Origin of the sequence: Aliivibrio fischeri (genome assembly GCF_009727955.1) — a bacterium.
Lineage (GTDB): Bacteria > Pseudomonadota > Gammaproteobacteria > Enterobacterales > Vibrionaceae > Aliivibrio > Aliivibrio fischeri_A.
The window spans coordinates 323,587-381,257 of sequence record NZ_WOBR01000004.1; the positions used below are offsets into that span (position 1 = coordinate 323,587).

The following is a 57,671-nucleotide window of genomic DNA, read 5'->3' on the forward strand; positions in this document are numbered from 1 at the left end:
CGAATTCACCAATAGCGAAAGATTTACGGTTAACCGTATATAAACAGCTCAAAGCCGGGAAAAGTGAAGAAGAAGTCATTGCTTTTATGACGCATCGATTTGGTGACTTTGTATTATATGAACCGCCATTAAATGCTAAAACATACGTACTTTGGTTATTACCATTATTGTTACTTATTATTTTTAGCATCATGGCGGTAAATTCAGTAAGAAAAAATCGTTAACTTGCTAAAGCAGTTTGCTCTTCATAAGACCAATCAACACAACATTTCGCCAAGATCTCAAGAGAATCTAAACATTGCTGTGGTTGCTTGAGATTTTGTTCTGCAAGGGCAACGGGTATTTCAGTACAGCCAAAAATAACCGCCTCTGCGCCTTGAGTTAGCATTGATTTAAATACCGGTAGCATTAATGCTTTTCCTTTTTCTACATTACCTGCTTTTACCTCATAAATACCCTGCATGACATCACGTTGCTGAGCTTCATCAGTTTCAATAACATCAATATCATATTGATTAAGCTTTTGTTGATACATTCTTGCTTTCATTGTCGCCGTTGTCGCTAATAAACCAACACTCTTATATCGACGAATTTGCGCTTCTTGAACAACACTATCGATGATACTGATTGTATGCACATGGCTAGTAGCACTAAGTTGTGGATACCAGTAATGAGCAGTGTTACAAGGGATAACAATACACTCAGCCCCTGATTGTTCAAGTTGCTCAAAGCTGTGTTTTAATTCAGGGTAAGGATCTTGCCCATGTCCCATAATAAAAGCCGTTCTGTCTGGAATTTGTGGAACACTACTGACCACCATTGGTATATGTTCTTGGTCATTATGAGCAGGGGTTTGGCTGATAATTTTCAACATAAACTCAACCGTTGCTAAAGGCCCCATACCACCTAATATGCCTAATTTCTTGTTCATAATATTTACTCCTTTAAAATGAATATGCGTTGTAGTGAGTGTTAAAGCACAGCTGGAGCGAGTAAGAAGCCAAAACCAATGGCAACAATGACGCCAGTTAGACCTGGTAGCATAAATGGATGATCAAAGATGTTTTTACCCATTCGTGTTGAGCCTGTTGAATCAAATTCAATAGCAGCAAGAGAAGTTGGATAGGTAGGTAGAACAAAAACGCCTGTTACTGCAACAAATGAAGCTAAGATTGCCCAGTGTGGAACGTTTAAACTCAGCGCTAAAGGAACGATTAATGGGGTAGTTGCACCTTGTGACATTAATAATGTGCAGGTTCCAAAAAGCACAAGTGATAGCAACATTGGATAAGAGTTAAGTAGAGAGCCTGCAAATTCTTTAATCTCAGGAAGGTGAGCATTAACAACGGTTGAGCCCATTGTTACAATACCTAAAATAACCGCCACAGAACTCATGCCAGATCGGAATGTAGTGGTTTTAATAATACGATCTGGGTGAATGTTACACATAGGAACCATTAAACATGCTGCGGCAAACATACTGACAATAATGATGTCCCGTGTCGTCATGATATCGCCACTTGGAAAAGCCGGTCGTAGCGATGGAATAGCGGCATAAAGAACAATGGCACAAGTTGCTAGTCCAAAAAGAAAAACAGAATATTTAGCTTTAGGATCAATTTCTTTGGCTATTGATGTAACTTGTTGTTTATCTTCTTTTTGAATTTGCTGATAAACCTCATCATCTTTTAATTCACATCCTTGGCGAGAGGCAACAAACGCCGCAACCATCGCTGCAATAAAAGAGGCCGGTAGACAAATCGCCATGATTTGTAAGAAGCTGACTCCTGCTGGCTCCATTATTGAAATCATAGCCGCCATAGCCGCAGAGATAGGAGATCCTGAGATAGCAACTTGAGAAGCAACAACGGCGGCAGATAAAGGTCTTGATGGTCTTTCACCAATCTCTTTTGCTACTTCAGAAATAACAGGAAGAGTTGAAAAAACCGTATACCCTGTGCCCGCCATAATTGTCATACACCAAGTTATGATTGGAGCTAATACATTTATGTATTTGGGATGTCGACGCATTAAGTTACCGGCATGATGCACAAGCCATTCCATGCCACCAGCAGCTTGCATGGTTGATGCTGCCGTAACTACAGACATAATAATTAAAATGACATCAATTGCGGGTGCGCTAGGTTCAAGACCTAACCCAAGGGTTAACACCGCAAGTCCAAAACCGCCGGCAAGTCCAACGCCTAAGCCACCCATTTTTAGGCCCCAATATATACAAATTAATACCACCGATATTTCGATTATTACCGACATAAAACATCCTATTTTATTTTTAACTGTTTGATTTTTTTTAATTCATCTTGCGATGGATAAGCTAAATAAATCATGTCAGCCAGGATGAGTTTTGTTAAATGCTAAGAATTGTTTCATCATGCCAAATCGGCATAGTTAAATGATAAAAGAGTTGAACTTGATCTCGGTAAACTACTTTTTTGATGTTTTTTTAAACATAAAAGGTAGATAACTTAAAAATTAAAGCGAATATTTAGAGTTTATCGACATAAAAAATTTTTAATAACGGTGATAATGCAGTTTCGGAATAGTGATAACTATCTCAAATAGGATGCCTGGGTGAGGTTGAAATGAATGTAGAAAGTAAATGGTTAGAAGATTTTTTAGTGCTAGCAAAAGTGAAAAACTTCTCACAAGCGGCTGAATTAAGAAATGTCACTCAACCTGCATTCAGTCGAAGAATTCGTCTATTAGAAGATACAGTTGGTGCTGAACTAGTTGATAGAAAGAGCAAACCAATAGAGCTAACACCAAGTGGAAAATTATTCCGAATAACTGCAAGAACCTTGGTTAATCAGATTGAGGCAGGGATAAGTCAAATATCAGATTTATCTCAATTAGGTGGCAATGTTGTTCAAGTTGCAGCGGCACACTCGCTAGCAACTAGTTTAATACCTAAGATACAGCAAGCGTTTAATGAGGGTGACTATAAACCGATTTTAAGTGTTGAAGCTATTGATGTAGACGAAGCAACAAAAGAGTTAAGAGAGGGGGCATGTGACATATTATTAGCGTTTGATGACGATATTTTACGTTTGCCACCTTATCAGTCTCAGCTTATTGCTAAAACAGAGCTGTTACCTGTGAGTGCATGTGATGAAATGGGGAAACCTATTTATGATTTTATACCTCAAGAGGCAGTTCCTTGGTTAACTTATAGTTCAACATCTTACATGGGAAGGCAGGTCGAGATCGTAAGGGATCAAGTGAACTTAATGCCTATTTTTTCTTCATCTATGACTGATATGCTGAAGGTGTTGGTACTAAATAAGCAAGGTATCGCTTGGCTGCCTGCTTACAGTATTCAAGAAGAGTTAGCACAGAAAAAAGTCGCAATAATTGGCGAGCAATCACTGCGACTTCCCATTGAATACTATGCATATCGCTATCAAGCAAGATTACATCCTGCTGGCGAGAAGGTATGGAGTATCTTATGTAATTTAAATGCTTAATTTACGGTATTACTTACTGGATGATTATTTTCAAAATTAATATTTGGTACGCAAAATATGAGTAATGAAGCTAAGACAGTTGAAGCCATTAAATCTGTTGGCCAATGCATTCCAAGCCAAATACGACTGAACCCTACACCAACACCCCATGTAAGTAATACACCAGCTGTGATGTAATGATTATTCCTCAGTAAAAAACCACCCCAAAACAAAATACAGATAGCAACGAAGATCGTATGACCAGATGGAAACGCATAGTTTGTTTCGCCGTGCCATTGTTCAATTCTAGCTGGGCTTACCTTTGAAGCGATACGTTCAATCAATTCATCTTTAAGTGTTGGCTCTAATTGATAAAAACTGGCTGCATTATCGACTAATCCGACTTCTGCTAATGCATAGCTATATGGACGGGGTACTTCCGTTGCCGATTTTAATCCTGTTTTAAGGGCAAAACTCAAAATAAGCAATAAAGCAAATTGTACATAAAGAGAGGCAAGTCTTTTTATAGGGAAACGTTTAAAAATAGGAATAAGACAAAGCAACGAGGTTGTGACAAGAAAAAATGGATTTCCTGCAGAGTTACTTAAAAAATTGAGTAGTGCATTTACATTTGTTGATAATGGTTCAAATAAGTCAGGTTTTGGTGTTAATAATAAAACGCAAATCATCATTAATGAAAAGAAACCTAGAGCAATGAGTTCGTAAATTCTGGTTTTAGGCGAAAATGAAAAAGTCATAATGAAATCATAGAGTAAATGAGTGGGAGTAGTGTAACTTCCTGAGGCCTAGGCAAGTCAAGCTAAAGTAATAAAAAGGTGGTTTAATAGAGTATTCGCTCTATTTGATAACAAAGTCAGTGATTTATCTCTCTTTTATTAGTTACATAAATTCTCAAATTTATTAACCATTGTCAGAGCTCCTTTAAATAACCGTCAAAAAAACACTGGTCAGATTTCTGACGCTATACATGCTGTTACACTTTTTTTCCTAAAAAATAACACAGCAAATCTCAGACATTTTCTTTTAAATAAAGTTCGGTTTGATTTGTTCAAAGTGGATATAACATAATCATGAATACAACATTTTCGCGTACGCTGCTTGCAACAAGTACTTTATTTATTAGTTCCGCAACGATGGCTGCAGGATTTCAAGTTAATGAACACTCAGCTACTGGATTAGGTCGAGCGTTTGCTGGTGAAGCCGTTATTGCAGATAACGCATCAGTGTTAAGCCGAAATGCGGCAGCAATGATGATGTTTGATAAAGATGCAATCTCTGTAGGTATGACAGTTGTAAAGCCTGATGTTACCGTTAGAAATGGTACTTATAACCGCCCAAATGGGACACTTAATGTTAAGTATAACCCTTTGACAGGTAATAAATCTTTTGATTCAGCAGGTGTTGGTTATGATTCTATTGATGTCGCAGATGTTGATGGTATTGCGCCAACAGCTGTGGTTCCAAATTTTTATTATATTCACCCAATCAACGAGAAGTTTGCTGTTGGTGTTGCTGCGTATTCTAATTTTGGTACAGGAACAGAGTTTGAATCAGATTATCAAGCTCCAATTTTTGGTGGAACAACCAAAGTTCAGAGTATGAATTTAGGATTAAGCTTAGCTTATCGAGTAAATGAGCACCTTAGTTTTGGTGGTGGTATTGATGTTATTTATGGTATGGGGGATTTATATCGAGATGCAGATGGTGATGTAACGGTTAATGTTGATATTTCAGGTATACCTGATTCAAAAGATCCATCACTTACCATAAATGGGAAAACAACCGCTGTTGATATTCAAGCTACGGGTGTTGGCCTTGGCGCTAATATTGGTATGGTATACGAAGTTAATGAAGGTAACCGTTTTGGTTTAAGCTATAAATATAGCCCAGAGATAGAGGCTGAAGGCGATGTATCTTTTATGAAGCAAAGTTATGATGCTGTATATTTACCGTTACCGGATATCGCTGAGTTTTCAGGCTTTCATATGATTACGGATAAAACGGCAATTCACTACAGCATTCAATGGGTAGGTTGGTCTGCATTCGATACTATTGAAACAGAAAGTGCAACCGTCAAAGAATATAACTGGAAAGACTCTTACCACTATTCTATCGGCGCTACTCATTACCTAAATAACAAATGGATTTTACGTACGGGTTATATGTACGATCAATCACCTGTTAATGAGCTAACATCTATTTCGATTCCTGATTCAGATCGTCAATGGTTCTCTGCAGGCTTTACATATAATTGGAGCTCAAATACAGCCATTGATTTTGGTTTCACTTATTTAATTGGCAAAGATGTTGAAGTTCATGAATTTGTAGAAGAATCACTTCCAGCGCCTGCAGTTACAGCAACTACACACGCGGATGCTATTTTAGCCGCTATTCAATTGAGTCATAGTTTCTAAAATAACTCATAAAATTGCTATGCACCTCAATGATTCAAGGCTCTGATTATTCAGAGTCTTTTTTTTGTTTAGTAAACATGCTCTAATTAAGCCTCATTTCTTATTTGGTATTTACATGGCTCCAGTTATCCGTCGAGCAAAAGAGACTGATCTCTATTGTTTAAATTCACTGATGTATAAATTGCACGATGAACACCACCAACAATGTCCAGATTTATTCAAAACTGCTTCTGAAATTGAAGAAGAGAAAAGTATCGCTCGATATTTAGATGATCCTGAATGTATGGTGTATGTGGCGGAAATGAATGACGTTATTATTGGGTTTATTACTGGTCATTTTTGCGAATTAATTTCAACGGTGAGTAAACCAGTAATGATGGCAACAATAGATGAATTATATATTGAAAAAGAATATCGACGCGAAGGTGTCGCTGAGCAATTAATGATGCGAATAGAACAAGAATTAAAAGATTATGGCGTAAAAGAGATTTTTGTAGAAGTGTGGGATTTTAATAAAGGGGCATTGGAATTCTATAATAAACAAGGATTGCATGATCATATTCATTATTTACGCAAGCCATTGAATAGGTAATTTAAGAATGAAAATGCCACTATTTAACATATTTGTATTTATTTTATCTCTATTTTCAATGCATAGCGCATCAGCGAATATTGTACAGCCTAAGGGCGCTGTGTGCGTTATTGGTGATGGTAGCCATATTGTTTTAGTTGAAGAATTAATCACGGGTAAATTATCACTGCCAGGTGGAACCATTGATAAAGATCGAGGTGAAACACCTCAAGAGGCAGCGGAAAGAGAAGTATGGGAAGAAACGGGATTAGTTGTTACTGCTAAGGAACTACTTGTTGAAGATGATACAGCGGCTATATTTCGTTGTGTAAGTGAATCGGATATTGTTGCGTTTGATTTAGAAACCATTAATGGTTTGTTTCGTATTCCTTCATGGTTTGCTCCTCATTATGGCATAGAAACCGAGGCGGTTTATTTAAGTGAAGTGTATAAGATCCCTGAAAATAAATATCGTTATCCGGGACAATTATCGTTATTACAACAATGGTCTTTAGATACAACAAGCGCAGAAAATAAAATATTGTGGGTAACTAATCTTGTAGATCAAGCTCCTAAAGTTCATCAGTTTGAATTAGAGTTACTTTCGTCACTTCGTGCGAAAATAGATCAATTACCTCAAGTTGTTACATTAAGTGTTAAAACTATTTTTACTTTAATTAACGAAACCGGTAAAGAAGGCTTCTTTTACTTTTTCGTTATTATTGCTTTGGTTTATTTTGGTCGAAATTCGGCTTTAACCTTATTGTTTGGAATGATTTTATCGATAGTTTTGACAGGGTTGGCAAAGCAAGGTTTAGGTTTACCTCGTCCTTTTGTATATATACCACAATTGCAATTAACAGAAGCCGTTGGTTTTGGTATGCCAAGCATGCACAGTATGTTATCTGTTGTAATCTACGGAACCTTTTATTTAATTTTAAAAAGATTATCTTTACCAGAAAAAACCTTAAAACGTTATGCCTGCATTTTTATTATTCTTGTTATAGGGCAATCAATTGCTCGAGTTTGGCTCGGTGTTCATTTTGTATCTGATGCGATTGTTGGTTTGTGTTTGGGAGGAATGGTTTTCTATCATTTTTCAAATATGCAGAAAAAACATGGTGATTTATTATACAAAGTGATTGGGGGTTTACATTTTTGGTTACTGCTAAGTGTGGTTATTAGTGGTATCGCGTTTGTTATGGCGTATGTTAACTACCTATATGCAGCTGCAATATGCTGGGGTGTCGTTGCTGCAATTATGTGCTCTAAGCCTAAAGTTATTACGGATGAAAAAGTAAAATTAATCGCTCTTATAACGATTGTATCAAGTGTAATGCTTGCTAGATATGGTGTGAGTTATTTACTAACGCAAGTTGAAGCGAGTAGCATAAATGTATTGGTAATCAGAACTATCGGTAATTTCACTGTTATTTGTGGGCTTTTCGTTTATGCCGCATGGCTACCTAAGGTAATAGAAAATAAGATCGTTAAACGATAATTAAAAGGCCACACCAGTGAATCACTGATGTGGCTTTGTTTGTCTGCTTATCTTATGGTTATAAATTAGCTGTTATGCTGTTCTAACCATTCAAGTGCTTCATTTTGAACTTTAATGCGTTTATTTTTACTTAGCTTTTTCCCGGTATAGTCACGGTACTTATCTGCATCTGGGAAGTTTTTTTCAGCAGCAAGGTTAAACCAAAAATACGCTTTGCTCATGTCTTGTTTAATTTCTTTATTGTTCGTGTATAAGAAACCAAGATTTCGCATCGCTGTTGCATTACCTAATTCAGCAGCTTGAATATATAGTAACTCTGCTTGGTGAGTATTTTGAACAAGCCCTTTCCCATGAAGATATAAGTCTGCAAGGTTATTCATTGCATTACTGTTGTTTTCTTCAATTGCTTTGTTATACCAATCAATCGATGTTGAATACTTTTCTTCAGATTCGTAGATCTTTCCAAGGTTATAGTAAGCCATAGAGCTTTGGTTTGCTGCGGCTTTCAAAAAATACTGGGTAGCAAGCTGTGTGTTTGCTTCAGTACCGATCCCTTTCGCATAAATAGTTCCAATTTTGTTTTGGGCTTCAATAGAACCATTATTAGCAGCACTGGTTAGCCAAGTAATTGCTTCTTTATAGTTATCTTGATTTAAGTAAGCCGTGCCTTTTAGATAATCACTATGAGCTTCACTGTTAGCTAGAACAAAAGGTGAGCATAATGAAGCAGATATAACTAACGATTTTAAAAGTATTTTCATTACATAACCAACGAGTTAACAAAATATTATTGTTTGTATGTTAGCAATAAAAGCACAGTACGGCGAGCGATAAGTTAATTAGTCAAGAGAGAAAAGAGAGGTAGCATGGTTCATCATACTACCTTTGATAGAGGAACTATTTGTTTTGAATGGCAATGGCTGGTGGGAATATGTCTGATTTTCTGAATTCTTGCATAACACGTAAGGTGATATCCGTTTCAAACAGCTTTTCAAACTTAATGTCTACCACATAAGCCTTACAAGTTAATTGAATGGCTAAATAATTATCTGTAATGGTTTGCTTTACCAGTACAACTACAGGCTTAGGTAAGTGGATATAACGGCTAGAAGAGGCAGCCTCTTGAATGATGTCTCTTGCGGTATTAATGTCTTGGTCCATACCAATATAAAATGGAATGACAACTTGCATATCTAACGCACCATAGTTACCACTTACGGCAACTTCATTTAAGAATTTGTTGTTAGGGATAGTAATAATGTCATCGTTTAGGGTTTGCATTCGAACAGAACGTAAACCGATAGCGATAATGTCCCCATAATTTCCTTCAAATGTTACACGATCACCTACTTGGAAAGGGCGATCAATCATGACTGTCAATCCAGCGATGAATGATGCCGTTAAGTCTTTTAGAGCGAAGCCAACAGAGACTGCAATTGTACCACCAATCAGTGCTAACACACGCTCATCAACGCGGAAACTCAACATGAAAACAGCCATACCCGTTGACATATAAATGAAGAATTGAAAGAAAGATTGCAGTTTTTGCATCAACATTCGACGCTGAGCAAATTGACTACTTATTCCATCTACAATGGATTGGGTAAAACGTAATAGTAGCCAAGCAACAAAGACAATAACAAATGAGAAAGCAACTCCGCTCCAACGAATTAGACTAGCGAACTGCTGTAAGTTGTCGATGGATTGTGCTTCTTCTGCAAAAGCAAGCGAACCAAATCCGAGCGTTATAAAAAATATAAAAATACGAAGCATATTATTTCACCAATAAATGTTGACGATGAAGAACATTAGTAATGTGACGGAACCAGTGATCGGAGATCCTTGCCTTATCATCACTCCATTCAATGTAGCCACGACTTTGGAAATAACGAAGCGTACTGATAACTTCAGCCATACTTAAGCGGCTACAATCACATACATCAGCAGGAGAGGCGACCTCCAATTGTACAATTGATCTAAGCACTGCCAACATGGGTTTTGGCATGGTTTCTAAATCATCAGAGTGTGGTGCTCTAAATAAGCGAACCAATATCGTATCAGTGTCTTTATCACGGTGAAGTGATAATCTAAAGAAGCGTAGTGCAACAGTAGGATTCCCATCAGAGTAGTCCCAAAGAATACGATAGAATCCATTTCTAGCTCGCTCTTCTTCGGTTAAATTCTCTTCATCCCACTGTCTTGGTAGTACTAAACCATCAAATGAAATTGTTGGTTGGTTTTCAGATAACGTAATTCGAGATTCTAATAATTGGCCAATTTGTTTTTCATCCCATTTAGGCATAAAAGTCACTAAATCAAATAGTAATCGTTCACCGCGAGCACGATCAATAAAGCGCCAACACGATTTTTCAATGGCCAGTACCACTCGGTGACTTTTGCGAGCTCGGCGTAATAAATTAGTCAATTTCATTAAATCGGCTAAACCATTTACTTTAGGTTTTACTAACCGTTGCGCACTATCAAATGCAAGCAGATAACATGTATCGCTATTACGTAGGTATTGAAGAATATCACGCTCACTTGATTCTTCATCTAGCCCTAATTGTTTTGCCAGCTCAGGAAGTAAAGCAGAGTAGCCATCGTATGGGCAATTAATATAAATCGGTGTAGCATTTTTTACTTTATTTAAAATACGATTAAGAAGGGTAGTCGTACCTACACCACGTTCACCAGATAGTACACATACAGCAGGGCTTTCGGTTAATAGATAACGTGAAAGAGCAGACATTTCATCTTTAGCATAATCTTCAATAAGTTCTGAATCCTCAGAACCAGGAGCAATGTAATCAAAAGCAGCCGTACCTTTAACGCGAACAAGATTAGATTGTTCACGTGCTACTTCGGTTTGTTTAGCAACTTCAATTCTAAATAGATAAGCGAGAGCGTGGCTAAAAGCGGCATATTGCGATAATAAAGCAATGATCGAATGTTGAAGTGCACGCCAAGATAACCAAGCAGCACCACAAGCGGTAGCAGCAATTGAGATTAAAAAGGTATTTTTATTTCGTATTGCCCATTGGATTGATATTGGAACAGGTTCGACACGTTCGATTCTTTCGAAAACCGTAGGTTTCCATTTTCTTAATGTATGAATAGTAAGAAGTACAAAAAATAAATAAACCAGAGAATTTATCCACGCATAGATAGTTCCTTGTCCTAATGTGCGTGATGATATTTGCAAAATAACACCAGCAACAATTATCCCCCAAACATAATGACGAATGGTTGAGAGTCGCAAAGCGATAATCTCTTTTTTATTGTGCTTACTATTACGATAAATAAATTCAAGAATAAGGCTGACGGCAATCGAACCACCTAAAATCCACCAAGTGAATATTTCTAAGAATATTAAATGCTGTAAGCTCGGTAATGTAGATACAATTCGTAACGTTACCGTGATTAATAATAACCAAGCAATGGCTTTATGTGCACGAGTTAAATACCAAATTGTTCTGATAAAGAAATTCGGTTTATTTGTAGTATTTTCTAGTTTTGATGTTTTGAAATCATTAATAAGTCGAGTGCTGTTTTTCATCCACCAACTAAAAATAAAGAACACACAGAGAACTTTGAAAATGACACTAATAATAGGGACTGGTGAAATAGTTAAATCTTTTAATAAGCTTTTAAAGCTGCGAATTTGGTAATGGAGGTAGTATTCAATATTAAGTTGGGTAATCGACAATTCAGAATAAAATTGAGTTACGCCATAAGGGCCAAAACCCGTTAATTGCTCTCGTGTTGTGGTATCCGTTAGTTTAAGCAATTGCTCTTTACTTAGATTTAGTGAACTAAGAGATTGGTGAACGTTTTCTACAGCTATCCAGTTTTCATTACTGCTGTCATTTCGATAAGCAGTTAACGCCTCTTTCAGACTCGTAGCATGCTTTTTTTGCTGCAAAATAGTAGTGGAAAGCAGACGTTTTACTTGAGCGTAATCGTTATTGGAAAAAAAATGCTGTTCTGGAAGCGCACGGATATCCGCCTCAATGCTCTTTGCTTGAGCGCTAATCTCTATTGGTTGATCATCTGTTAATCCCCAATTGGCAAAGCTGGGTTGTGAGAATATCAACAAAAAAGTAAATAAAACGTAACGATAGAGTTCTTTCATACTAACCAAATAAATAATAATTTTAATTATACCTTAGCTAACTTATTGAAAAAAACCAGTCACAAAGCTAGGAATATTGAATAAAAAACGAATATGTTTTGTTTATTTAAATTTGTCGCATTTTTTTGTAAAAAGTCGCCTTAATTACCACTTTGTCGACAGGTATTCGTTCTCATTCAGAACAAAAATCATTAGAATAAGGCCTCAAAAAAACGTATTCCTTTTTCGATGATATAGATATGTATTGGTTCTTATTTTTCGGTAGTGTTGTGTGCCTCGTTTTGATGGTTTTGCACTTCCAAACTACAGAAAAGAAAAAAAAGTTAACGATTCGACAAAATCAACAAAGTAGTCATAAATCTCCCGTTGTTCCGTTTGATGACGAAGCGGATAAAAAGGACAAAATTCAACGAGCGAAAAATGGAAATATTACTGCTCAATTAGCTCTAGGTGCTGATCTTGAATTGGTTGACCAAAATGGAGCGATTAAGTGGTACTTAAAAGCAGCAGAACAAAATAGCCAACAAGCATTTTATGCTCTAGTGCGTTTATATGATGATAATTATGATGATCCTGAAGCAACAGAAAAATCTGATTATTGGGCAGCTAGACTCGGTGATAGTCAGGGTGATATCAGTGCATCTTTAACTTTAGGTAAGTTGTACCTCACAGGCTCTGGGTGTGAGAAAGATATAGATCTTGGGACGAAAACAATTACAAAGTTGGCACTGCAAAATCATTTAGAGTCTCAGCTGTTTTTGGCGCAATGGTATCAAAAGCAACAAGATGGACATCCTGAAGGGTTTTATTGGATGTTAAAAGCGGCTTATCAAGACGATCCTAAGGCAATGACAACAGTAAGCTCTTGTTATTACCATGGAATAGGGACGCAGAAAAACGTTTATAAGGCAATTTATTGGGCAGAACGTGGTGGTGAGCTTAAAGCGCCTGAATCACAATACAGAGCAGCTCAATATAACCAAAAGGTATCTTCATCGCATAACGCAGTTGCTTATATTTGGGCTTATTTAGCGGTAGCGAACCATAATGAAGATGCACATGATTTAAAGAATGAACTAGAAGCAATACTGCCTTTAGAGAACTTATTAAGCATTCAAAATGTAGCGAGAAAACTACATGGTTTGATGGAAGAAAAACCAGTAAAGAAACATTCAGTGATTAAGTTACTAAATAAATTCTACGTGAGAGAAAACTATTTCCCACCAGAAGATATTGATGATGAATGTGCGATGTATGTGAATTAATACCTAGTTACTGTGATTGATACAATAATAGAAACTATAGATACAAAAATGCCAGTCAATTGACTGGCATTTTTTTTATTCGATATTATCGATTAATCATCACGCATGATACCAAGAATGCTTAGTAGGCTGATGAAGATATTGTAGATAGAAACATACAACGTAATCGTTGCTGAGATGTAGTTTGTTTCACCACCACGAATGATTGATTGTGTTGTTAGCAAGATTGCACCCGTTGAGAACAGGATAAACATACCGCTCATAGCTAGGTGTAATAAAGGCATTTGTAGGAAGATGTTCGCTACCATACCAATTAATAGAACAACAAAACCAGCCAATAACACACCGTTAAGGAACGATAGGTCACGCTTAGTTGTTAGTGCATAAGCTGATGCTGCCATGAAAGAAAGCGCAGTACCACCAAGTGCAGTTAAGATCACATCACCCATACCTGCACCAATGTACATGTTAAGGATTGGACCAATGGTGTAGCCTAAGAAGCCTGTAAATAAGAATGTAAAAACAAGACCCATGTTGTTGTTACGGTTCTTTTCCGTTAAGAAAAGTAAGCCGTAGAAGCCAACAAGCATGATGATAATACCCGGGCGAGGTAGGTTCATTGCCATTGAAACACCAGCAACTACCGCAGACCAAAGTAGTGTCATTGATAATAAGAAATAAGTATTACGTAATACTTTGTTAGTTTGTAGAGCCGACTCTTGTGTATGAGTTTGGCTGAACATTTGATTATTCATCGTATTCCCCTTGGAATGTACTGACATAATTATATAGACAGTTATGGCGCTTATAGTTCCAAAAATCAAGATAGAATTGACTTTCGGTTTGAATTAATTGAGCTGGAAACCATTTTACATCAGTACATTAACTTAGCAGATGTAGTTTGTAAGCATCTGTAACAAAAAGCAGTAATCAAACGATCACTGCTTTAACTTGAGGGTTTAGCGTTTGAAAGTTAATGATGCAAGATCTGACTTAAGAACAATTGAGTTCGATCCGATTGTGGGTTTTCAAAGAAATCGACAGGGTTGTTCTCTTCTATGATCTCACCTGCATCCATAAATATCACTCTATCTGCCACTTCTTTAGCAAAGCCCATCTCGTGTGTAACACACAGCATTGTCATCCCTTCACTTGCCAGCTCAACCATTACATCCAATACTTCTCGAACCATTTCAGGGTCAAGTGCTGATGTTGGTTCATCGAACAGCATCACTTGTGGATTCATGCATAACGACCGGGCGATAGCTACACGTTGTTGTTGTCCTCCAGAAAGTTGTCCTGGATATTTATCTGCTTGATCAGGGATCTTTACACGTTCAAGATATTGCATTGCTAAAGCTTCAGCCTCTGCTTTAGGCATTTTCTTCACCCAAATAGGAGCGAGAGTACAGTTTTCTAGCACCGTTAGATGAGGGAAGAGATTAAAGTGCTGAAAACACATTCCAACTTCTTTTCTTACCGCTTCGATGTTTTTTAGATCTTCTGTCAATTCTGTACCAGAAACAAAGATGTGTCCTCTTTGATGCTCTTCTAGTCGGTTAATACAGCGGATCATCGTTGATTTTCCCGAACCAGAAGGCCCACAAATAACGATCTTTTCGCCTTTTTTAACCTTTAAGTTAATGTTTTTTAAAACATGAAATTGACCATACCATTTGTTCATGTCTTCTAGTTGGATCATATAATCTTGTTGATTTTCCATAATGGTTACTTCCTTGAATTCTGTTAATTATCGCTTATGACCTGTATGAAGTTTATTTTCTAAATAGATGGAGTATCTCGACATAGAGAAACAGAACACCCAGAAAACTAAAGCGACGAAGACATAACTTTCTGTTGAAAACCCAAGCCATTCAGGGTCGGTATTTGCGGCTTGACCAATACCTAGCACATCAAACATACCGATAATAAGAACCAGACTGGTGTCTTTAAATAGACCGATAAAGGTATTAACAATAGAAGGGATCGTAATTTTCAAAGCTTGCGGCAAAATGATTAAACGCATCTTTTTCCAATAACCTAAACCAAGTGCGTCAGCAGCCTCGTATTGGCCTTTTGGAATCGCTTGTAAACCCCCTCTGACAACTTCTGCCATGTAAGCGGCACTAAATAGAACAACACCAATTAATGCTCTAAAGAGTTTATCTAGCTCCATTCCCTCTGATAAAAATAGCGGAAGCATCACCGAAGCCATGAAAAGCACGGTAATGAGTGGGACACCACGCCAGATTTCGATATACACCGTACACATACTTCGAATGATCGGCATTTCTGAACGTCTGCCAAGTGCCAGTGCAACACCAATAGGAAGAGAAACGACAATGCCCACAATGGCAATCACGAGAGTTATTAGCAATCCGCCCCATAAGTGAGTATCTACAACCGGTAAGCCAAAAACACCGCCATAAAGAAGAAAGGCTGCGAAGATAGGAAAAATATTTACAAAAACTAACCAAATCGCAAATTTCTTTGGAGTATGTTCATAAGCTAATAACGTGACAAAAATTGCCAATAGCCCATAAAACAGCTGAGGACGCCACAACTCCTCACTAGGATAAAAACCATACATAAATTGGTCCCAGCGAACGTTTATCATCACCCAGCAAGCGCCCTCACTAGAGCAGGCATCACGGGTTGTTCCTATCCAATCTGCGTTAATTAAGCCCCAAGAAACCACATTCCATAGTCCAACGATTGCAAGATAAGCAATAATAAGAGTCAGAATGGAGTTAATTGGTCCATTAAATAAATGTTTTTTAAGCCAAGTTACCGCACCAACAGTATTCGCTGGTGGTGGTAAATCTGGCTGAAATTGATGTGTACTCATAATTACCTCTCAACCAATGCCACTTTGCTGTTGTAAATATTCATCAAAAATGAGGTTAATAGGCTTAGTGTTAGATACACCGCCATGGTCATTGTGATGATCTCAATGGCTTGCCCTGTTTGGTTTAATGTCGTTCCTGCAAAAACAGAAACCAGATCAGGATAACCAATTGCCATTGCAAGGGAGGAGTTTTTAGTTAAATTTAAATATTGGCTAGTTAGAGGTGGAATGATGATTCGCATCGCTTGCGGAATAACGACCAATTTAAGAGTACGTTTTCTTGGTAAACCAAGTGCCATTGCGGCTTCTGTTTGACCATGGCTTACTGCATTGATACCCGAACGAACAATCTCAGCAATAAAAGAGGCAGTATATACACTAAGAGCAACGACCAATGCCGCTAATTCCGGAATGATGCTAATACCACCACGGAAGTTGAATCCTTTTAATTCAGGGTATTCAATAGATATTGGCATACCAGAAATAAAATAAGCTAGGGTGGGTAAACCAAGCAGAGCAAGAAGAGAGTAACGTAATACCGGTGTTTGTTGCCCTGTTAGGCGTTGTTTGTTTTTTGCCCATTTTGATAAGAATAAAATAAACACAATCGCAGCAATAACAGCGATACTAATTAAGTTCGATCCTTCTTCAAAAATAGGGCTTGGAAAAAATAAACCACGTACGTTTAAAAAGACACTTTCACCTAAACTCAAACTTTGCCTAGGAGAGGGAAGCGCTTGTAAGACGGCGAAATACCAAAAGAAAATTTGTAATAAAAGAGGGATATTTCGGAAGGTCTCAATATAAACTGCGGCACATCGACTAACTAGCCAGTTACTTGAGAGTCGTGCTATACCAATAGTAAAGCCCAAAACGGTAGCAAATAAGATACCGAGAACAGACACAAGAGCGGTGTTTAATAATCCGACAACAAAAGTGCGACCATAACTGTATGTTTCATCGTACTCCACTAAAGAAAGACCGATACCAAAACCCGCTTCTTGATCTAAAAAACCAAGACCTGTTGCGATACCACGAGATTCTAAATTGGATAATGCATTGTTAACTATGGTGTAAAAGAAAAAGACAAGTGCAGCAACGGCTATCACTTGAAATAAAATCGCACGAAATGTTGGATTATATAAGATGTTTTTATTTTTAGATGACATACAACTACAACCTTAAATCCATTTATCAAAAGGGGTGAAAGTTCACCCCATAAATTGTATTTCTATTTATAATTAGACTATGAGTTGATTAACGAATTGGTGCTGCGTACATAAAGCCACCAGCATTCCAAAGAGCATTGACGCCTCGAGATATTTGTAATGGAGAACCTTCACCTACGGTTCGTTCAAAACTTTCACCATAGTTGCCCACTTGTTTTACAACTTGATATCCCCAATCGTCACGAATTCCCAATCCTTTGCCTTTTGGACCATCAACACCAAGAATACGTTTAATGTTAGGATCTTTTGATTTCAGCATTTGGTCAGCATTTTTAGAACTAATGCCGTACTCCTCTGCATTAATCATAGTATTCAATACCCATTTATTAATATTGAACCATTGATCATCACCTTGGCGAACTACTGGACCTAATGGTTCTTTTGAGATGATTTCTGGTAAAACTTGAGCGGTTTTAGGATCTTTTAAATTAAGGCGTAGGGCATAGAGACCGGATTGGTCTGTAGTAAGGACATCACAACGTCCTGCATCAAACCCTTTAGATGTTTGTGCTGCAGTATCAAATACCACAGGTTTGTATTCCATATTATTATTACGGAAATAGTCAGCAAGGTTTAACTCGGTCGTTGTACCTGATTGAACACAAACCGATGCACCATCAAGTTCTTTTGCACTCGTTAATCCAAGATCTTTCTTAACCATGAAGCCTTGACCATCATAGTAATTTACACCGACAAAATTTAAGCCTAGAGAAGTGTCTCGGTGTAAAGTCCAAGTTGTGTTACGAGAAAGGACATCAATTTCACCCGATTGCAGAGCAGTAAAACGTTCTTTAGCTGTTAAAGGTACGTATTTCACTTTGGATTTATCACCTAATACGGCAGCAGCAACGGCTTGGCAGAATTCAACATCAATACCTTCCCATTCACCTTTTGAGTTAGGGTTTGAAAAACCAGGTAAACCAGTACTCACACCACATTGTAAATATCCATTTTTCTGAACTTTTTCTAATGTTCCATTTGCAGCGAGGGCAGGAGCAGATAGTAATGCTGCAGAAGTAGCAATAGCAGCAAACAGTGTATTTATTTTAAATTTCATCTGTGTTCTTCCTTGTTGTGCGTAATTTAACTGGCTTATCTCAATCTATTGTGTTGAGTTAGCCGTTAGATAGAGCGATTGCTTTATTCTCAAGCAACTGTATTTAAAGATAACTAAAGGTTAATGATTTGTGAAATTTAAGATAATGTAAAAACCAGTGAATCTTATGGCTTATTTGTATGTTAATTGGTCATAAACACTGCTTTTTTGCTTTTAAGTGGTGATATTGATCAGGTCTAATGAGTGCGCTTGTTGTAAAGTTGTTAATTGTTATAAATTTTGAATATGTTAACTAAACAACCTTGGATTACTGAATACATACCTTATTTTTTAAAATCGATGTATATTAAAGCTGTATATTCAAAGAGATATTAAGGAAGCGGATTGTAATGAGATATTTTCCCATGTTTATGGATATTAAAAAGCGACCAGTATTGGTTGTTGGTGGTGGTGAAGTAGCCTGTCGAAAGATAGATATGTTGCTGCAAGCAGAGGCAAGTATTACCGTAGTCGCACCATCAATTAAAGCTTATTTAATGAAGTACGTAGAAGAAGGGAAGCTTGAATATATAAAAGGTTTTTATCATAAAAATCTATTAAGTAATGATTATGTACAAGTATGGGCAACAACAGACAATTCAGATTTAAATCACCAAGTCCATGCTGATGCGCATGACGTTGGCGTTCCGGTGAATGTTGTTGATGATACGGAATATTGTGATTTTATAACGCCATCAATGGTCAATCGAGGTCGTGTTCAGGTCGCTATTTCAAGTGGTGGCGCATCTCCAGTATTAATCCGAATTATTAGAGAGCAGCTTGAAACTCAGTTATCAACAAAAGTTGCCATGTTAGCGGACTTTGGGGCTGATAAGCGAAATCTTATTAAACAGCATTTTAAAACTGTTGATGAAAGAAGAAAATTTTGGGAAACCTTTTTGCGATTGCCTGAAATCGAGAAGATAAATACTCGAAATGAATTAGAAGCATTATTTCAACAAGCATTAACGACTGATGTTCAAATTAAGTCTGAACGGAATTGGATTGAGTATAATTCGGATACTGAAATGTTGACCTTAAAAGCACTGCGATTAATGCAGCAAGCTGAATGGGTTATTGCTTTTGAAAGTTGTCCTGCTGAGTTCATTGAGCTTTGCCGTCGTGATGCTGAGCGTATATATATTCGCTCTGAAAAAGAGATGGCAGATTATTTGGATAAAGCAAATGATGAAAATATTCGAGTGACCATTTTAGTGAAAAAAGGCCAATTATTTAGTGATTCAAATATTCAGCATTATTTAGTGAATGATGTATACGTCCCTACATTATAGGTTTATTAATGCAATATTTAACGATTAAAGACGCAATAGAAGAACAGATTGACACCGGTATGTTTGAAGCTGGGCAAAAGTTACCTTCGGAAAGGACGCTAGCTGAAACATTTGCTACAACACGAATTACATTACGAGAAGCATTAAATCATTTAGCATTATCAGGAAAAATATACAAAGAAGAGCGTAGAGGCTGGTTTGTATCAACGGCTAAGTTAATATTTAACCCTATGCAAGGGATTGATATTGCTGATGTATGTAAGGAACAAAAAAGAAGGTTTCAAATTGAAGAGCTTTATTCTAATCGATTGCTAGCGACAAAAGAAATGCTCACAGTATTGAAGCTGTCTCCGTTTTCTTACGTCAAACAACAAGTTTTCCTTATCCATATTGATGGAAGGAGAGTTGCGGTTCAGTACCGATACATTCCAGAGGAAATGATAGTGTCATCAAGTCACGATAGCGGTGAGCAATCAGATTTACTAGCACAGTTAATGAATCAGTTTGGATATGAATCAATAATACATGATATTGACGTTGGGGTTTTACCTGCATCTCAGCTTGAATCTGATGCATTGAATTTGAGTTCAGGAAGTATGCTGTTATCAATCAATCAAGTTGCCTGTAATAAAAGTAGAATTCCTTTCTTATTACAGACAATCCGTTGTTGCCATGATGCTGTGAAACTGAAAATTAGCCAAATTGTTTAATTTGCTCTATTAGTTCACCTTCAGTAAGAGGCTCTGAATCTAGCTCAAAAAGGGCTTCTGCTCCGCCTTTTAACATATACACTTGGGTACCGCAGTGATCATAGTGGTACCATTTTCCATCAATACACACATCCGTATAGCATTTTGGGTTTCTCAATAATGTCATAATAGCTCCTTGCAACATTTACTTAACAAGTTAAAGGTATCGTGCAATCAGGTGCTTTCTTTTGACTTAAATCAAAATAACATTAATTTTTAACAAGTTTGCTACTAAGGTATTACTTTAAAAGTTTTGGAGCTTGTGCTCCTGCAACAGGACGGTTCACTGAAATAGTTCGACCTTTTTTTAAACCTTTTTCGTAATCAGCCGTGATATTGGCCATGGCCTCTTTTAATTGCTGTTTAAAAGTTTCACGGTCTATATTTTTGAATTCTTTATCAATGTAGTCATTAATCTTGTTTGCTGAATCTTCATCAGGTGCGATCACTGGTAATTTTTCTAATGCACCTTCAATCCAACCTGCTAAAAATGAATTTACACGTTTCGTTACTTCTAACTGTCCTGTGCCCGTTCCTGCAAAGCTGTTTTTAAATTGGCCTGTTTGTTCATTCATTTCACGATAAACAATATCAAAAGCAAAAGCGGCAAATATTGCGCGATCGGCTGAACCAATGAATTCAACTTTCTTTAAGCCTTTATGATTAAGCAATACAGCTTCGACACCGAAACGGGTATTAATACCACGGATGATTTTTAAGATGTTGCTACCTACATTGGCAGGCAGTAGATGGACACTTTGCGTTTTTCCCATCTTGATAAATTCAATGTCATCTTTTTCAAGGCCATATTTAAGCATAAGGCGATGAGCCATTTTTATGGCTTGAGCGGCTTCATTCACATTTGCTGAATTACCGAGCTCAAGACATTTAGCTATCTTTTTTAGGGCCTTTTGCTTCGCTGATGACATGACTTTACCTTTCTTTTTTTCGGGGGCGATATTCTACCTTTCTCTTTCATATTTTGAAAGAAATACAGTGCAACGATAAAGTCGAAAAGTGCAAAAGGTTTTGGTTGATAGAATGGTGAAAAATGAAATGTGGTGGACATGTTATTTTATGATCTTATTATTGATATTTTGTATGTAAATTGTTGATTTTCAAAAATTAAATCTAATATTTCATTGTGTGGCTATGATAGTTGTGATTACTATCACGGCACATTAATTAAAAGCAAATATGATGAATTAAATCAAAATATGTAATTTTATTTTATCGTAATTAGTTGTTTTATAATGGAGTACAAACATGAAAAAGAATGCCATTGCATTAGGTATGTTGCTTTCTGGTCTTTGCTTTAGCTCAATCAGTTTTGCCGATGATTTACCCAATATTAAAATCTTAGCGACTGGCGGTACAATTGCTGGCGCTGGCCAATCTGCAACAGGCTCTAGCTATACGTCAGGAAAAGTAGGAGTTGATTCTTTGATTCATGCTGTACCTCAAATGACAAAAATTGCGGATATCAGTGGTGAACAAGTGGTTAGCATTGGTTCTCAAGATATGAATGATGATGTGTGGTTAACATTATCAAAACGCGTCAATGAATTACTAGCTCAAGATGATGTTGATGGTGTGGTTATTACCCATGGCACTGATACCATGGAAGAAACCGCTTATTTCTTAGATCTTACAGTTAAGAGTGATAAGCCAGTTATTCTAGTTGGTGCGATGCGACCATCAACAGCAATGAGTGCTGACGGTCCAGTCAATTTATACAATGCGGTGGTAGCAGCAACAGATAAAGATTCTGCTGGGCGTGGTGTATTGGTTGCAATGAACGACACGGTATTTGATGCTCGTGACGTAACCAAAACCAATACAACGTCTGTAAATACCTTTCAGTCACCGAATTTTGGTCCGTTAGGTTATATTCACAATGGCGATGTACAGTATCAACGTAGTCCTGAGCGTAAGCATACAACTGAAGCTGAATTTGATGTATCTAAGCTAAAAACGTTACCTAAGGTAGGTATTGTATACAATTATGCCAACGCTACAGCGTTACCTGTGACTGCAATGGTTGATGCTAAGTTTGATGGTATTGTGAGTGCTGGTGTTGGTAACGGCAATATTTATCACACGGTGTTTGATGAGTTAGCTAAAGCAAGTAAAGAAGGGGTTGTTGTCGTTCGTAGTGCGCGTACAGGGTCAGGTTCGACAACGTTGGATGCGGAAATTGATGATGCGAAATACGGTTTTGTGGCATCAGGTACATTAAATCCTCAAAAAGCACGAATTTTATTGATGTTGTCGCTAACTGAAACGGAAAACTATAAAGAAATTCAAAAGATGTTTCAGTATTACTAGGTGTAGTTTAGTTTTGTAAGTAAAAAAACAGCCAATATCCATTATTGGCTGTTTTCTATTTTGGAATGATGAAATGTTGATTGGTATTAAATACCTAATTTATCAAATGCCTAGCTCATCAAACAAAGAGTCATCAAAATCTTGATTAGATTCCTGTTTCTTCTCTTCTTTTTTACTTGAACGATGTTGATCTAATAGGTCATCAGCATCGAATTCATCTTCTTGCTCAAACTCTTCTAATTGAATAAATTCAGTCTTATCCATCGCTAATTCAAGATAAAAAATGTGATTGTTTTCAGTAGTGAAGGTCACTCGACGAGCTTGAGGACGATCTAGATTGGTGTCAACAGACAAGATTACTTGCTTGTTTAAAGACAACATTTTAGGTTGGTTTTGTGAAATCGTCGTTTGTAGTGTTTTACGGATCTGGCCTGTGAAATCACCTACGATTTGGTTCATTAGCTCACCTAGTACGTCACCCACCTCATCAGAAGTATGTAAAATCGCTAATTCTTCGGCTGGCATACCCATATTACGCATGTATTTTGTATATAGTTCTAGTGCAGCGTCTTTAGTGAAATTGGTTACCACAAGACCAGAAAAACCACCATCAAATAAAACAAAACAGCCAAAGTCTGGTTTTAAACTTGTTTTAGTTATCTTTTGTACCATAGCAGAATAGGTCACAGAGCTTTGAGTTGCTTTACTTAACACTCCTGACATTGAGCGACATAAGGTTAATAGGATATCGTCCGTCGTAATTATTTTTGATTTTCTTATTGCTGGTTTCATAGCGTTCTCTATTAAAAATGTCATTGATAATAATTATCAAAGCAAAATATGTGCCTTTAAAGCGGCAAATATTTATCGGATATAGCATATACCGGATGTTTTATCCAATCGAGATGTTGTAAAGTGTGTATAGAACAACATTATAGAGCTGAGGGATCAGCGAGTTAAGGAGCATGGAGCAATGTTACCAGTGTTACAATTTCAATCTACGATTGATCCAAAAGTTGTAGATTATTTAGAGCAATTAAGCCGTACTGATTTTAGTGGTGATATAGAAACGACATATTCGAGTCGTTTAGCTGTTGCAACAGATAACAGTGTTTACCAACAATTGCCGCAAGCCGTTTTACTTCCAAAGACAACAAAAGATGTCGAGTGTCTAACGACTTTGGCAAGTAAAGAAGAATATCGAACTATTCAGTTTTCTCCACGTGGTGGAGGTACGGGGACAAATGGACAATCTTTAACGCAAGGAATTGTTGTTGATCTTTCTCGTCATATGAATCAGGTATTAGAGATTAATATTGAGGAAGGGTGGGCGAGAGTTCAAACAGGTTTAATTAAAGATCAATTAAATGATGCACTTCGACCTCATGGCTTTTTCTTCTCTCCTGATTTATCAACCAGTAACCGAGCAACTATTGGTGGAATGATCAATACCGATGCTTCTGGTCAAGGTTCGCTTAAATACGGAAAAACATCAGATCATATTTTGGCGGTAACTGCTATTTTGGCAAATGGAGAATGCTTAAATACAGAGTTATCTTATGATCAGCAGCCAGAGAAAATACGTGGTGTATTAGATGTTACGGCTAAAGTGTGTCGAGATAATCGCCAGAAAATAGAAGATAAATTTCCGCCATTAAATCGATTCTTGACTGGGTATGATTTAAAAAATGCCTTAGATACCACTAATGATGAATTCGATATTACTCGTGTTTTATGTGGAGCAGAGGGCTCGCTTGCTTTTTTAACAGAAGCGAAGGTGAATATTACCCCTATACCTAAAGCTCGAACGTTAATTAATGTTAAATATGACAGCTTTGATGCGGCATTAAGAAATGCACCATTTATGGTAGATGCGAATGCGCTTTCTGTAGAAACCATTGATTCTCGCGTATTGAATTTTGCAAAGCAGGATATTGTTTGGCATACGGTGAGCGATCTGATCACCGATGTTCCAGATAAAGAAATGCTTGGTCTAAATATGGTGGAATTTGCCGGAGCCAATCTTGATGAGGTACAGCAGCAAGTTAATACTTTAATTGAAAAGTTAGAAGCATTGCAGCATTCGGGAACGGCAGGAATCATTGGTTATCAAGTAACAAGTGATGTAGCAAGTATCGGAAAAATATATACGATGCGCAAAAAAGCGGTAGGACTGCTTGGGGCGACAAAGGGAGCGGCAAAACCAGTCGCTTTCGCAGAAGATACTTGTGTGCCACCTGAAAATTTAGCCGACTTTATCCAAGAATTTAGAGAACTGCTCGACTCACACAAATTAAATTATGGCATGTTTGGTCATGTAGATGCAGGGGTTCTGCATGTGCGTCCAGCGTTGGATATGTGTGACCCTGAACAAGAAGCATTGATGCATACTATTTCAGATCAAGTTGTGGCTTTAGTCTCTAAATATGGCGGTTTAATGTGGGGAGAGCACGGTAAGGGTTTCCGATCTGAATATGGTCCAGAGTTCTTTGGTGAAGAACTATTCACGGAATTGCGTCGAGTAAAAACGGCGTTTGACCCATACAATAAGATGAATCCAGGAAAAATCTGTACACCATTAGACAGTAATGATGAATTGGTTAAAGTAAGTGGCATTAAGCGTGGATTTTATGATCGCCAAATACCTGTAGAAGTACGAGACAGTTTTAATCAAGCAATGGAATGTAATGGTAATGGTCTCTGTTTTAACTATGAAACCAGTTCGCCAATGTGTCCATCAATGAAAGTGACTGCTGATCGACGTCACTCACCAAAAGGCCGAGCAGGTTTAGTTCGAGAATGGTTGCGTCAACTTTCAGAGCAGGGTATAGATCCCATTGAATTAGAAAAACAGTTATTAACCAAGCGCCCATCAATTAAACAGATAATAGATCGCCTGAAAAACACATTTAATAAAGAAAGAGAATACGATTATTCTCACGAAGTTCATGAAGCCATGATGGGGTGTTTAGCTTGTAAAGCGTGTGCGAGCCAATGTCCAATAAAAGTGGATGTGCCAAGTTTTAAGTCACGATTCTTAAATATCTATTACAGTCGTTATCAACGTCCAATGAAAGATTATATGGTTGCAAATATCGAGACTATGCTGCCGTTAATGGCTAAAGCACCAAAATTGATTAATGGTGTTTTAAAGCAATCTATAACAAAAAGCATTACGAAGAAAACACTCGGTTATGTCGATATGCCTCTTCTGTCTATACCGACATTGAAAGAGCGTTGTAGAACAAATGATATTGTAGAGTTTAACCTGAAACAGCTATCAGAACTTTCAGAGAAAGAGCGTCAGAAGCATGTACTCATCGTTCAAGACCCATTTACGAGCTATTACGATGCTGAAGTGGTCAGTGATTTTATTGAATTAATACAACGACTAGGATTAAAACCGGTACTTTTGCCATTTAAACCGAATGGTAAAGCACAGCATATAAAAGGCTTTTTAAAACAGTTTTCTTCTACCGCAAAAACAAGCAGTGAGTTTTTAAATCAAGTTGCTAAGCTTAATATTCCAATGGTTGGCGTGGATCCTGCTTTAGTTCTTTGTTACCGAGATGAGTATAATGAGATTTTAGCTGATAAGCGTGGTGATTTTGCCGTGTTAACCGTTCATGAATGGCTATATCCTCGGTTATCCTCATTTGATAAAGCGACAGTATTTGATACCAGAGCTTGGCAATTATTTGCCCATTGTACGGAAAAAACGAAATTGCCGAACGCGGAGAAGGAGTGGGGGGCAATTTTTAGTCATTTTGGTTTACAATTAAATACGGTTCCAGTTGGCTGTTGTGGCATGGCAGGAACGTATGGGCATGAGGCAGAAAAATTAGCCTCATCCAAAGCGATTTATGAATTAAGTTGGAAAGGAAATCTAGCTAGTTTGGATAAGGAACGTTGCTTGATTACAGGTTATTCATGCCGTAGTCAGGTTAAGCGATTTGAAGGACAGCAGTTAAAGCATCCATTACAAGCGCTACTGACTAACATATAATGATCTAACTTTGCGCTACTTTGTGGTAAAGTAGCGCGAAATTCCTGTAACGAGTTAAATGCAAACGGACTGTATTGTGTTTGTTAAAACTATTGTAAGTTGATTTTTACAGGTTGGTATATTGTGTTTGTTGTTTTCATTAGAGTTGTAATATAAATGAGCAGTGCCGAATTAATTAGACGTATTCCGCAAATGAATGTTTTAGTGTTTACTGAAAAACGTGAACGCAGTACTCAAATTCGTCAATTTTTTCAAAAAGCGGGTTTTAAAAGCGCGGATAATTTTAATCTTGGCATGAAAGCATCAGATCTACCTGTCTATGATTATTATTTTATTGAATATCATTACTCTTCGCATGAAGTAATTGCTGAAATTGTAGATAACGCACGAGCGAAGGCCAAGTTTGGTAAGCGACCTATTTTTATTGTTGATATTGAAAATGAAGATTCTCAAGTTGATGATTTAAATGCTAGAGAGTTATTTCCTGATTTTATTGTTAATAGTCCTATCAATTATGGATATATTGATGAATTAATTAAAAAATCATTTAATTTAACATTATTGATCGAAAAACTCATTGCGGAAGTAAAAGGGTCACAAGCTGCTTTTATCAAGCGAGCACAAACGTTTACTGGCACATATAAAAATAGAATGTTGTTAAACATGACGTTGGAAGAGTTGTATAAAGCAAAAGACTTTATGACGTTCAAAAAGGTTTATCAACGACATGATAAAAGCGAAATCATGCCACAAAACTTAATGGCGTATTGTCAAATGGTTGAAAAGCCAAAAGCAATACCTGTTCTTGAGTTGTTATTGCGTTCTAAGAAGTATTTATTTAAAGCTAATTTAATGTTGGCTGAAATATATGAAGAAGCAAAACAAAAAAGTAAGCAGCAAGCGTCGTTATCAAAAGCGTTTGAGAATAATCCAAAAAGTGATAGTGCTTTTTATTCGTATTTAACATTTATTATTGAGAATAATGAGCACTCTCTTATTCATAATATGATAATGAAACGTTTTTATCATATTGGTATTACACCAGTAACATTAAATAAAATGATTTTGGATATTGCTGATACAGTATATAAATCGAATCATCAGTTTAATAAAGAAAAGTATCGACGCTTTTTTGGTCAATTAGTTATAACGTTGAAAAAACGTGTATCAATGGATAAGCGTGATGAATTGCAAGGTTATATTAATATCTTTATAGCGCGACAATTGTTTAAACAAGGTAAGCGTTATAAAGCAAAAGCAATTGCAGCGACTTGTTATCATCGATTCTTATCTGAGCGTAAAGTGGCTTCAGATGAATTTCGTGTTGCTACATTTGGCGTTTTAGCTATGGCTGGTGAAGTGAAGTTGTGTGTTGCTTTGTATAAAGTGTTTGATCAAGCGAACCTCAAAAAGAATTCGCCACAATTACTGCAACAGTCGATGGTGCATTTTCAAAAACTAAATAAAGTGTACCAATGGCTTAGAGCTCAAAAATCTGCAGATGAAAACAGACTTCAGTTGATCAAGATAGGACAGACGTATCCGTATTCATCAGATTTAAACTATATGCTTCTTACTTTAACGCTGAAAGGTAAGAACTTAATGAGAAATCCTGAAAATATCAAACAGTGTCTAGCTATTATTCATAGAATGGAGCGCACAAATAACACTGCAGGGTATGAGAATGTAATGTCTTCTGTTGAACAAAACAAGAAAATATTGATCGATGTTTTGTTAGGTAGTGCATAATTTTCTACTTCTTTTTTGCTCAATAGGTTTTATCCATCACAGAGATAGGAAAGAGCGATTTAGCAATTTTCCAAAAATAGTCCACACTTAAGTTATCGAAGTAAGCGATAGCACGTTAGGGGGCTATAATGGAAAATAAAAAAGTAAAACAATACATGAGTGTACGACCTCTATATTTGACAGCGGATATGTCATTAGCAGCGGCGTTAGATCAATTTATTACTTCACAACATATTGGTGGTCCAGTTGTTAACGAGCAACGTGAAGTTATTGGGTTTATTTCTGAACAAGATTTAATTAAGTCATTGTTAGGTGTGAGTTATCACTGCCAAGATACACATGTTGTTGCAGATGTAATGAAGACTGAAGTGTTAACCGTTACACCTGATGATGCGATTGTTGATTTGGCACAGACAATGACAGAAAACAAACCAAAGATTTATCCTGTGGTTGAAGGTGGCAAGTTAGTTGGGATTATTACTCGTCGTAACGTTCTTCAGGCTATAAGTGAATCAATAGGTCACTGTTTTAAACACCCAGTTTAATTTTCATCATATCTTCTTATAAAAAGACACTTCGGTGTCTTTTTTTGTTTCAAATAAAAAATATTCTTGACCTTGGAGTTAACTCTAAGGTTTATAGTTAATGGTGAGAGTGAATTCAAACCTAACATTTAACAAAGGAATATCTCATGTGTACTACTCATAAATCGACACACAGTCATGATCATAAGCACAACCCATCAAGCTCATGTTGTGCAACGCCAAAAATATCAACTATCAAAGCGGAAAGTGCTACTACGGATTGTTGTAATAGTGTTGATAAACCAACGAGTTCTGATTCATGTTGTGGTTCAGACCCTGGAGAATCAGACCCCTTAGTTGTCATTCCTCAAGTATCCGAGAAAGGTACGTTATCTCGTAGTTGGCTTATTTCTGATATGGATTGCCCAAGTTGTGCGGCAAAACTAAAAAAAGCAATTCTTGCCATTCCAGATGTTGTTGATGCGAACGTTGTTTTTGCAACAGAAAAACTTACTGTACGAACAAATGATGAATTAGTATTTGATGTTGTTGAAAGCGTTGCTAGAACAACGGGTTTTCCGCTAACCGATATTAATGCTAAAAATCCATCAGAAAATGCAGCTCAACCATTTTGGAAAAAGAACGCATTATTATTGCTATTGGTTGCTTTTTTAGTGATTGCTACAGGCATTAATATAGTAAACAAAGAGCTTGGTACTATTGCATTTACTGTTGCAGGTCTGTTTGGTTTGATTCCGATTGGCCGTAAAGCCATTCGTTTGGCAAAAAATGGTTCACCATTTTCCATTGAAACCTTAATGACGGTTGCTGCTATTGGTGCCGTGTATCTAGGTGAAACCGTTGAAGCGGCAATGGTCATCTTATTGTTTATGTTAGGTGAGCAATTAGAAGGTTACGCATCAGCGAAAGCGAGAAGCGGCGTTAAAGCATTAATGGATTTAGTGCCAGATACCGCTCTACGAATTAATAGTGATGGAACTAAAGAAGAAGTTGCAGCCTCTGAATTGAATGTAGGTGATCGTGTGCAGGTGAGCCCTGGTGACCGATTAGCTGCGGATGCAATTTTACTTTCTGAGTTTGCATCGTTTGATGAAAGTGCTTTAACTGGTGAATCTGTACCTGTTGATAAAAAGGCAAACGATCCATTGATGGCTGGTTCTATTGTTAATGATCGTGTTATTGAAATTCAGATCACTTCCGCTCAAGGTGAAAATGCCATTGATCGTATTCTTCACCTAATAGAAGAAGCAGAATCACGTAAAGCACCATTAGAGCGTTTCCTTGATAAATTTAGCCGTTGGTATACTCCGGCAATGATGGTGCTGTCGTTATTGGTTATCATTATTCCACCACTAATGTTTGGTCAGTCATGGGATACATGGATTTATCGTGGTTTAGCTATGTTATTGATTGCTTGTCCATGTGCATTAGTAATTTCTACACCAGCAGCGATTACTTCTGGTTTAGCAACGGCTGCAAAGCGTGGCGCATTAATTAAAGGTGGCGCTGCTTTAGAAGAGTTAGGTCATATCCAAAATATCGCTTTTGATAAAACAGGCACATTGACGCAAGGAAAACCTGTTTTAACCGATATTCGAGTATTAACTGAAACCGAAACGGAAGAGAGTATTTTACTTCAATCAGCAGCGGTAGAGATGGGCTCATCGCATCCATTAGCAAGAGCTGTTGTAGTTAAAGCACAAGAGCAGGGACTAACAGTTATTGAGGCAGATAATCGTGAGACGGTTGTTGGTAAAGGTATTAAAGGAACGGTTAACGATCAACATATTGAATTATATGCACCTCAACAATTTGATGGCGAAGTTATTCCTGAAATTGAAAGCCAAATCGCTTTCTTAGAGCAGCAAGGTAAAACGGTTGTTCTGGTGCTGATTAATGAGCAGATCTCTGGGTTATTAGCATGGCGTGATGAACTTCGTCCTGATGCTAAAATTGCTGTAGAAAAGTTGGTTAAATTAGGAATTAAACCAATCATGCTTACTGGTGATAATGAGCGAGCAGCAAAAGCCATAGCAGCAGAGTTAAATATTGACTACAAAGCGGGTTTATTACCTTCTGATAAAGTGAAATATGTTGAGCAATTAACCGCTAATGCGAAAACGGCAATGGTAGGTGATGGCATTAACGATGCACCTGCGATGAAAACGGCATCTATTGGTATTGCGATGGGAGGCGGAACCGATGTGGCACTGGAAACTGCAGACGCTGCATTGACTCACAACCGCTTAGAAGAGCTTGCACCAATGGTGGCACTATCAAAAGCAACACTAAGTAATATTCACCAGAACATTACATTAGCGCTTGGTTTAAAAGCCGTCTTCTTAGTGACTAGCTTGCTTGGTATCACAGGGTTATGGGTTGCTGTGTTAGCTGACAGTGGTGCAACGGCTCTCGTAACCTTAAATGCACTTCGCTTATTACGTTTTAAAGAAAAAGAGTAATAAGATTATTTCGAAATTAATTATAAAACAGGTAAAGCCAACAGTTTTCTGTTGGCTTTTTTATGAATATGCAATTTCAATCAATTTTTGAATGTTTACATCATCAATTTGTTCAGAGATTAAAAACTTATCTGCATAGTTTAGGTAAACTTCATCAGTTAAAAATAAGCTAAACAAGGAAGCGTCAATATGTTTATTTTTTGCCATAAAAGCTAATATTTTTAAGGATTCAGATAATTTTTTAGGTGTTTTATAAGGACGATCACTAGCCGTTAATGCTTCAAATATATCTGCGATAGCCATCATTCTTGCTGTGATAGGCAGCTCTGATGCTGGAATACCATAAGGGTATCCTTTTCCTGACATTTGTTCATGATGGCCCCCTGCAATAAGAGGTATATTTTTTAGATGGTCAGGATAGGGCAGCGTTTTGAGCATATTAATAGTTTGAATAATATGATCATTAATTAAAAAACGCTCTTCATTAGTTAGAGTGCCGCGTTGAACTGCGAGATTATATATTTCACCATGATTAAATTTGAATGGGTACGGTTGTAGATTAAATTGTTCATCTGTTTTTCTGTTTAGAACCCAAGGAATAAGATGGCTACTGTTATTTTGTAAAACCGTTTCAATTGAGGGTGTTTGCTTATCATTATCCGAGAGTAGCTGTGTTTCTTCCCATGATAGCCCTAGTCGTTTATCCAAAGTTCGAGTAAAAGTTCTTGTAGCAAGGTTATGCAAACGATCAATATTGTCATTGTGATAAAACTCATCACCTATGTTAGATTGAGCGATAAAAGCAAATTCTTCATCTAGTTCTTTTATTGTTCTGAGATAGTTTTCTTGTAATAAAGTTGCATTTGATTTGTCATCAATAAGCTTTTTTAAATACGTGATTTCGGCGTCTCTTTTGAGCACTTCATAACGAGTCCGTATTTCATGAATACGGTTAGTAAACATATCTAGTTTTGTTGCTTTATCAATAACATGATCAGCGGTTGTTAATTTTCCACAATCATGAAGCCAAGCAGCAAGGTAGAGTTCTTCCCATTCTTGTTCACTTAAAGAAAAGTCTTTCCATTCAGATTGGTTCTTTTGAGCCGCTTTAGCTAACATAAGAGTTAGCTCTGGTACCCGTTGGCAATGATTTGCAGTATGTGTTGATTTTGTATCAATGGCTGAAGCAATGGATTGAGTAAAAGCGGTAAATAAGGCTTTTTGCTGCTCAAGAAGGTTATGTTTATTAATAGAAATCGCAACGATTTGAATTAAGCGTTCAATAAATATTAACTCATGTTTAGATAGCTTGTGTGCGCTCGAAGGAGCAATGATTAAGCATCCAATCAGTTTTTTCTTGTCATTATGTAGGTTGAAATAATGCTGATTATTATCAATAAAGTGCGCTTTCTTATGGTGTTGTATCGGTATTTCTTCATCGCCTTCAACACTAATTAATTTGTTGTCCTTACTTATAACAAATAGATGGCTTCTACTTAGTGTCATTTTATGTATTTTATTATCAATAACAGTACCAAGCTGAAATAAATTATCGGTCTTTGCAATCATAAATATTACTTTTAGAATATCATGAATAGTCCTATCCATAGAAATCAAGGTGCTATTTATATTGTCTATTTCTTTGACAATGGATTTTTGTTTTTTTTGTTGATTAAATTGAAAGTTTTGTATTTTTTCAGCATTGTTGAAGAGTGTAACTAGCCGGTTAGAAATATAAGATGATGATAGGTATATGATTATTATGGCGAGTAAAATATAGAAAATAATACGATTGAATAAGTTGTTAGATATGTAATTAAAGTTATGATTAATTAAACTTTTAGGTATCAGTGATACAAAATAAAGCGAACTGTTATTCAACTTATGAACAAAAGCGGTGAATGTTGAACCATCGAGAGAAACGGTATCATGCTTATGATGTAATACTCCTTGTAGTTGGGAATAAGATAAAGGAGTTGGAACATGGTCAGAATAGATTATTTCCTTTAATTTATAATCATAAAGATAAAACCCAACATTTGGTTTATTTACGAGTTGATGATCAGTAGTTTCAAAAAATATGGATGTCGATATCTGTAGAATAACTTTAAGATTAGAGTTTTTAGAGCGGTTTAGGTAGAGATATTCATCAGTAAAAGTATAGCTCTGTGTTGTTTTCCAAATATCGTTGATGAATGAGTTAGAGGCGAAAGTAGCTTCTATTTCACCATTAACATTTTTCAAATTGATACCATGTTTTTTAGAATTATAGATATACACATTAGTGAGTGCAGGGGAATGAGTAAAAGTCGACGAAATAAAGCTAATTAAAGATACAGGAAGGTCATTAATATCGAGTTGTTTTATGTTAGATATCTCATTAGCTACAGCTTCTATTTGATAGATAGTGAAGTTTACATTGTTGCTGATGAGTTGTTGGTGAAGCTCTGCCACATCCGATATGTGCTCAGATGATAATTGAGTAATTGAGATTTTTATATTTTGATATATAGGAGCGGAAAACAAAATGAAAATAGTTGCAAACATGATAAATAAGTAGCTCTTTAATGAAATCCGTTTCATAGGCACTCTCTCTTCTTTTTTTATTATCATTAAAATTAGATTATAAACACACAGAAAACCAATTATTTACTTGAAAAATTATATAACTTATCCAAGACTTATTTTATACATATTAAAATAATTAGGTGACGTTAAATGGATTTGTTGTCTTCTTACTACTCTACTCAAAAGAAAGTGATGCTGAAGGTTTTACCATCGTCATTGCTTATCAATATTTTATCATTAGCGATTCCGTTAGTTGTGCTACAAATTTATGATCGAATCCTACCAAATCAGAGTTATGGCACTGCTGTATTGCTAGTTTGCGGTGCCAGTGTTGCTATTTTACTTGATGCATTTCTACGATTTGTTCGTTCTTGGATTCTAGCTGCCGCTTCAATAAATACAGAAAAAAGTATGTACTCTTATATATTGCATCAGCTCACTGAGTTGCCCGCAAAAGAACTGTTAAGTTTAAAACCCGGTAATTTGCAAGAAGGATTAAAAGGGATTTCTTCAATTAAAGAATTTTATTCTGGTGGATTATTAAGTGGGCTAATTGATGTACCTTTTGTTTTGATTTTTCTCTCATTGGTTGCTTATGTTGGTGGGGGGCTTGTTTTTATTCCAATAATTGTTTGGATCTCTGCGGCCCTGTTTGTTTGGTTGTTTTCAAATAAATCATATCAACACGCAAAAATAGCTGCGGAGAATGAAATTAGTCGTATGAACTTTTTAGTCGTGGTATTTACTATGCTTGAAGGGGTGAAAAAACAAGCAGCAGAGTCGAGAACATTTCAATACTTTAAACAATTAAACCAAAATCGATGGTTGTCCGTCGCTGAATCTGAACGAAATACCGCTATTGCTCAGGAATGTATTCAAATAGCTGCGCTGGGAACCTCAGTGGTTATGGTTATTATTGGAAGTTTGTTTGTGCTATCTGGCGATTTAACCACTGGTGGACTCGCCGCTTGTTCTATTTTGTCGGGAAGAGCGGTTGCTCCTATGAGTGCTTTGGTTGGATTGAGATTGAAATACAGTTCGTTTCAAGTTGCAAATCATTCAGTCAACGATTTATTTGAGAACATAGCATCACATGAAACAATTAAATCAGAAAAATTACCAACGTTTGAATCCTTAACAGCTGAAGGTTATACGATTGAACGCTTTGGTTCTTGTTACCAATTAGATTTTTGTGTGCAGAAAGGAGAAATTATTGCCTTAAACGGTAAGGATACCGACCTACTTAGTCAAGTGATGGCTAACCTATCAGGATTAGATGCAAAGGCAGGTGGCCAATTATGTTGGAATAACAATGTATCTGTCGGTGATTATTATGATTACCGCCATCAAACTGCATTTGTAACCAGTCGTCCAATTCTTGTTTCAGGCTCTTTATTAGATAATTTGACGGGGTTCAACGTCGATAGAGTAGGAGATATTGAACCTTTAATAGAAGCGCTTGGCTTAAATAACATCATAGCGGATCTTCCTAATGGTTTGGAAACAAAGATCGGGGCTCAATTAGGAGATCAACTAAGCCAGGGTGCTATCAAATTGGTTTCGTTAGTGTGCCAATTGGCAAAGCCGACACCGTTGCTGTTTTTAGATAAACCAGAGATAGCTCTAGATATTGAGTCTGTAACAAGGTTAGCAAAAGTGCTGTCATTGTTATCAAAAGAGGGAAAAACAATTATTTTAAATACAGACCATCCTAGCTTAGTTGAATTAGCTCAAAAACGAGCTGAGCTTATGCCATTACAAGGAGAAAGTTAATGGATAAGAATTATCAATCTGAAGTCATTAATTTATTGATGGCGATGGACGTAAATACGAATGTTCATGCCTTTAGCCGAGAGTGGATTGCATCAAATAAGCTTGAAGATGTTAATGATATTTTTACCTTATTGGATCGTTTAGGAATTGCTTATACTGTTCACCCTTATTCGAAGGCATTAGCATCAACGTCACATTTAGCGGCACTGTATATAAATGATGATGAAATTAAAGTATGTCGATTTTTATTGAATGAATTTCAAGCTTATCAACAAGGTGAGTTTGAAAGTGAAATTTGGCCTGAAAATCAGCTTTCTTCTCTTGTCGTTCTTATTCATGAACAACCTAAAGAGAAAAATGTACCTGATTGGGTAGGTGAACGGATTAGCAAGTTTAAGCCATTGTTACCTAAGCTTTTATTGGTTAGTTTTTTTGCTAATCTTTTTGCGTTAGTTATCCCCTTTATTACGATGTCAATTTATGATCATGTTATTGGTGGGGATGCAGAGCATGAGTTGCTTGGGATAGCTATTGGAGCCGCTTTATTATTTTTAATGATGCTTTTGTTAAAGGTAATTAGAAGCCAGTTACTTACAACGATTTCAAATCGGATCAGTCGAGAAATATCAGAAACTGTATTATATCGAGTTTTTCGATCTTCATTATTAGCTAATCGCTCATTACCATCATCTGCTTTAATGTCTCGACTCACAACAGCTGAAAGCTTTAAAGGGTTACTTCAAGGCCCACTAGGCGGAGCTTTATTTGATTTACCTTTTGTTTTGCTTTTTCTTATTGCGATTGGATTCTTAGGTGGTTGGCTCGTTATCGTTCCTGTCATTTCTTTACTTTGTTATTATGGATTAGCTCACCACAGTCAAAAAAAATTAGCTAGATCTTCCCATCAAATAACAGTATCAGGTACAACACGTTATTCGTTACTATTTGAATTAAATAGTAAATTAGCTTTTATACGTAGTGCGAACATGAGTAAGTTTTGGATAAAACGTTTTGAAAAAGCTAATGTTTTAGCGGCAAAGAATGGCTTCTTTCATAATGCGCATCAAGCCAAATATACGTCAATTTATTATGCATTAGGTCTACTCAGTACATTGGCAGTAGTGGCTCTTGGTATTGATCTTATTTTTAATCAAGTGATGACCGCTGGGGGATTAATTGCCACCATGATGCTTATATCAAGGATCACGGGACCAGCTCAAATGCTCGCTAATAGTAGTGCTCGTTTTACTCAAATTAAGCAAGCAAAATTACAAATCAATCAATCAATGAATCAAAAAGTGGAAGGTGACTTTTCCTTTCAACACCATTCATTACCGTCAGATAATCCAACCATAGAGTTAGAGCAAATTACTTTGCGTTTTCCACAACAAATGAAACCTGCACTCTCAGGACTTTCTTTGAAAATAGAACCAGGTCAAGTCGTGGCTATTACAGGGCCAATGGCAAGTGGGAAAACAGCGTTACTTGAATTATTGGCAGGCTTAAACCAACCACAGAACGGGGTAATTAAGGTTAATCACCATAATTTGTCACAATATGACCCTCAAATATACAGACAATGGTTAGGATACTACTCAGCAAAGCCGGAGTTATTATTATTAACGGTTCGTGAATTTGTAAGCGATAACAAAAGCATTGATGATGGTCTTATTATTAATGCAATTAAGCAGGTGGGTGGCGAAGCATGGTTTAGAACATTACCTAGCGGTTTAGATACTCAGTTAAATGAATCTGTTGTAGTGAATATCTCTCACGCTTTATCTGGATATGAAGCAAAGATCTTATCACAAGCGAAGCTGTACCTTCATGAATATCCATTGTATTTATTAGATAATCCGGTAATGGATATTCCATCTCGAGATCTTTTCAAGCAATGGCTTTTGCAACGCAGAGGGCGATCGACCATTGTGTTTTCATCTCATGATCCTGAATTAATAAAGCTAGCAGATCAAGTTATAGTGCTTGATGGTGGGACACTTGTATACGCTGGGCCATTACCAGAAACGTCGAATTTAGAGGCAGCATCGGAGGCATCTCTATGAATAAACAAAATGTAGATATTATTGAATCAAAAGTCACAGCTCGTTTATTGACATTGAGTACTTACTTTATTGCTGTTTGTTTGATTTTATTTATAGGGTGGTCGGTATTTACTAATGTTGATGAGATTGCCAAAGCAAAGGGGTCAGTTATCCCTGAAGGAGAGCGTCAAATCATTCAAAGTGAGACTGGTGGTCGGCTTAAATCAATTCTGGTATCTGAAGGTGATTTAGTCGTAAAAGGACAAACACTGATTGAGTTTGATTCCAAATTTCAAAATACAGCTCTAGATGAATTGAATGCCCAAAGAGCAGCTTTAGAACTTACTATTGAACGTTTGAACTCATTGGTTGAAACTCGAGATCCTGATTTTTCGAAATACGCTGATTTTTATCCTAGACAGGTATCACAGCAGTTAAAGCAACTCGCTGCCGAGAAAGAATTATTTTTCCAAAAACGAAGCGCAGTGATTAAGGAACAAGCTCAGGTCGCCGCGGAATTAGAGGGATTACAAACGCAATTACCCGTTTATCAACGTCAATTAAACGCGACTAAACAAGAATTAGACATATTAATTAAGGGGCAAAAAGCAGGGAATATCTCTAAGTTAAGAGTGCTAGAAATGAAGCAGAAGTTAGCCTCGATTGAAAAAGAAATCCAACAAGCAAAGAGCCAAGAGAATGTGTTAAAGCGTAAAGCAGAAACCGTTGGCGCTCAGTTAAAACAGTTAGGTGCAGAGGCCAGAGTTCAGGCTAATATAGAACGTTCTAAAGCTGAAGTTGATTTAAGCGGATTAAGAGCTCGTATTCGTTCTGGTAAAGAAAAGGTGTTGGATACTGTAATTAAGTCACCAGTTAAGGGGTTGGTTCAAAGTATCCCTTCTACTCAAAATGGGGGGGTCATTACTCCCGGAGGGACGATAGCAGAGATTGTTCCTGTCGGCGGTAAAGCGGATTTTAAAGCTCGTTTATCACCGAGAGATATTGGTTTCGTGAACGTAGGTCAGCCAACTCGAATCAAGATTGATGCGTTTGATTACAGCCGTTTTGGTGCTTTAAAAGGGGAGGTTGAAAGTATTTCACCGACCACAAGCCAAAGTGAACGAGGTGAAATCTATTATGAAGTCGTAGTGTCGGTTGATACGCCATACTTCCGCGATAACCCAGAAAGCTTTTCTATTTTGCCTGGTATGACGGGAGAGGTAGACATCACTACTGGTGAAAAATCTGTATTCCAGTATTTATGGAAACCGATCTATACCAATGTGAGTGTCGCATTTGGTGAAAGGTAATCGCTATAAAGAGTTGCTGAGATTAAACGAATAAAAAACAGCAAAGAATATAAAGGGAGCACATCATGTGCTCCCTTTTATTTAGTCTCGTTGCTGATTAATTATTAGGATCGATATCCGGCAGCCCATCTAAGTCGTTGTGATGGTGATGCTCATCATCTTGGTTATGGTTGATGTTTGCATCATGGTGTTCAAGCGCATCTGACATATCCAAGTGCGCTTGGTCATGTGTTGCTGCATCTTGTTGGTCGACTTGTGCAAGGACGATATCCATGTCTGCGGGTTGGTCGTGAACCGTTGTCGATGTCGCATCGGGTTTAATGCCCAATGCATCCAGATAAGCTGCTGCACCATGGTGGCTGGTTTTCTGGTCAGGTTCTTGGTGAGCGTGCTGGGTAAAATCTAGATAACTGTCATCGCTTTGCGTAACGGTAAAGTCTGCTTGCGAAGCCATGTCAGGCTCGTCATGTAACACCGGAGGAGGTGGCGGTGGAGCTGGGTGGGAGGAATGGGCGATAGGGGTTATTGTCATATCAACCACTTCAGTTCCAACTGTCAGCTTTCCACTATGTCCAGGCCCATGACTGAGTATCTGGATATTCACATGGGCGACAACTTCATCTTGATTTGTGCCTTGCAATGCCACTTCAAACTTGTCTTCATGCTGGCCGACTCCCGAAGCGCTACCATGCGGGCCGGTGTGAACCTGAGCTTGCTCTTGATAATGTAAATGACCAGTCTGAGGGTCAATAGTTAATGTCCCGTATTGGCCATGATGACTAGTGACATACTGTCCGTTAGGTAAATGGATTCGCCAACCGCTTTGTGCCGTTGCTACCGGAGTTAACGATGGTAATAGTGGTGGAACCCCAAGCGTGCCAGATACTTGGTGGCTTCCCGATGGTGGTCTGACAATGATAGGTTCAGGTATAGCGCTTGCGGCAAAACCTTGGCTACCTGCGGTATTACCGTGTTCGTCAGTCATTGTTGCTTGTACATTAGAACCCGGATGAACTTCAATTTGTATTCCGTGCTGTAGAGTATGAGCATCTAATACATGATCCTGACCATTAACGACAAGATGCTCACCGATTTTGGCATCACCAGGAGGCGTAACGGTTGCTGTGATCGTATTTGCATGGCCTCGGGCAATTTCAGCTTTGCTGTATAAGTTGTCTGCACCTGCGTTTTCAAAAGTAATCGTAGGAACGCTAACCTGTGTATCGACTTGGTAAGTAACATCTGCAGTGGCATGAGCGCTATTACCTGCGGTATCTGTTACCGCTACTGATGCCTCTATTTTTTGGTCAGCATCAGCAATGAGTTCACTGCCAGGTACGGCAATTGAATAGTGTCCTTTTGCATCGACCACGCCAGTATGCTGTGTCCCATTTACATCTAAAGTCACAATGTCACCTGCATTAAAATCGCCAGAAACGGATCCGGTGATGTCAATGGAGCTGCTGGATTCTTGAGCATTAATCACATTGTCGGCGGTAATCGGGTCTGTTTGAATACCGACGTGTACTTGTGTATCTATATGGACGGAAAGAAGCGAAGAGGTAGCCGGTAGCACTGACGAAGGAGCCAACGCTTTGGCGGATAGATTATGATCGCCTTCCGATAAGCTGCTTACGGCAACACTATATTGGCCAGAGGCATCAGACACCGCGTGTCCAACGGGTGTTGAACCATCGTAAATAGTGACTTTCGAGAATGGAATATCAGTGTGTCCGGTAATCGTTGGCGTAGTGTCGTTGGTAAGGTTGTCAGTGTTCGACGAACCCGAGTCACTCGTTGATGCCAAATTCAATGTCACCGAGTTTGTTGGCGCTACGTTGGTGACCATTAGCAAGGTTGGTAGTGTCGTTGTAACCGTAGGTGGTTGAAGCACTGAGGTTGATATGACTAGGCCACCCGTTGGTGACATGGTGACATGTCCCGAGGCATCAAAGGTGATGAATTTCGAATCCTCAGTATGGCCGTCGCTGACTTTGACTTCGAATACATCGACACCATGATAGGAGTTGGTGGCAGAGTTATAACTCATCCCTGTGATAGACGTATTTGGTGTGTAGACGTAGTCACCAGTGTTTGGATCGACGGATAGTGAACCGAACTGACCCGCAGAGCTGACGACAGAGAACGTATGAGTGTCATTAACGTCTACATCTGTCTCTGTCAATGTGCCTGTCGTTGATGATGTTTGGTTAACTCCGAGAATCGGTGCGTCATTGGTTCCGGTAATGGTAACCACGATATCATGGTGCGTGCCATCTGCAGATTGAACCGTGATGGTTTCAGTGTCTGTCTGACCTTCGCCAAGCTGTTGAATTATAGGATGGTTGTTATCAAGGTCGTAAGTCCAGTGACCATCTACATCGATATGAGCGTGCCCATAGCCTTTGCTTCCGGCTATTCCAGCTCCACCCTGTACCGCGGTAAACCCTGCTGTTCCATCAGGATCACTCGCAGTCAACGTACCTGACGCTTGAAGTGTTATGTCTTCTTTGGCCGTTCCTGTGGAGTCTCCACTGAATGTTGCAGGGTCAGCGACACTCGCTATATTAATGAGTATTGACCCTTCTTTTGAATCAACATGACCATCGTTTGCGGTAAATTGCACCGCCCCCAATCCGCTAACACCAGAACTAAAGTAGTTGTGAGTTGGGGTGAAGATGAGTGATGAAACGTCGGAGGCACTGACGTCATCGCCAACATTCACCGTGGTGCCATTCAGCGTTAACACGCCATGGGCGACATTGGTAATCGTGATATGGTTTAACGCATCCCCATCAATATCTGAATATTTAAAGTCGGCGGTAGTGAACGCATGCGGTTTGTCTTCTAGTGAACTAATGAAACTCGATCCAACGATAGGTGCGTCATTCACTGCATTGACGTCCACTATCATCGTTGCACTTGCCGAATTTTTATGGCCATCATTCGCAGTGAAGCTAAATTGCGCATAGTTGGCGCCGTTTTCATTATTGATCGGCGTGAAAGTTAAATGACCTGCGTCTAAGTCAGCCTTGCTGATTTGCTGGTTGGCGGTTACGGCGTTACCATTTAGAAGTAATAATCCATGACTCGGTATGCTAGTAATGGTCACGAACTGCAATACGTCGCCATCCTGATCACTGTAACCAAATTCACTGGTCGTAATGGTTCTGGTGATGTCTTCATTTGTAGATACGGTTTGTCCTGTGACCGTTGGCGTATGCTGTAGGGGTGGGGTGACTTCAATAGAGAGAGAGTTTTGAGAAGAATCTCCTATTGGGTTACCACCATCATCGCCGACACGATAAACCATACTTGGCACTTTACCTGTAAAGCCAGCTTCCGGGGTGAAGGTATAATGACCATTCGCTTCGATCACGAGCGTACCGATCCCGGTCATAGTATGTGGTTGCCCCGGCCTTACCGCGACATAACCTGACACGGGGTCTTTTATTTGAATATCTTGCAATACTAAATGCGCATTGGAATCGGTGTCTGTTGCTGCACCACTCAACCCTTGATCCGTCCCAGAGCCAGTAAGTAGATTCCCTTCGATTGGACCACTATGTTGAACACCAGAATCACTGAGGCTGTGAAGGACTGGGTCGTCGGTCGTGCCATTTATGGTTACTGTTATTGAATGTTTGGTTCCATCTTTTGAGGTCACTTCAATATGGTCAGTCAGTGTTTGCCCATTATCTAAGTCTTGAATAGCAACATTGTTATTATCTGCTGCATAGACCCATATGCCACTGCTGTTAATCACAAACTGGCCATAGGTGCCACTTTGGGTTAAGTGATGTTGACCATTCAAATCCAATGTGGCTTCACCTTGGCCATCCGCGTCAGAAACAATAAGATGCCCGTTGCAAGTTAGAGCGTCTTGAATGGTTGTGGCACCAACAATATGTAGGTTGTGGTGAAGGCTTGTGTCTTCATTTACGCTGCCTGAATCACCAGTAAATGTTGCGACATCATTAACAGCAGCAAGAGACGTGTTTGCTCCTGTATGAGCTATGCCACCGTGTCTATCGGCAACATCGTAAGTAAAGTGGACCGTTCCGTTGTAATTAGGGTCGGGGTTAAAGGTAAAACTACCATCTGAATTTGATACTAAGCTACCGTGGTCTGCAGTTAAGTTTTGAACGTGTAACCAACCTCTATCGTTAGTATCAACATTGGTAGCATTGGCGATTAATTCAGCTTGTGTAATATGAATTGAAGTATCTTCCTTACCTGAAGGCAAAGTGACTTCACCACTAACTGTTGGGTCATCATTATTGCCATGCACAACAATGGATACACTTTTCGAAACATGGCTACCATCAGTAGACACAGCCTCAACCGTAAAGTGTTCCCAATACTCGTCACCGTCTCCTAGTTTTTTCGCTTTGTTCTGGTCAACGTCGTAATGCCATTGTCCATCTGTACTTAGATGGAACGTGCCATATTGTCCACTAATGCCTGTTGTTGGTGTTTGTGTCCAACTCACCGTATCGTGAAGGTCAACATCGTGAGCTATTACGCTGCCGGAAACTGAAGCACCTGTTTGGGCATTTTCTACGACATGGCCAAGTTCTGACTTAGAATCGATTACGACCCCATCCTCTGTGCCGTTAACCTTAACCGTAATAGGAAATTCAGTACCGTCGGTTGCTATTAGCTTTATAGATTCGGTTAATGATTCACCATGCTTTAATTCTTGAACGTGAACATTATTATTGTCGCCAATATAACTCCAAGAATGCTCACCTTGATGTGGCCCACTGGTAATGGTGTGGAATTGGAATTTACCATAGGGTGTTGTAACGTCGAGATCAGATCCTAAATCCCATGTGTATTGTTTACCCGCAAATTCGACAGTGACTTGAGTATTAGGGCTGTCTACATCAGTCACTTGTAGCGCTTGCCAATCTACAGCATCCATAATATTGGCATTCGTAGACATATGAGTGGCGATATCTTCAGTTGCAACACCATGATCAATGCCAGAAATAATGGTTTTGTCATCGACTGCCGAAAGTGTCGTATTCGCTCCGGTATGGGTAAGCCCACCATGAGCATCTTGTACATCATAAGTGAAGTGTACTTGACCGTTGTAATTATGGTCTGGAGTAAACGTGAATGTACCGTCTTTGTTGTCAACGAGAGTGCCGCGATCCGCATGCAGATTGGCGATGGAGAGTTGCCCTGCATCGTTAGTATCAACATCTACCGTATTTGCTAGCAACTCGGTTGTCGTGATGGTTTGTGCGAGGTCCTCTTTTCCGCTGTTGAGCTGAACCTCTGAAGAGCAGTAAGGGCGGTCATTGTCGCCATGAATGGTGATATGAATATCGTGAGTGGTGCCATCAGCCGATTTGACGGTAACAGTATCCGTTATCGATTCACCTTGACCCAGATGATCAATTTTCCTACCCGTTGCGTCTTGGCCTATGGAAGCATAGTAGCTCCAATCTCCGTTACTCTGAAGTATTACATGTCCGTGTGTACCTTGGTAAGTACCTGTTTGAGCGTGGCTTTCACCGGAGTCTGGATCAACAATCTTTAGGTGACCATCGGTGTGTATTTCGTCGTTCCATAATTTACCGATGTTTCCATGCATATGATTTGGTGAACGATCATCGACGTAGCCGCCAGATATTGAACCGTCTGGCGCAGTATAGGTATGCCCTTCATGAACATCTCCCGTATCGCGGCCAGTGAACTGTGCAGTATCGCTAACCGCGTCAATATGCAGTGTGTTCGTTGCTTCATGTGAGTCGACATGTCCGTCATTAACGGTGAATTTAAATTGAACATCACCGTTAAAATTTGGGGTAGGGACAAACTGGAATTTAGCGATATCGGCAGTAGCAATACTTTGACCTGCCGTGATGTCGTGTCCATTGAGTACAAACTTACCTTGAGCTGCTGGAGGTAGGTCAGTGATCGTGATTGAATGCAGCGTATCGCCTGTATCGACGTCGGTGAATCCGAACTGACTCGCCTGCATTTGATAATTTGTATCTTCTGTGCCATTGCTGAGAACCACTTTGCTGACTGTCGGTGCGTCATTGGTTCCGATGACATCGATGTTTAAGTCGTAAGCGGTACCATCGAAGCTATGTACTCGATAGGTGACCGTTTCAACTTGCCCTTGTGCTAGGTGTTGAAGAGCCGCGTTGTCGACGCTATATCCCCAATTACCCGCGCTATCAATTCGAAGCATACCACCAAATGGGTCGTGAATACGAGTCTCACCAAATTGGCTGTATTGGAACTTATCTTCGCCGCTGTCTGGATCGATGACTTGAAGTTGTCCGTTGGCTAGTTCAGTTGTTGTCCCGCGGTTGTGATTTGCATGAGGTCCATCTTCAATAACACTTCCAGTTGTTACCTCAGAAATAATGGCTTTGTCTGGGGTTGCTACGAGAGAGGTATTTGCACCGCTATGAGTTGTCCCTCCATGAGTATCTTTAACATCATAAGTGAAGTGAACGTTGCCATTGTAGTTTTTGTCTGGTGTGAAGGTATAAGTACCATCTTTATTATCAAGGATTGAGCCATGGTCAGCATGCAGGTTAGCAATGCTCAGTTTGCCTACATCATTGTGGTCTACATCAATACTATTGGCGAGCAATTCCACTTGAGTAAGGGTTTGTGGTAAATCTTCCTTCCCTGAATTAAGTTGAACGTCACCAGAGACGTAAGGTGCGTCATTGCCGCCATGAATCGTAATCACTATATCGTGTGTCGTGCCATCTTTGGTGGAAATGGTGATGGTATCGGTTAGGGTTTCACCTGCACCCAGTTTATCAACAGTCGAGCCTACCGTCGTTGCTGATAGTCCTCGATGCCAATCATGCGTACCTGCTGCAACCGAATAGTTCCAACTACCATCACTATTGAGCTGCAAATGCCCATACTGACCATTGTATGCATAGGTTGCCCCGTGTGTATCGAACACAGATTCACCGCTATCAGGGTCCACGATGGTGAGCTGGCCGCTTGTTGTGAGGGAGTTCTGTCCAAGAATCGCCATGCCCGGTTGAGCATAGTTGGGTGACATATTTTGTCCAGCTTGGTTCTCATACACATCGCCAGTATCAACGCCTGCAACCTTAGCGGCATCATTGGTACCGGTAATCACAATCTCTAGGTTTTGTGTTGCACTTGCACCATGCTCATCGGTTACCTTTACAGGAATAGTCAAGGTTTGAATTTGACCTTGAGCTAGATGCTGGTATGCATGGTTGGCAGGATCGAAAGTGTAGCTACCGTCAGCGTTAAAGGTTAGCCCATCAATGGGGTTAGCTATCGCATAAGTCAGGCTAGATTTATCGTCAATATCGTTGCCAAGCATTTGCCCGTTGAGTTGTTGACCATCTTCGGTGACGGAATGTGTTTGTGCGGTTAATGTGGGTACATCGTTAGTTCCGATCACATCAATGGTCAGGCATTGCTGCGTGGCCGCGCCGTGAGAATCCGTAATTTGATAAGTAACCGTTATCGTGGAATGCTCCCCCTCAGCAAGGTGTTGAAATGTCTGACTAGTTGGTTCGACATGCAAACGGTCATTGGATATGCTAAATCCATCTGGCAAACGAGTCGTTTTACCATCGACTTGGAGTAGAAATTGGTGACCCAATGATAGAGCATCCCCGTCGGGATCATGGGTGCCACCTAATAATGGCAGATCATAAGCGTGGGTTTTATCTTCAGTAAAATGACTATGCAAAGGAGTAGCAATGGGAGCATCATTAGTACCGGTAATCACAATCTCTAGGTTTTGAGTAGCACTCGCACCATGTTCATCGGTTACCGTCACAGGAATAGTCAGGGTTTGAATTTGACCTTGTGCAAGTGATTGATAGCTCGCGTGGGAAGGGTTAAAACTGTAGCTACCGTCAGCATGAAAGGTTAGTCCATCAATAGGGTTAGCTATCGTATAAGTGAGGCTAGCTTTATCATCAATATCGTTGCCAAGCATTTGCCCGTTGAGCTGTTGCCCATCTTCTGTGACGGAGTGTGTTTGTGCGGTTAATGTTGGCACATCATTGGTTCCATTGATGGTGATAGTAATTTGATGAGGTGTGCCGTCAGCAGAATGAACGGTAATCGTATCGGTTGTCTTTGCTCCTTGTCCTAGCGCTTGAACGGTAGGGTTTGTGTTGTCTAGATCGTAAGTCCAAGCCCCAGAATCTGTGAGATGTAGTGTACCTAAATTACCCGCAATATCCGTATTTGAGAAATGGGCTTCGTTGAGGTCAGGGTCTATTATGGTCAGTTGACCGGCAACATGTGTGGTTATGTCTTCTGTTGCTATTGCCGAATCTTGTCCTGAAATACTAGCGTGCTGTTGTGAAGGATACGTATTTAGCACGGCAGGGTGTGTGCTTACCAACGCAGGAGTGTGGTTAATTGTATGGTTTTGTACAGGTGTAGAGAGAATTCTTGTAGGGATTACCGCATGAGAAGTTAAATGGGAACTATTCCGAATACTTGGTGTTACTGTTGCTATATGATTATTTGTATCACCTTGAATTGATTCAGCTTTATTTATTTCATTTTTAATTGAATGACCAGGATATGACGCTATTGATTCATTATCATGAGAGTCAGATTCTTTTAATGCAGTGTTTCCTATATTTGAATTTAAGTCTTTTTCATCTATATGCTCTTCTGGAGTAAGAGTTTTAGATAAAGAAAAGCTTGGTAAAATTAACATTAATTGAGGGTATAGAGAGAATCTTCTTGCTTGATAGCTTCGGGTTTTATTTTTTTTCTTGTCGAATGATGACTTTTCTTTTTTTGAATTAAGAATTGATTTAGCTTTATTACTTAAGCTATGTTTCTCTAATTGCTTTTTCATCCATGACCTCAAATTACAATATATAACTTATTATAAGTTAAGGATATAAGTGGATAAAAATCCAATAATTAAGAATTATAATTATAAAAATGAGATGTAAAGAAAGGTCAACTTAAACTTGTTATCAGTTGATTATATTGAACCCTCAATTACGTTTATTGAGATTGAAGATATTGTAAAGCTCTATTGGTATCGTTAATCTTGATTATAAATCAATCGATATACTCTGCTTTATGTGATGCCAATCGGTTTTCTTTGCAAGAATGTAATATGAAAGCGTGTCATTTGAGGTGTTTGTCACATAAAGCTGCCATTTAATTGAGTAGAGTAGCTACATCGAATCAAATATAACTAATTTAATTAACGCGACCCTACAATCGCAAGGAGCTAACCATGACAGCAGCAGTATTCCATTTAGGCGTAACACAAGCAGATCTTCAAGGTGCAGAAATGGCGATCATCCCTGGTGATCCAGCACGTGTTCAAAAAATCGCAGAGCAAATGGAAAACCCTAAATTTCTAGCAAGCCACCGTGAATACACAGTGTACCTAGCTGAGCTAGATGGCAAGAAAATTGTTGTATGTTCTACAGGTATTGGTGGTCCATCGACTTCTATTGCTGTTGAAGAGCTAGCGCAATTGGGTGTTCGTACTTTCCTACGTGTAGGTACTACAGGTGCAATCCAACCGCATGTAAATGTGGGTGATATGATTGTAACTACTGGTTCTGTTCGTTTAGATGGTGCAAGTCTACACTTTGCTCCAATGGAGTTCCCAGCCGTTGCTGACTTTGATGTTGCAACAGCAATGCGTAAAGCGGTTGTTGATCAAGGTGCTACTGTACATACAGGCGTTACGGCATCAAGTGATACTTTCTACCCAGGTCAAGAGCGTTACGATACCTTCTCAGGTCGTGTTGTTAAGCGTTTCCAAGGTTCTATGCAAGAGTGGCAAGACATGGGCGTATTAAACTTTGAAATGGAATCAGCAACATTATTAACTATGTGTGCAAGTTCTGGTTTACGTGCAGGTTGTGTTGCGGGTGTAATTATCAACCGTACTCAAAAAGAGATCCCAGATCACGCAACGCTAAAAGAAACAGAAGCGCGTTCAATTAAAGTGGTAATTGAAGCTGCTCGAAATCTTCTATAATAGGAAGAGTACAAAGAAATATAGAGTGCCGCTGATTTATAGAGAATCAGCGGCATTTTTTATATGAATTGAAAAGCATTAAAAAGGCCCACAACAGGGCCTTTTTAGTATCAGAGAGGATCTTAATCGAAAAATATTAATGACCACCGGCCGCTAAGAACCAGTTAAGAAGGTGTTTTTTAAGATCGCCTAATTCATCAGGGCCGATAATCGCCAAACCTAAGTCTTGTGCGCGCATAATGTCGTTATTGCGTAGAGGACGGAAGCTAACAAGCATTGCACGAGCTTGCAGTCCACCAAGTAAATCACGTAATGATTCTAATTTGTATAGCGTATCATCACCATCATCACGCATACCTTTGGTTTTACATTCAATGATATGCAGTTTGTTATTCACGATACTAACCACATCAAGTTCATTGCGAACGTCTTTTTCACCTATTTCACGATGCACTTGAACATTTAACGAGTGGTCTTGCAGTGTTGGTAAATATTGTTGAATATCGACAACGGTATTGTGAACCAATATTTCAAGCCATTCCCCATTAGCTAAACGACGAGCTTCTTCACAATCGAATGTTAATATGCCGTTTTCATAGGTAGCTAACCCTGTTTCTACAAGGTCAGTTAGTAGCATATTAAGTTCTTTATAGCTCTGTTGTTTCTCTGTTACTTCAACATCTAAACGTTGTTCTTTACGACAGGTGGTTGCTAAGTAGTTTAATGTTGCAAGACCTGGGCCTAATTCTAATGCATTGCTTGCCCAGCGTTGACATAGTTCTCTTAAGCGCTTATCGATACTTTCTGGTAATTCAGTTTCTGAAAACTCACAGCGAGCCCCAAAAATAGCAAGATAATCACTCAAGCGAATATTATCAGCAACGTGTTTTTGTTTGCGACCATCTGGGTATAACCAGCATAATTTGTCACTGTATGGCTCTACAACAAAGATTGGCCAATGATATGAACGGAACACTTCATAAGCAGAAAGAAGGCGGTGACGAAGACCACAACTTGCATTTAATTTGATGTCACTAAAGTGAAGTTTCATTTCAGCAGCAAGTGCTTGCAATGATTGCTTGATTGCGTGGGTATCAACAATATTAGGGATTTCAAAAAAATCAGAACTGATCCCTTTATACTTTAGAATTGACTCCAGTCGATGGAACATCTCTTTTTGAGTTTCATCGCCGATAAATACCATGTGTTCCCCTTTAACAGATAAATCTAAAAGGGGGGTGATAAGACGTACGGGGTCTTGATCTAAAATGCCAACATGCGTAATCATTTAATAATCCTTGTAATAGCGATTACACATAAATGGAAGCAAGAAGGCATGTGTAATCTTTCGTTATATTTGTGGTTTTGAATAATTTTGACTATTCAATACTACTGTTATGAGGGGGGGGATGATAAAAATCAAGCTATTGTTAGATATTCTTATTTGGGCTTAATAAAAAAAGACGATAGAATAGAGCCACATGCCTTACTATAGAAAGAGTTTATGAGCTATTTACCTTTAGATGAATACAATCGCAAGTGGATTTTTACTCATCAATCAATGCCGCTTGATGATGCCTTGCTACCATTAATTAAACCATTCACTCAAGCAAAATCAGCTCAAGTTTGGAATGACTTTATCAGCAGCAATAGCCCAACCGCGGATCATTTTGGCTCGAAAGAGTGGCCAATGAAGAAAAGTTCGTGGACAAATGAAATTGATTGGCAACATCGTTGGGACAGCGATAATGAATCATTACCTGAAGAAGTGTTGGAATTTATCGATTGGTCTGATGAAGTAACCGTTTATTTTTGTTATGAGAAATATAACTTAATTGAAACTTCATGGGGAACGTTCAAGAAAACATGGAAGAACTTCTTATTTTATGATGACTTACCATTATTAATTGGTAAGAAAAAATCACAAGTCTTATGGTTTAACTCTAAAGGCAAAGTGAAATTAGGAACAAGAAGTTAGCTTAGATTCGCCATTTTATGTAAAAGAAAAGCTCATTGTGAAAGCAATGAGCTTTTTTATATGTCATACCCGATTAATTGAAATTATGTGTTCGGGAGCGTGAATTTCAAGATAATGAGAAAAGCTATCTAGTTCATGCTTTAAGTTTTCGGTGTCGGCTTTATTTAAATGGATGATAAAACGTTGAAACTCATTGATATCCAATATCTGTTTATTATACATAATCCATTCAATAATCAGCTCTTGTGGAACAGAGGCGATATCACTTAACCTCTTAGCTGCATTGCGTAACTCTCGAGTACCGAAACGGGACCAACCAACAAAATAAAGTAACACTATGATCGCCAACATGGCGCTTTCAATCATAAAAGTTACCTTCAAAATGTGATGATTTCAGTATACTTGAATCAAATGTAATTAGAAGAAGAATAAGATGATGTTTGCACACCTTTGACAGTGGTGTGCAATTTTTCATCAGAGGTATTCATTTCTCGTATAACTAATTAAAGCATTAATGAGAATCTGTCTAATTAATTAAACGTAAGCCTGCGGGTAATGCGTCACCAAATAAGCGTTTAGAGTCTGCTTCTGTCAATGCTTGTTGACTTGAGACCAGTTCAATCCAACTTTGTGGGCAGCGTTCCTTTTTCAATTTATCAATGATCTTTTCTCGATAATCATCCGATACATCGAGGGTTCTATCACCGGTTAAGCGAGCCATCATTACTGCGGCAAAACCAGCCATTGGCTGTTCTTTCCAATCCTGCTCTAATAATGTTGGTAGCCATTGAGATATTTGGCTTGGCGGCACTAAATTATGCTGACTTCCATAGAATGGTGAACGTGAACAAATTCGGCCTAATGCCCACCAATGTACTTGTGGTTGATTTCCATTTTTAGCATGACCTAATACCCAAGATGCAATCAATATTTTATCTTCTACGTCCAAATGTTCGAGTGCAGCGGCAAGTCGTACCATAGCTTCATAACTTTTGTTACTGGCTTCTTCTAATGTTTTTGGGTTGCGTAAAGAGCCAGGATGCAGGTATTTCGCCATATCAGCTAAAATGGTTTCTTGTTGCTCTTGATTTAAACCACCAGAGATCCGACGCCAGAATGTCCACCAATCGTTCCAAGATTGTTTCGATTCAAATTGAATACCTTGTTGATAGGTTTCCCATGCCTGAGATATCTTCCATTCATCAGCAGGGTAGCCAAAACCGGGACGCAAAGCGAATCCCGTCATTTTTAACCAGTTTTGTTCGTGTTTGTCAGAGCGACGACGACGTTTTTTACTATCAAGTAATGCAGTTGCAAGTTCACGAGACGTAATAAGATCCCACGATTCACGCTTACCAATTAGCTTTTCAATATTTTTATTAAAAGCTTTGATGGCATTTGGGTTTTGTTTGCTACCGCCATAAGCCTCTTTAATGCTTGCTATAGCATTAGGTAGGCGAGGGGGAAGGCTAATTTGATCCGCAAGGTTAGTGCTTTTATTAGACGCCTGATTACGTACTTCAAATTCAACCAACCAACGCTGTGAATCGTCCTCAACAGAAACACATTCAATTTTAATGGTTCCGACTTCTGTAAATTGGCAAGCTAAGGTGACTTCAACGCGATCTTTTTGGTTTGCGTGTAATTCTTCTTTTGATTTACTAGATTCTAGTGTTACCACATAAGGAGGTAGGCTAACAAAACTTGGATCGGCTAATTCAGTGATCATGCCTGAGGTAGCAAGTTGATCTTTTGTCGTAGAAAGTAGATTAAAACGAACAGGTTCTCCCAAGGTTAACGAGAAACGACGACTCGTCATGCGGATCTCTTCACCTTCCTCACTGCCTTTAGCCAATAAACACAGACCCTGAGGTTGTTTGTTTTTCTCTTCTAGCTGTAAATAGAATGAACGAGCTGAGCCTCCACCGATCTTTAATTGTGCACCATGACGTGCCTTGCCATAAGCAACTGCGCCATAAGCAACCGCTAGATCTGGATGAGGGTTTGACAGTTGAGTGACAGTGTCACCTTTCCAGTTATTAAGTAGTTGAAGAGAACGTTCAGCCAATAATGGGCTATTAAAAACACCGCCATTAAGCAGCAAACCTACAGGTATTGCACGGTCTTCGTGATTATCCAATTCAGCATCATCCCAACCTAATGCTTTTGCAGAGACTTCTTTATGATTATCTAAGAACTGAGCTAAGTGTTTACTGATAGCAGGATCAGAAGCATAAGGTAAACCAAATTCAACAACAGCAGTTTGACGTTGATTTGGACGGTCATTAAAGTCAGTCAGTGGTAAGAATCCATCCAGTGCAATTTGATGAACTTCTTCTTTGGTCAACTCGACTTTACGACTGCCACCTAATAATTTAGAACCAGAGCCAAGTAGGGTTATGTGGCCTGATTCGGGAGCATTAGCAGATAACAAACGCTCTTTGGTTTTACGTGTTTGTTGAATAAGCTTGGTTAACGCGGCTGCCGTCATTTTTTTACCGCTGTCTAAACGCTGTTCAGCTAAATGTGCTAAGGCTAAATCGATGTTGTCGCCGCCTAGCATTAGGTGATCACCCACACCGATACGATCAAGAGCTAATTCGTCTTTATTAAAACGCGCTTGGATTAAACTTAAATCGGTAGTGCCGCCGCCGACATCGCACACCACCATTAACGGGATGTTCTTTAAAATGTCTTTTGCGGTGTCTTGATGATGATGGTACCAGTCGTAACATACCGCTTGTGGTTCTTCTAATAGGATGATTTTATCAAGACCAGCAAGTTTTGCTGCCTCAATCGTAAATGAGCGAGCACTTTCGTCAAAAGAGGCTGGTACTGTAACAACGACTTCTTGAAGTTCCATTGGGGCATCTGGGTGGTGATAATTCCACGATTGGCGTACATGATTTAAATAGCTTGCACTAGCAACAATAGGTGACACTTTTTCGACATCATCAGCGCCTGCCCAAGGAAGAATATCAGAGGTGCGATCAACTTTGGTATGAGATAACCAACTTTTAGCACTCACAACTTGGCGGCCTTCTACTTTTGAGCCTAATTCACGGGCCCATTCACCAATGATGGCGTTTTTTATCTCACCCTCAATCGCCTTTACATTCCATGGTAGGGTTAGATCATTTTCAGTGATCTGACTTTTTGATGCGTGGTAACGAAATGATGGAAGTAGGGGTTTACGAGCCACTTCACCCGGTCCAACCAATTGATCGATATTAAAGATTTCGATTGGGCTAGTTTCAATACCAAGAGAAATATCAGTATAAGCAACAACGGTGTGAGTAGTACCAAGATCGATACCAATTAAATAGCGATTAGAAGAACTCATAAAAACCCCAACGTGATGTTAGTCTTGTGGCTGTTAGTAATACCAATTTCAATAATGATTATCTAATTAGTTACATTGGTATAAGAAGGCAACAGCAAAAATACAAAGGATATATAGTAAAAGAGTTCAGCCTCCATAACGGTGACTGAACTCTTAAGATGCGTAACTAGCGAAGAATAATATTTAAATTACGCTTCACGAACATCGAACTCAACGTGCCATTTCTCACCGCTGTCAGCAGCAATAGCTTCAAGATAAAGAGTACCAAGTTCAGTCACTTTAGAGGCTAAACGAACCGGTACAACCTCACCTGATGTGCGGCCTTCAGTAACTGGTAACGTCACTTGAATTGCAGGTAACTCTTCTAGCTCTTCTGGCATCCAGAAATCCAAGTGTGTACCGGCTTGGTCGTCACGACGAGTCGTTGAACCATAGAACTTAAATTGTACAGGTTGGCCAATCACTAAACCAAATTGTTGGCTAGGTACATCGGCGTGCGAACCTTCTTCCATACCAAATGGAGCAACACACAATGCCTCCATTGGTGGTTCCATTCCAGGAATTGCAGGCATAGAGCTTTCGATACCAACATAATAGCTTGATGCAATACCACCGCGGATACGAACACCTTTACCGGTACGAACAGAGCCGTAGTAAGAAGCACCAGCTGCAACAGCTAAATCAAGATCCAGACCTTCAAGCAGTTTTGCGTCTTCCGCTTCGCCATCGATTAACCACTGATTAATAATACCAAGTAGGCGCTCTGCAAGTAGGTTTGATTTTAGAACACCACCATTTAAAAGAATGGCCGTTGGTTTAATAAAATCAGATTCGTTTTGTTGACCAAAGATTTCATCAGTTGCTGCTTGTTGACGAGTCAAGAAACTAGCAAGGTGACGAGTTACCGCTGCATCTTGTGCATAAGGTAGACCCATTTGAGTTAATGCGCCACGAGCAGATTGAACAGGATGCTCAGTCACAGGAACGACAGGGAAGAAGCCTTCAACCAAAGTTTGTTGTACTTCTTCTTGAGTTAATTCAGTCTGTAGCGTACCACCTAACAATTTAGAACCACGGCTAGGAACCACAATCGGCACTGCACGTAATTCAGCATCGTTTAATAGCGCTTCTTTTGCATCACGACAGGCGTGTGTCATGACTTGAATTTGCCAAGGTTGTAGTTGTTTACCTTCTTGCGCTAGCTTCATTTTTAAACGATAAGCTAGGGCTAAATCCATGTTGTCACCACCAAGAAGGATATGATCACCTACCGCAACACGGTTTAGGCTTAAATTACCTTCTTCTTCAGTAACAGCAACTAATGATAAATCCGTCGTACCACCACCGATATCGACAACTAAAATCACATCGCCAACCGATACTTGGTCACGCCATGAATCATCGTTATTTTTGATCCAGCTGTATACGGCTGCTTGTGGCTCTTCTAAAAGCGTTAAGTTACGGAAACCAAGGTTATTTGCCGCTTCTGCTGTTAAATCACGCGCAGCAGGGTCAAATGATGCAGGTACTGTAATTGTAATGTCTTGTTCATTTAGAGGGTGCTCAGGATTTTGGTGATCCCATGCGTTTTGTAAATGCTCTAAATAACGTTTTGTTACTTCAAGAGGTGACGCTTTGATCACTTCTTCAGGACTGTTTAGTGGTAAGAATGCTTCACGACGGTTTACACCACCGTGACATAACCAGCTTTTTGCACTTGCAATTAAACGAATTGGCGTTTTGCTACCAAGGTTACGGGCAATACTACCAACAATTGCGTTTGGTTTGGTTGTCCAAGGAAGGCTTGTATCACCTTCTAATAGCTCAGCTTCATGTGCTTGATACATGAAAGAAGGCAGCTGTGATTTCTCTTCAACTTGACCAGGTGCGGTTAATTGAGGAATTGGCATTACTTGAACGCTTGCGTCTTCATCATGTAAATCAACGTATGAAAGTACACAGTGAGTTGTACCTAAGTCGATACCAATGCTGTATTTAGCTTGTTCCATTACAGTTCAACCTCTGCTGGTGCAACGATTGTTGCGTCATAACCATCAGCCAGTTTTGGCAGTTTCACTTCGGCTACTTTCCAACCACGGTGGATAAGTGTGCCGTTAAATGGTGCTTCACCAACAACATTACCCGTCAGACGAACTTCTGATGGATTAAAACCAGCTGGAATAGATAAACGAGATTCTTCTTCTTCAGTACGAACTGGAGTAAGAGTAAAGTAATCTGATAATACTTTTTGACCGCCTTCATGAATAACACGAGCAGCAGCGCCAACTTCTGCATCTGCGAAGCCTTTTAGGTCTTCTTGCATAAAGTCGATAAAACGAGCTTCTTTTTGTAATAAAGCTAATAGTTGTAAAGCAGATTCAGGTGTTGATGCTTTTACTTTTGGCTCAACTTCGATGATTTTCTCAATGATCTTTTCAACTTCAACGACTTTTTCGATTTCGACGATTTTTTCTACAGGTTTCTCAACTTCGACGATTTTTTCGACTTCAACCGTTTTTTCGATCTCTACCGCTTTACCTTTCTTCGTTATGTACAATAATGCAAATAGAGCAGATGTACCGAACAGGACAATGTGTCCTAAATCAAAGGTAGAAGGAATAGCATTCAAGTCAAAATTCATAATTCATTCTCTATATTCTAGGGTGCTTAGCACCAAACGTTTCTAACTAAATTGTGGCTAATAGTAGCATATTCAAGGGATAAGAGATAAAAAGAAGGGCAATCAAAGCGACTAATATATGCTGAATGATGTAATTTTGAACAGAATGAATCAAATCTGAGTAATAAAAATTAAATATAGGCTTTTGGTTTCGAAAATTTCAAAATTTTATTAGAATTAAAGGGTTATCAACCGTTGGAGAGCAGAGTGTTTAAGAGTAATTACTTTTATGTAATGACCAGTTTTTTGTTAGCTCTATCTCTAGGTCTATTAAGTATGAGGTTCGTTTATTTATCCGA

40 protein-coding genes (2 of these 40 only partly in view) are annotated in these 57,671 nt (G+C 38.7%); 19 read left to right on the plus strand and 21 right to left on the minus strand.

What is annotated here, in order from left to right; translation table 11 throughout:
- Positions 1-224 carry the end of a heme lyase NrfEFG subunit NrfF gene (gene nrfF, locus GNP81_RS04975; RefSeq protein ID WP_155672197.1) on the plus strand. Its footprint begins 226 nt before the window's first position, so the window shows 224 of its 450 coding nt (coding positions 227-450); its start codon lies beyond the left edge, outside the window; it ends in the stop codon at positions 222-224.
- Here nrfF and cuyB read toward each other — a convergent pair.
- Positions 221-931, minus strand: coding sequence for a cysteate racemase (gene cuyB / locus GNP81_RS04980; RefSeq protein WP_155674562.1), 711 nt, complete (start codon positions 929-931; stop codon positions 221-223). The two genes, nrfF and cuyB, sit on opposite strands and share 4 nt — an antisense overlap.
- Positions 932-972: 41 nt before the next feature.
- Positions 973-2,274, minus strand: a complete 1,302-nt coding sequence (locus GNP81_RS04985) for an anaerobic C4-dicarboxylate transporter (RefSeq protein ID WP_155674561.1) — start codon at positions 2,272-2,274, stop codon at positions 973-975.
- Positions 2,275-2,603: 329 nt separating this feature from the next.
- On the opposite strand from GNP81_RS04985, the gene GNP81_RS04990 reads away from it, so the two are divergent.
- Positions 2,604-3,485: a LysR substrate-binding domain-containing protein gene (locus tag GNP81_RS04990; RefSeq protein WP_155674560.1), complete on the plus strand. Its 882-nt coding sequence runs from the start codon at positions 2,604-2,606 to the stop codon at positions 3,483-3,485.
- Here GNP81_RS04990 and GNP81_RS04995 read toward each other — a convergent pair.
- Positions 3,482-4,156 carry a phosphatase PAP2 family protein gene (locus GNP81_RS04995; RefSeq protein ID WP_155674657.1) on the minus strand — a complete coding sequence of 225 codons (675 nt, stop codon included), beginning with the start codon at positions 4,154-4,156 and terminating at the stop codon, positions 3,482-3,484. The two genes, GNP81_RS04990 and GNP81_RS04995, sit on opposite strands and share 4 nt — an antisense overlap.
- 399 nt (positions 4,157-4,555) lie before the next feature.
- Between GNP81_RS04995 and GNP81_RS05000 the strand changes: the two genes are divergently transcribed.
- The 3 genes from GNP81_RS05000 (at position 4,556) to GNP81_RS05010 (ending at position 7,971) form a co-directional block, all read left to right on the plus strand.
- Positions 4,556-5,899: an outer membrane protein transport protein gene (locus GNP81_RS05000; RefSeq protein ID WP_155674559.1), complete on the plus strand. Its 1,344-nt coding sequence runs from the start codon at positions 4,556-4,558 to the stop codon at positions 5,897-5,899.
- Between the two features lie 115 nt (positions 5,900-6,014).
- Positions 6,015-6,491 carry a GNAT family N-acetyltransferase gene (locus GNP81_RS05005; RefSeq protein ID WP_155674656.1) on the plus strand — a complete coding sequence of 159 codons (477 nt, stop codon included), beginning with the start codon at positions 6,015-6,017 and terminating at the stop codon, positions 6,489-6,491.
- 7 nt (positions 6,492-6,498) lie between these two features.
- Positions 6,499-7,971 carry a bifunctional NUDIX hydrolase/phosphatase PAP2 family protein gene (locus GNP81_RS05010; protein WP_155674558.1) on the plus strand — a complete coding sequence of 491 codons (1,473 nt, stop codon included), beginning with the start codon at positions 6,499-6,501 and terminating at the stop codon, positions 7,969-7,971.
- 65 nt (positions 7,972-8,036) lie between these two features.
- On the opposite strand, the gene GNP81_RS05015 is transcribed toward GNP81_RS05010, so the two are convergent.
- From GNP81_RS05015 to GNP81_RS05025, 3 genes are all read right to left on the minus strand, one after another.
- Positions 8,037-8,732: a tetratricopeptide repeat protein gene (locus GNP81_RS05015; RefSeq protein WP_065595330.1), complete on the minus strand. Its 696-nt coding sequence runs from the start codon at positions 8,730-8,732 to the stop codon at positions 8,037-8,039.
- A gap of 136 nt (positions 8,733-8,868) precedes the next feature.
- The gene (locus GNP81_RS05020) at positions 8,869-9,744 is read right to left on the minus strand and encodes a mechanosensitive ion channel family protein (protein WP_155674557.1); all 876 of its coding nucleotides are present in this window, start codon (positions 9,742-9,744) and stop codon (positions 8,869-8,871) included.
- A gap of 1 nt (position 9,745) precedes the next feature.
- Positions 9,746-12,103, minus strand: coding sequence for an ATP-binding protein (locus tag GNP81_RS05025; protein WP_155674556.1), 2,358 nt, complete (start codon positions 12,101-12,103; stop codon positions 9,746-9,748).
- A gap of 239 nt (positions 12,104-12,342) precedes the next feature.
- Between GNP81_RS05025 and GNP81_RS05030 the strand changes: the two genes are divergently transcribed.
- Positions 12,343-13,368, plus strand: coding sequence for a tetratricopeptide repeat protein (locus GNP81_RS05030; RefSeq protein WP_155674555.1), 1,026 nt, complete (start codon positions 12,343-12,345; stop codon positions 13,366-13,368).
- A gap of 92 nt (positions 13,369-13,460) precedes the next feature.
- Here the strand turns inward: GNP81_RS05030 and GNP81_RS05035 are convergent, their stop codons facing one another.
- The 5 genes from GNP81_RS05035 to GNP81_RS05055 form a co-directional block, all read right to left on the minus strand.
- Positions 13,461-14,123 (minus strand): Bax inhibitor-1/YccA family protein, encoded by a 663-nt coding sequence (locus tag GNP81_RS05035; RefSeq protein ID WP_005419742.1) that lies wholly within the window; start codon positions 14,121-14,123, stop codon positions 13,461-13,463.
- Positions 14,124-14,341: 218 nt separating this feature from the next.
- Positions 14,342-15,091, minus strand: a complete 750-nt coding sequence (locus GNP81_RS05040; protein WP_011262110.1) for an amino acid ABC transporter ATP-binding protein — start codon at positions 15,089-15,091, stop codon at positions 14,342-14,344.
- A gap of 27 nt (positions 15,092-15,118) precedes the next feature.
- A complete protein-coding gene (locus GNP81_RS05045) occupies positions 15,119-16,216 on the minus strand; it encodes an amino acid ABC transporter permease (protein ID WP_146865613.1) in 1,098 nt (365 codons plus the stop codon).
- 2 nt (positions 16,217-16,218) lie between these two features.
- Complete coding sequence (locus GNP81_RS05050) at positions 16,219-17,385, minus strand: amino acid ABC transporter permease (RefSeq protein ID WP_146865615.1); 1,167 nt, start codon at positions 17,383-17,385, stop codon at positions 16,219-16,221.
- An 88-nt stretch (positions 17,386-17,473) separates the two neighbouring features.
- Entirely contained in the window at positions 17,474-18,502 is a 1,029-nt protein-coding gene (locus GNP81_RS05055; protein ID WP_155674554.1) for an amino acid ABC transporter substrate-binding protein, read from the minus strand.
- A 389-nt stretch (positions 18,503-18,891) separates the two neighbouring features.
- Here GNP81_RS05055 and GNP81_RS05060 point away from each other — a divergent pair, with 389 nt between their 5' ends.
- Together GNP81_RS05060 and GNP81_RS05065 are read left to right on the plus strand one after the other, a co-directional pair.
- Positions 18,892-19,833: a precorrin-2 dehydrogenase/sirohydrochlorin ferrochelatase family protein gene (locus GNP81_RS05060; protein ID WP_155674553.1), complete on the plus strand. Its 942-nt coding sequence runs from the start codon at positions 18,892-18,894 to the stop codon at positions 19,831-19,833.
- Between the two features lie 8 nt (positions 19,834-19,841).
- On the plus strand, positions 19,842-20,543 hold the full coding sequence (locus tag GNP81_RS05065) for a GntR family transcriptional regulator (RefSeq protein ID WP_155674552.1): 702 nt from the start codon (positions 19,842-19,844) through the stop codon (positions 20,541-20,543).
- Here GNP81_RS05065 and GNP81_RS05070 read toward each other — a convergent pair.
- Positions 20,527-20,709: a hypothetical protein gene (locus GNP81_RS05070; RefSeq protein ID WP_155674551.1), complete on the minus strand. Its 183-nt coding sequence runs from the start codon at positions 20,707-20,709 to the stop codon at positions 20,527-20,529. The genes GNP81_RS05065 and GNP81_RS05070 overlap by 17 nt on opposite strands.
- 112 nt (positions 20,710-20,821) lie before the next feature.
- Positions 20,822-21,511 (minus strand): DUF2786 domain-containing protein, encoded by a 690-nt coding sequence (locus GNP81_RS05075; RefSeq protein ID WP_155674550.1) that lies wholly within the window; start codon positions 21,509-21,511, stop codon positions 20,822-20,824.
- A 337-nt stretch (positions 21,512-21,848) separates the two neighbouring features.
- Between GNP81_RS05075 and ansB the strand changes: the two genes are divergently transcribed.
- A complete protein-coding gene (gene ansB / locus GNP81_RS05080) occupies positions 21,849-22,910 on the plus strand; it encodes an L-asparaginase 2 (RefSeq protein ID WP_155674549.1) in 1,062 nt (353 codons plus the stop codon).
- 102 nt (positions 22,911-23,012) lie between these two features.
- On the opposite strand, the gene GNP81_RS05085 is transcribed toward ansB, so the two are convergent.
- Positions 23,013-23,702, minus strand: coding sequence for a DUF3334 family protein (locus GNP81_RS05085; RefSeq protein ID WP_012533529.1), 690 nt, complete (start codon positions 23,700-23,702; stop codon positions 23,013-23,015).
- Positions 23,703-23,883: 181 nt separating this feature from the next.
- Between GNP81_RS05085 and ydiJ the strand changes: the two genes are divergently transcribed.
- From ydiJ to GNP81_RS05105, 4 genes are all read left to right on the plus strand, one after another.
- Positions 23,884-26,916: a D-2-hydroxyglutarate dehydrogenase YdiJ gene (ydiJ, locus tag GNP81_RS05090; protein WP_155674548.1), complete on the plus strand. Its 3,033-nt coding sequence runs from the start codon at positions 23,884-23,886 to the stop codon at positions 26,914-26,916.
- Positions 26,917-27,072: 156 nt separating this feature from the next.
- Positions 27,073-28,665 (plus strand): tetratricopeptide repeat protein, encoded by a 1,593-nt coding sequence (locus GNP81_RS05095; RefSeq protein WP_155674547.1) that lies wholly within the window; start codon positions 27,073-27,075, stop codon positions 28,663-28,665.
- 128 nt (positions 28,666-28,793) lie between these two features.
- Positions 28,794-29,210 carry a CBS domain-containing protein gene (locus GNP81_RS05100; RefSeq protein WP_005419725.1) on the plus strand — a complete coding sequence of 139 codons (417 nt, stop codon included), beginning with the start codon at positions 28,794-28,796 and terminating at the stop codon, positions 29,208-29,210.
- A 146-nt stretch (positions 29,211-29,356) separates the two neighbouring features.
- Positions 29,357-31,672, plus strand: a complete 2,316-nt coding sequence (locus GNP81_RS05105) for a zinc/cadmium/mercury/lead-transporting ATPase (RefSeq protein ID WP_155652422.1) — start codon at positions 29,357-29,359, stop codon at positions 31,670-31,672.
- Between the two features lie 60 nt (positions 31,673-31,732).
- Here the strand turns inward: GNP81_RS05105 and GNP81_RS05110 are convergent, their stop codons facing one another.
- Positions 31,733-34,255: an HD domain-containing phosphohydrolase gene (locus GNP81_RS05110; protein WP_155674546.1), complete on the minus strand. Its 2,523-nt coding sequence runs from the start codon at positions 34,253-34,255 to the stop codon at positions 31,733-31,735.
- Positions 34,256-34,390: 135 nt separating this feature from the next.
- Between GNP81_RS05110 and GNP81_RS05115 the strand changes: the two genes are divergently transcribed.
- From GNP81_RS05115 to GNP81_RS05125, 3 genes are read left to right on the plus strand one after another with little or no spacing between them, the layout of a single operon-like run.
- The gene (locus tag GNP81_RS05115; protein ID WP_155674545.1) at positions 34,391-36,013 is read left to right on the plus strand and encodes an ABC transporter transmembrane domain-containing protein; all 1,623 of its coding nucleotides are present in this window, start codon (positions 34,391-34,393) and stop codon (positions 36,011-36,013) included.
- On the plus strand, positions 36,013-38,076 hold the full coding sequence (locus GNP81_RS05120) for an ABC transporter transmembrane domain-containing protein (RefSeq protein ID WP_155674544.1): 2,064 nt from the start codon (positions 36,013-36,015) through the stop codon (positions 38,074-38,076). Before GNP81_RS05115 ends, GNP81_RS05120 begins: the two co-directional genes overlap by 1 nt.
- Complete coding sequence (locus GNP81_RS05125) at positions 38,073-39,365, plus strand: HlyD family type I secretion periplasmic adaptor subunit (protein ID WP_155674543.1); 1,293 nt, start codon at positions 38,073-38,075, stop codon at positions 39,363-39,365. The genes GNP81_RS05120 and GNP81_RS05125 overlap by 4 nt, the downstream gene beginning before the upstream one ends.
- A 97-nt stretch (positions 39,366-39,462) precedes the next feature.
- Here GNP81_RS05125 and GNP81_RS05130 read toward each other — a convergent pair whose 3' ends face one another.
- The gene (locus tag GNP81_RS05130; RefSeq protein WP_155674542.1) at positions 39,463-48,219 is read right to left on the minus strand and encodes a VCBS domain-containing protein; all 8,757 of its coding nucleotides are present in this window, start codon (positions 48,217-48,219) and stop codon (positions 39,463-39,465) included.
- A gap of 393 nt (positions 48,220-48,612) precedes the next feature.
- Between GNP81_RS05130 and udp the strand changes: the two genes are divergently transcribed.
- A complete protein-coding gene (gene udp / locus GNP81_RS05135; RefSeq protein ID WP_060991239.1) occupies positions 48,613-49,371 on the plus strand; it encodes a uridine phosphorylase in 759 nt (252 codons plus the stop codon).
- Between the two features lie 136 nt (positions 49,372-49,507).
- On the opposite strand, the gene GNP81_RS05140 is transcribed toward udp, so the two are convergent.
- A complete protein-coding gene (locus tag GNP81_RS05140) occupies positions 49,508-50,659 on the minus strand; it encodes a DUF1887 family protein (RefSeq protein WP_005419707.1) in 1,152 nt (383 codons plus the stop codon).
- A gap of 216 nt (positions 50,660-50,875) precedes the next feature.
- On the opposite strand from GNP81_RS05140, the gene GNP81_RS05145 reads away from it, so the two are divergent.
- Positions 50,876-51,349 carry a DUF2947 domain-containing protein gene (locus tag GNP81_RS05145; RefSeq protein WP_155674541.1) on the plus strand — a complete coding sequence of 158 codons (474 nt, stop codon included), beginning with the start codon at positions 50,876-50,878 and terminating at the stop codon, positions 51,347-51,349.
- Positions 51,350-51,412: 63 nt separating this feature from the next.
- Here the strand turns inward: GNP81_RS05145 and GNP81_RS05150 are convergent, their stop codons facing one another.
- The 4 genes from GNP81_RS05150 to GNP81_RS05165 form a co-directional block, all read right to left on the minus strand.
- Positions 51,413-51,715 carry a hypothetical protein gene (locus GNP81_RS05150; RefSeq protein WP_155659618.1) on the minus strand — a complete coding sequence of 101 codons (303 nt, stop codon included), beginning with the start codon at positions 51,713-51,715 and terminating at the stop codon, positions 51,413-51,415.
- A 160-nt stretch (positions 51,716-51,875) separates the two neighbouring features.
- Entirely contained in the window at positions 51,876-54,692 is a 2,817-nt protein-coding gene (locus GNP81_RS05155) for an Hsp70 family protein (RefSeq protein ID WP_155674540.1), read from the minus strand.
- A gap of 188 nt (positions 54,693-54,880) precedes the next feature.
- The gene (locus GNP81_RS05160; RefSeq protein ID WP_155674539.1) at positions 54,881-56,701 is read right to left on the minus strand and encodes an Hsp70 family protein; all 1,821 of its coding nucleotides are present in this window, start codon (positions 56,699-56,701) and stop codon (positions 54,881-54,883) included.
- The gene (locus GNP81_RS05165) at positions 56,701-57,333 is read right to left on the minus strand and encodes a DUF2760 domain-containing protein (RefSeq protein WP_069594662.1); all 633 of its coding nucleotides are present in this window, start codon (positions 57,331-57,333) and stop codon (positions 56,701-56,703) included. Before GNP81_RS05165 ends, GNP81_RS05160 begins: the two co-directional genes overlap by 1 nt.
- Positions 57,334-57,579: 246 nt before the next feature.
- On the opposite strand from GNP81_RS05165, the gene GNP81_RS05170 reads away from it, so the two are divergent.
- On the plus strand, positions 57,580-57,671 hold the start of the coding sequence (locus GNP81_RS05170; protein ID WP_336495412.1) for a sensor domain-containing diguanylate cyclase. It continues 1,426 nt past the right edge of the window; the window shows 92 of its 1,518 coding nt (coding positions 1-92); the start codon lies at positions 57,580-57,582; the stop codon falls past the right edge of the window.

What these genes read in the sequence shown, in the direction of transcription:
- cuyB (WP_155674562.1), bottom strand. Translation starts at nt 931, where the DNA reads ATGAACAAGAAATTAGGCATATTAGGTGGTATGGGGCCTTTAGCAACG.
- GNP81_RS04985 (WP_155674561.1), bottom strand. Translation starts at nt 2,274, where the DNA reads ATGTCGGTAATAATCGAAATATCGGTGGTATTAATTTGTATATATTGG.
- GNP81_RS04990 (WP_155674560.1), top strand. Translation starts at nt 2,604, where the DNA reads ATGAATGTAGAAAGTAAATGGTTAGAAGATTTTTTAGTGCTAGCAAAA.
- GNP81_RS04995 (WP_155674657.1), bottom strand. Translation starts at nt 4,156, where the DNA reads ATGATGATTTGCGTTTTATTATTAACACCAAAACCTGACTTATTTGAA.
- GNP81_RS05000 (WP_155674559.1), top strand. Translation starts at nt 4,556, where the DNA reads ATGAATACAACATTTTCGCGTACGCTGCTTGCAACAAGTACTTTATTT.
- GNP81_RS05005 (WP_155674656.1), top strand. Translation starts at nt 6,015, where the DNA reads ATGGCTCCAGTTATCCGTCGAGCAAAAGAGACTGATCTCTATTGTTTA.
- GNP81_RS05010 (WP_155674558.1), top strand. Translation starts at nt 6,499, where the DNA reads ATGAAAATGCCACTATTTAACATATTTGTATTTATTTTATCTCTATTT.
- GNP81_RS05015 (WP_065595330.1), bottom strand. Translation starts at nt 8,732, where the DNA reads ATGAAAATACTTTTAAAATCGTTAGTTATATCTGCTTCATTATGCTCA.
- GNP81_RS05020 (WP_155674557.1), bottom strand. Translation starts at nt 9,744, where the DNA reads ATGCTTCGTATTTTTATATTTTTTATAACGCTCGGATTTGGTTCGCTT.
- GNP81_RS05025 (WP_155674556.1), bottom strand. Translation starts at nt 12,103, where the DNA reads ATGAAAGAACTCTATCGTTACGTTTTATTTACTTTTTTGTTGATATTC.
- GNP81_RS05030 (WP_155674555.1), top strand. Translation starts at nt 12,343, where the DNA reads ATGTATTGGTTCTTATTTTTCGGTAGTGTTGTGTGCCTCGTTTTGATG.
- GNP81_RS05035 (WP_005419742.1), bottom strand. Translation starts at nt 14,123, where the DNA reads ATGAATAATCAAATGTTCAGCCAAACTCATACACAAGAGTCGGCTCTA.
- GNP81_RS05040 (WP_011262110.1), bottom strand. Translation starts at nt 15,091, where the DNA reads ATGGAAAATCAACAAGATTATATGATCCAACTAGAAGACATGAACAAA.
- GNP81_RS05045 (WP_146865613.1), bottom strand. Translation starts at nt 16,216, where the DNA reads ATGAGTACACATCAATTTCAGCCAGATTTACCACCACCAGCGAATACT.
- GNP81_RS05050 (WP_146865615.1), bottom strand. Translation starts at nt 17,385, where the DNA reads ATGTCATCTAAAAATAAAAACATCTTATATAATCCAACATTTCGTGCG.
- GNP81_RS05055 (WP_155674554.1), bottom strand. Translation starts at nt 18,502, where the DNA reads ATGAAATTTAAAATAAATACACTGTTTGCTGCTATTGCTACTTCTGCA.
- GNP81_RS05060 (WP_155674553.1), top strand. Translation starts at nt 18,892, where the DNA reads ATGAGATATTTTCCCATGTTTATGGATATTAAAAAGCGACCAGTATTG.
- GNP81_RS05065 (WP_155674552.1), top strand. Translation starts at nt 19,842, where the DNA reads ATGCAATATTTAACGATTAAAGACGCAATAGAAGAACAGATTGACACC.
- GNP81_RS05070 (WP_155674551.1), bottom strand. Translation starts at nt 20,709, where the DNA reads ATGACATTATTGAGAAACCCAAAATGCTATACGGATGTGTGTATTGAT.
- GNP81_RS05075 (WP_155674550.1), bottom strand. Translation starts at nt 21,511, where the DNA reads ATGTCATCAGCGAAGCAAAAGGCCCTAAAAAAGATAGCTAAATGTCTT.
- ansB (WP_155674549.1), top strand. Translation starts at nt 21,849, where the DNA reads ATGAAAAAGAATGCCATTGCATTAGGTATGTTGCTTTCTGGTCTTTGC.
- GNP81_RS05085 (WP_012533529.1), bottom strand. Translation starts at nt 23,702, where the DNA reads ATGAAACCAGCAATAAGAAAATCAAAAATAATTACGACGGACGATATC.
- ydiJ (WP_155674548.1), top strand. Translation starts at nt 23,884, where the DNA reads ATGTTACCAGTGTTACAATTTCAATCTACGATTGATCCAAAAGTTGTA.
- GNP81_RS05095 (WP_155674547.1), top strand. Translation starts at nt 27,073, where the DNA reads ATGAGCAGTGCCGAATTAATTAGACGTATTCCGCAAATGAATGTTTTA.
- GNP81_RS05100 (WP_005419725.1), top strand. Translation starts at nt 28,794, where the DNA reads ATGGAAAATAAAAAAGTAAAACAATACATGAGTGTACGACCTCTATAT.
- GNP81_RS05105 (WP_155652422.1), top strand. Translation starts at nt 29,357, where the DNA reads ATGTGTACTACTCATAAATCGACACACAGTCATGATCATAAGCACAAC.
- GNP81_RS05110 (WP_155674546.1), bottom strand. Translation starts at nt 34,255, where the DNA reads ATGAAACGGATTTCATTAAAGAGCTACTTATTTATCATGTTTGCAACT.
- GNP81_RS05115 (WP_155674545.1), top strand. Translation starts at nt 34,391, where the DNA reads ATGGATTTGTTGTCTTCTTACTACTCTACTCAAAAGAAAGTGATGCTG.
- GNP81_RS05120 (WP_155674544.1), top strand. Translation starts at nt 36,013, where the DNA reads ATGGATAAGAATTATCAATCTGAAGTCATTAATTTATTGATGGCGATG.
- GNP81_RS05125 (WP_155674543.1), top strand. Translation starts at nt 38,073, where the DNA reads ATGAATAAACAAAATGTAGATATTATTGAATCAAAAGTCACAGCTCGT.
- GNP81_RS05130 (WP_155674542.1), bottom strand. Translation starts at nt 48,219, where the DNA reads ATGAAAAAGCAATTAGAGAAACATAGCTTAAGTAATAAAGCTAAATCA.
- udp (WP_060991239.1), top strand. Translation starts at nt 48,613, where the DNA reads ATGACAGCAGCAGTATTCCATTTAGGCGTAACACAAGCAGATCTTCAA.
- GNP81_RS05140 (WP_005419707.1), bottom strand. Translation starts at nt 50,659, where the DNA reads ATGATTACGCATGTTGGCATTTTAGATCAAGACCCCGTACGTCTTATC.
- GNP81_RS05145 (WP_155674541.1), top strand. Translation starts at nt 50,876, where the DNA reads ATGAGCTATTTACCTTTAGATGAATACAATCGCAAGTGGATTTTTACT.
- GNP81_RS05150 (WP_155659618.1), bottom strand. Translation starts at nt 51,715, where the DNA reads ATGATTGAAAGCGCCATGTTGGCGATCATAGTGTTACTTTATTTTGTT.
- GNP81_RS05155 (WP_155674540.1), bottom strand. Translation starts at nt 54,692, where the DNA reads ATGAGTTCTTCTAATCGCTATTTAATTGGTATCGATCTTGGTACTACT.
- GNP81_RS05160 (WP_155674539.1), bottom strand. Translation starts at nt 56,701, where the DNA reads ATGGAACAAGCTAAATACAGCATTGGTATCGACTTAGGTACAACTCAC.
- GNP81_RS05165 (WP_069594662.1), bottom strand. Translation starts at nt 57,333, where the DNA reads ATGAATTTTGACTTGAATGCTATTCCTTCTACCTTTGATTTAGGACAC.